Annotated in this window: 46 protein-coding genes (2 of these 46 only partly in view); 25 read left to right on the top strand and 21 right to left on the bottom strand. The window is 56.3% G+C overall.

Annotated features, from left to right (window positions below):
- From IPN69_14335 to IPN69_14310, 6 genes are all read left to right on the top strand, one after another.
- On the top strand, window positions 1–216 hold the 3' end of the coding sequence (locus IPN69_14335; GenBank protein MBK8811890.1) for a TIGR04222 domain-containing membrane protein. 759 nt of this gene lie to the left of the window's left edge; 216 of the gene's 975 nt are visible here — the last part of the coding sequence; its start codon lies beyond the left edge, outside the window; its stop codon occupies window positions 214–216.
- Window positions 217–1,065, top strand: a complete 849-nt coding sequence (locus IPN69_14330) for a DUF692 domain-containing protein (GenBank protein MBK8811889.1) — start codon at window positions 217–219, stop codon at window positions 1,063–1,065.
- Window positions 1,066–1,090: 25 nt separating this feature from the next.
- On the top strand, window positions 1,091–1,597 hold the full coding sequence (locus IPN69_14325; GenBank protein ID MBK8811888.1) for a hypothetical protein: 507 nt from the start codon (window positions 1,091–1,093) through the stop codon (window positions 1,595–1,597).
- Window positions 1,594–2,085, top strand: coding sequence for a hypothetical protein (locus IPN69_14320; GenBank protein ID MBK8811887.1), 492 nt, complete (start codon window positions 1,594–1,596; stop codon window positions 2,083–2,085). The genes IPN69_14325 and IPN69_14320 overlap by 4 nt, the downstream gene beginning before the upstream one ends.
- A 62-nt stretch (window positions 2,086–2,147) precedes the next feature.
- The gene (gene def, locus IPN69_14315) at window positions 2,148–2,669 is read left to right on the top strand and encodes a peptide deformylase (GenBank protein ID MBK8811886.1); all 522 of its coding nucleotides are present in this window, start codon (window positions 2,148–2,150) and stop codon (window positions 2,667–2,669) included.
- 632 nt (window positions 2,670–3,301) lie between these two features.
- Complete coding sequence (locus IPN69_14310; protein MBK8811885.1) at window positions 3,302–4,768, top strand: tetratricopeptide repeat protein; 1,467 nt, start codon at window positions 3,302–3,304, stop codon at window positions 4,766–4,768.
- Between the two features lie 14 nt (window positions 4,769–4,782).
- On the opposite strand, the gene IPN69_14305 is transcribed toward IPN69_14310, so the two are convergent.
- From IPN69_14305 to IPN69_14295, 3 genes are all read right to left on the bottom strand, one after another.
- Window positions 4,783–4,989: a Fe-Mn family superoxide dismutase gene (locus IPN69_14305; protein ID MBK8811884.1), complete on the bottom strand. Its 207-nt coding sequence runs from the start codon at window positions 4,987–4,989 to the stop codon at window positions 4,783–4,785.
- A 592-nt stretch (window positions 4,990–5,581) separates the two neighbouring features.
- A complete protein-coding gene (locus IPN69_14300) occupies window positions 5,582–6,616 on the bottom strand; it encodes a DUF3662 domain-containing protein (protein ID MBK8811883.1) in 1,035 nt (344 codons plus the stop codon).
- Between the two features lie 6 nt (window positions 6,617–6,622).
- Complete coding sequence (locus tag IPN69_14295; protein ID MBK8811882.1) at window positions 6,623–8,197, bottom strand: protein kinase; 1,575 nt, start codon at window positions 8,195–8,197, stop codon at window positions 6,623–6,625.
- A gap of 435 nt (window positions 8,198–8,632) precedes the next feature.
- Here IPN69_14295 and IPN69_14290 point away from each other — a divergent pair, with 435 nt between their 5' ends.
- The 7 genes from IPN69_14290 (at window position 8,633) to IPN69_14260 (ending at window position 20,639) form a co-directional block, all read left to right on the top strand.
- On the top strand, window positions 8,633–12,247 hold the full coding sequence (locus IPN69_14290) for a carboxypeptidase regulatory-like domain-containing protein (protein MBK8811881.1): 3,615 nt from the start codon (window positions 8,633–8,635) through the stop codon (window positions 12,245–12,247).
- A 98-nt stretch (window positions 12,248–12,345) separates the two neighbouring features.
- The gene (pelA, locus tag IPN69_14285) at window positions 12,346–14,355 is read left to right on the top strand and encodes a pectate lyase (GenBank protein ID MBK8811880.1); all 2,010 of its coding nucleotides are present in this window, start codon (window positions 12,346–12,348) and stop codon (window positions 14,353–14,355) included.
- A gap of 26 nt (window positions 14,356–14,381) precedes the next feature.
- Window positions 14,382–15,794, top strand: coding sequence for a glycoside hydrolase family 28 protein (locus tag IPN69_14280; GenBank protein ID MBK8811879.1), 1,413 nt, complete (start codon window positions 14,382–14,384; stop codon window positions 15,792–15,794).
- A 21-nt stretch (window positions 15,795–15,815) separates the two neighbouring features.
- A complete protein-coding gene (locus IPN69_14275; GenBank protein MBK8811878.1) occupies window positions 15,816–16,559 on the top strand; it encodes a rhamnogalacturonan acetylesterase in 744 nt (247 codons plus the stop codon).
- A gap of 70 nt (window positions 16,560–16,629) precedes the next feature.
- Window positions 16,630–18,549: a glycoside hydrolase family 88 protein gene (locus tag IPN69_14270; GenBank protein ID MBK8811877.1), complete on the top strand. Its 1,920-nt coding sequence runs from the start codon at window positions 16,630–16,632 to the stop codon at window positions 18,547–18,549.
- Between the two features lie 748 nt (window positions 18,550–19,297).
- The gene (locus tag IPN69_14265) at window positions 19,298–19,816 is read left to right on the top strand and encodes a cupin domain-containing protein (protein MBK8811876.1); all 519 of its coding nucleotides are present in this window, start codon (window positions 19,298–19,300) and stop codon (window positions 19,814–19,816) included.
- A 70-nt stretch (window positions 19,817–19,886) separates the two neighbouring features.
- Window positions 19,887–20,639 carry a FadR family transcriptional regulator gene (locus tag IPN69_14260; GenBank protein ID MBK8811875.1) on the top strand — a complete coding sequence of 251 codons (753 nt, stop codon included), beginning with the start codon at window positions 19,887–19,889 and terminating at the stop codon, window positions 20,637–20,639.
- Window positions 20,640–20,707: 68 nt separating this feature from the next.
- Here the strand turns inward: IPN69_14260 and IPN69_14255 are convergent, their stop codons facing one another.
- The 4 genes from IPN69_14255 to IPN69_14240 are packed head-to-tail and all read right to left on the bottom strand — an operon-like array spanning window position 20,708 to window position 25,460.
- Window positions 20,708–22,324: a glycoside hydrolase 43 family protein gene (locus tag IPN69_14255; protein ID MBK8811874.1), complete on the bottom strand. Its 1,617-nt coding sequence runs from the start codon at window positions 22,322–22,324 to the stop codon at window positions 20,708–20,710.
- Complete coding sequence (locus IPN69_14250; protein ID MBK8811873.1) at window positions 22,317–23,597, bottom strand: MFS transporter; 1,281 nt, start codon at window positions 23,595–23,597, stop codon at window positions 22,317–22,319. The genes IPN69_14255 and IPN69_14250 overlap by 8 nt, the downstream gene beginning before the upstream one ends.
- Window positions 23,598–23,607: 10 nt before the next feature.
- Entirely contained in the window at window positions 23,608–24,687 is a 1,080-nt protein-coding gene (locus IPN69_14245) for a M24 family metallopeptidase (GenBank protein ID MBK8811872.1), read from the bottom strand.
- A complete protein-coding gene (locus tag IPN69_14240) occupies window positions 24,684–25,460 on the bottom strand; it encodes a glucose 1-dehydrogenase (protein ID MBK8811871.1) in 777 nt (258 codons plus the stop codon). The genes IPN69_14245 and IPN69_14240 overlap by 4 nt, the downstream gene beginning before the upstream one ends.
- A gap of 222 nt (window positions 25,461–25,682) precedes the next feature.
- Here IPN69_14240 and IPN69_14235 point away from each other — a divergent pair, with 222 nt between their 5' ends.
- From IPN69_14235 to IPN69_14200, 8 genes are all read left to right on the top strand, one after another.
- On the top strand, window positions 25,683–26,606 hold the full coding sequence (locus IPN69_14235) for a 6-phosphogluconolactonase (protein ID MBK8811870.1): 924 nt from the start codon (window positions 25,683–25,685) through the stop codon (window positions 26,604–26,606).
- A gap of 3 nt (window positions 26,607–26,609) precedes the next feature.
- Window positions 26,610–28,181, top strand: coding sequence for an altronate dehydratase (locus IPN69_14230; GenBank protein ID MBK8811869.1), 1,572 nt, complete (start codon window positions 26,610–26,612; stop codon window positions 28,179–28,181).
- A gap of 18 nt (window positions 28,182–28,199) precedes the next feature.
- Entirely contained in the window at window positions 28,200–29,417 is a 1,218-nt protein-coding gene (locus IPN69_14225; GenBank protein ID MBK8811868.1) for an ROK family transcriptional regulator, read from the top strand.
- A 9-nt stretch (window positions 29,418–29,426) separates the two neighbouring features.
- Window positions 29,427–30,263: a 5-deoxy-glucuronate isomerase gene (locus IPN69_14220; protein MBK8811867.1), complete on the top strand. Its 837-nt coding sequence runs from the start codon at window positions 29,427–29,429 to the stop codon at window positions 30,261–30,263.
- Between the two features lie 54 nt (window positions 30,264–30,317).
- The gene (gene kduD, locus IPN69_14215; GenBank protein MBK8811866.1) at window positions 30,318–31,079 is read left to right on the top strand and encodes a 2-dehydro-3-deoxy-D-gluconate 5-dehydrogenase KduD; all 762 of its coding nucleotides are present in this window, start codon (window positions 30,318–30,320) and stop codon (window positions 31,077–31,079) included.
- A gap of 35 nt (window positions 31,080–31,114) precedes the next feature.
- On the top strand, window positions 31,115–32,206 hold the full coding sequence (locus tag IPN69_14210; protein ID MBK8811865.1) for a sugar kinase: 1,092 nt from the start codon (window positions 31,115–31,117) through the stop codon (window positions 32,204–32,206).
- A 7-nt stretch (window positions 32,207–32,213) separates the two neighbouring features.
- Window positions 32,214–32,864 carry a bifunctional 2-keto-4-hydroxyglutarate aldolase/2-keto-3-deoxy-6-phosphogluconate aldolase gene (locus IPN69_14205; GenBank protein ID MBK8811864.1) on the top strand — a complete coding sequence of 217 codons (651 nt, stop codon included), beginning with the start codon at window positions 32,214–32,216 and terminating at the stop codon, window positions 32,862–32,864.
- A gap of 343 nt (window positions 32,865–33,207) precedes the next feature.
- The gene (locus tag IPN69_14200; protein MBK8811863.1) at window positions 33,208–33,990 is read left to right on the top strand and encodes a hypothetical protein; all 783 of its coding nucleotides are present in this window, start codon (window positions 33,208–33,210) and stop codon (window positions 33,988–33,990) included.
- A gap of 586 nt (window positions 33,991–34,576) precedes the next feature.
- Here the strand turns inward: IPN69_14200 and IPN69_14195 are convergent.
- On the bottom strand, window positions 34,577–35,704 hold the full coding sequence (locus tag IPN69_14195) for a VWA domain-containing protein (GenBank protein ID MBK8811862.1): 1,128 nt from the start codon (window positions 35,702–35,704) through the stop codon (window positions 34,577–34,579).
- A 55-nt stretch (window positions 35,705–35,759) separates the two neighbouring features.
- Window positions 35,760–36,944 carry a divalent metal cation transporter gene (locus IPN69_14190; protein ID MBK8811861.1) on the bottom strand — a complete coding sequence of 395 codons (1,185 nt, stop codon included), beginning with the start codon at window positions 36,942–36,944 and terminating at the stop codon, window positions 35,760–35,762.
- 123 nt (window positions 36,945–37,067) lie between these two features.
- On the opposite strand from IPN69_14190, the gene IPN69_14185 reads away from it, so the two are divergent.
- Window positions 37,068–38,357, top strand: coding sequence for a DUF5009 domain-containing protein (locus IPN69_14185; protein ID MBK8811860.1), 1,290 nt, complete (start codon window positions 37,068–37,070; stop codon window positions 38,355–38,357).
- 154 nt (window positions 38,358–38,511) lie between these two features.
- On the opposite strand, the gene IPN69_14180 is transcribed toward IPN69_14185, so the two are convergent.
- The 6 genes from IPN69_14180 to IPN69_14155 form a co-directional block, all read right to left on the bottom strand.
- Complete coding sequence (locus IPN69_14180) at window positions 38,512–40,689, bottom strand: hypothetical protein (protein MBK8811859.1); 2,178 nt, start codon at window positions 40,687–40,689, stop codon at window positions 38,512–38,514.
- A gap of 490 nt (window positions 40,690–41,179) precedes the next feature.
- Entirely contained in the window at window positions 41,180–41,551 is a 372-nt protein-coding gene (locus IPN69_14175) for a hypothetical protein (protein MBK8811858.1), read from the bottom strand.
- 34 nt (window positions 41,552–41,585) lie between these two features.
- Window positions 41,586–43,970, bottom strand: coding sequence for a UvrD-helicase domain-containing protein (locus tag IPN69_14170; GenBank protein ID MBK8811857.1), 2,385 nt, complete (start codon window positions 43,968–43,970; stop codon window positions 41,586–41,588).
- 97 nt (window positions 43,971–44,067) lie between these two features.
- The gene (locus tag IPN69_14165; protein MBK8811856.1) at window positions 44,068–45,840 is read right to left on the bottom strand and encodes an amidohydrolase family protein; all 1,773 of its coding nucleotides are present in this window, start codon (window positions 45,838–45,840) and stop codon (window positions 44,068–44,070) included.
- Window positions 45,837–46,391: a hydrolase gene (locus IPN69_14160; protein ID MBK8811855.1), complete on the bottom strand. Its 555-nt coding sequence runs from the start codon at window positions 46,389–46,391 to the stop codon at window positions 45,837–45,839. The genes IPN69_14165 and IPN69_14160 overlap by 4 nt, the downstream gene beginning before the upstream one ends.
- A gap of 3 nt (window positions 46,392–46,394) precedes the next feature.
- The gene (locus IPN69_14155) at window positions 46,395–46,550 is read right to left on the bottom strand and encodes a hypothetical protein (GenBank protein ID MBK8811854.1); all 156 of its coding nucleotides are present in this window, start codon (window positions 46,548–46,550) and stop codon (window positions 46,395–46,397) included.
- A gap of 94 nt (window positions 46,551–46,644) precedes the next feature.
- On the opposite strand from IPN69_14155, the gene IPN69_14150 reads away from it, so the two are divergent.
- Window positions 46,645–48,495, top strand: coding sequence for a tetratricopeptide repeat protein (locus tag IPN69_14150; protein ID MBK8811853.1), 1,851 nt, complete (start codon window positions 46,645–46,647; stop codon window positions 48,493–48,495).
- A gap of 593 nt (window positions 48,496–49,088) precedes the next feature.
- Window positions 49,089–50,735 (top strand): M20/M25/M40 family metallo-hydrolase, encoded by a 1,647-nt coding sequence (locus tag IPN69_14145; protein MBK8811852.1) that lies wholly within the window; start codon window positions 49,089–49,091, stop codon window positions 50,733–50,735.
- 456 nt (window positions 50,736–51,191) lie between these two features.
- On the opposite strand, the gene IPN69_14140 is transcribed toward IPN69_14145, so the two are convergent.
- Both IPN69_14140 and IPN69_14135 read right to left on the bottom strand, forming a co-directional pair.
- Window positions 51,192–52,292 carry an ABC transporter permease gene (locus IPN69_14140; GenBank protein MBK8811851.1) on the bottom strand — a complete coding sequence of 367 codons (1,101 nt, stop codon included), beginning with the start codon at window positions 52,290–52,292 and terminating at the stop codon, window positions 51,192–51,194.
- Window positions 52,293–52,424: 132 nt separating this feature from the next.
- Window positions 52,425–54,062, bottom strand: coding sequence for a trypsin-like peptidase domain-containing protein (locus IPN69_14135; protein MBK8811850.1), 1,638 nt, complete (start codon window positions 54,060–54,062; stop codon window positions 52,425–52,427).
- A 177-nt stretch (window positions 54,063–54,239) separates the two neighbouring features.
- Between IPN69_14135 and IPN69_14130 the strand changes: the two genes are divergently transcribed.
- Window positions 54,240–54,644 carry a (2Fe-2S) ferredoxin domain-containing protein gene (locus IPN69_14130; protein ID MBK8811849.1) on the top strand — a complete coding sequence of 135 codons (405 nt, stop codon included), beginning with the start codon at window positions 54,240–54,242 and terminating at the stop codon, window positions 54,642–54,644.
- A 114-nt stretch (window positions 54,645–54,758) separates the two neighbouring features.
- Here IPN69_14130 and IPN69_14125 read toward each other — a convergent pair whose 3' ends face one another.
- The 4 genes in view from IPN69_14125 to IPN69_14110 are tightly spaced (at most 55 nt apart) and all read right to left on the bottom strand, a layout consistent with a single transcriptional unit that may run on beyond the window.
- A complete protein-coding gene (locus tag IPN69_14125) occupies window positions 54,759–55,634 on the bottom strand; it encodes a hypothetical protein (protein MBK8811848.1) in 876 nt (291 codons plus the stop codon).
- A gap of 55 nt (window positions 55,635–55,689) precedes the next feature.
- The gene (locus tag IPN69_14120) at window positions 55,690–56,772 is read right to left on the bottom strand and encodes a VWA domain-containing protein (GenBank protein MBK8811847.1); all 1,083 of its coding nucleotides are present in this window, start codon (window positions 56,770–56,772) and stop codon (window positions 55,690–55,692) included.
- Between the two features lie 53 nt (window positions 56,773–56,825).
- Window positions 56,826–57,461 (bottom strand): hypothetical protein, encoded by a 636-nt coding sequence (locus IPN69_14115; protein ID MBK8811846.1) that lies wholly within the window; start codon window positions 57,459–57,461, stop codon window positions 56,826–56,828.
- Between the two features lie 4 nt (window positions 57,462–57,465).
- Window positions 57,466–57,671: the 3' portion of a hypothetical protein gene (locus IPN69_14110; GenBank protein MBK8811845.1), read on the bottom strand. 277 nt of this gene lie beyond the right edge of the window; the window shows 206 of its 483 coding nt (coding positions 278–483); its start codon lies beyond the right edge, outside the window; it ends in the stop codon at window positions 57,466–57,468.

Here is a 57,671-nt window from a genome sequence, read left to right as displayed (position 1 = left end):
GGCGTCGACCCGCTCCTTTTGACCGTCGGCGTCTTCGGCACGGGAATTCTCGCGGGCACGATGTTCAGCGATTACAACGACGCGTTCCGCAAGGCGCAGGCTTCGGATTCGTGCGGTTCAAGCTGCGGCAGTTGCACTTCATCGGACAGTTCGTCGGGCGATGGCGGAAGTTCTTGCGGCGGCGGCGGTTGCGGCGGTTGCGGCGGCGGTGACTAAATGATCGACGAACTCCCGAATCTCGGTGTCGGGCTTGGATTTCGCGAACGTTTTCGCGCCGACGTGTTGCTCAATCGCGCGTCGATCGACTTTCTCGAGATCACGGCCGATCACTATCTCGACGCGAGCAAATCAAAGCTCGATGAATTGCGGCTTTTGAAAGAGCATTTCACGCTCGTTCCGCATTCGCTCGATCTTTCGCTCGGAAGCGCCGAAGGCCTCGATGACGTTTACGTCGAGAAACTCGCGGCGCTCATCGAATTGGTCGATCCGCCTTGGTTTTCCGATCACATTTGCTTTACACGCTCGGGCGGCGTCGCCATCGGCCATCTCGCGCCGGCGCCTTACACGCGGGAGGCCGTGGAAGTTCTCAAGCACAACATCGGCCGCCTTAAGTCTTTGATAAAAAGGCCCTTGGTGCTGGAGAATATCTCTTATCTGATGCGTTATCCGTCGTCCGAAATGTCCGAAGCCGAGTTTCTGACGCGGGTCGTCGACGAGACCGATTGCGGAATACTGCTCGATATCACGAACCTCTATATCAATTCCCGCAATTTTGACTTCTGTCCGCGAACGTTCCTCGGACGGGTTCCTTTGGACCGCGTCGTTCAGATTCATTTCGTTGGTTCGCGCCGGCAGGGAAAACGCCTGATCGATGCGCATTCGGACCGGACCGAAGACGAGATCTGGGCGCTGTTCGAGCACGTCGCCGAACGTTGCCGGATCCGCGGCGCGATCCTCGAGCGCGACGGCAACTTTCCGGAGTTCCGCGAGTTGCTTGAGGAACTAGGTACAGCGAGGCAGATCATTGCCGGAAACATTCGGGATAGACAATCGTATTCCGTATGATCAACGATCGGAGGACACAAGCTCGATGAAGATCTTTTGCGCGAACTGCGGATCCCAAAACGGAACGGATCAGGTGTTTTGCCGCGGATGCGGGTTCAACCTCGAAACCTCGATCCGATCGCTTCAGGAGCAGGCCGGAAACCTTTCGATTCCGCTCGGCCGACGGATCGCAACGGCGATGGGCGCCATCGGATTCGCCGGGCTGGCCGTCGTGTTTCTGGTCGGGTTCGGTTACCTTGGCTTTCTTTTGATCTCAAGGTTCATTCTTTCCGGCGAGATCGAAAAGGTGGTTTTGGGCATCGTGCTTCTGGCGTTGATCGTGTTCGGCGCGCTTGCCCTCGCGTTCATTGTTTCGGAGGAAACACGAAAGCGAGCCGAAAGAGACCTGCCGCGATCGACGCCGCCCGATGAGATCGAAGCGCGAACGGCGACCTATCTTCCGGAAGCCCGCGACTTCGATCTGGTTCCGAGCGTTGTTGAAGACTCGACCGAACTCCTCGGGGTTCGAAAGATTACTAACAAACTCAAATGACTCTGCGGCAACAACAGGATCTCTTGGCGCGGCTCTGCACCGATTCGAGGCTTCGCGAGGAATTCGTACGCGATCCGGAGAAGACGGGAGCAGCGTTCGGGCTGACGGCCATCGAGTCAAACGAGATCGCAAGCGTTTCGGCCGAGCAACTCACATATTTCTCGAACAGCCTGATCTCGAAACGCCTGCACGAGGTCGAAAAGCTTCTGCCGCGGACGCGTGCGGCGTTGGGCGACGAATTCGGACTCTTGTTTCGGGCCTTTTCGCGGGAGTTTGTCCCGAATTCGATCAAGAAACACCTTGAGGACGCGTTCGAGTTCACGGCGTGGCTGATTCGCAAAACCGGCGATGCGCCGAGTCTCACAATCGTCCGGCGCGAGCGTGCTCATCTTGCATTCTATGGCTTGCGGCGGCGCTTCGTTTTTATCCTTTCGGGCGGCCGACCGTTCGTCTTTTTGCGGATCGGACGCCGCGAGATCGTCTTCTGAGAGCAGGGAGGCGCGGCGACGCCTTTGAAATCGCCGCGCGCGATGCGCTAAACTCTCCGTTTATGGGATTGCTCAGAATCGTCCATTATCCTGAACCGGTCTTGCTCCGGGTCGCCAAACCGGTCGTCGCGGAAGAGTTCGACGACCGGCTCACGGAACTCGTTGAGAATATGTTCGAGACGATGTACGACGCCCGAGGCGTCGGGCTCGCGGCGCCGCAAATCAATGTATCAAAAAGACTTTTCGTAATGGATGTTGCCGACGAAGAGGGCAATCCGAACCCGGTCGCGCTGATCAACCCCGAGATCGTCGCCCGCGAAGGCGAGCAGATCGGGGACGAAGGCTGTCTGTCGTTTCCGGGAATCTATACAAAGGTCCGCCGCGACGTCCGCACGGTCGTCCGTTTTCAGGATCTCAAAGGCGATCTGCAAGAGCTCGATCTCTACGACCTTTCGGCGCGATGCGTTCTCCACGAGACCGACCATTGCGACGGCATCGTCTTTCTCGACCGGATGACCAGCCTCAAACGCGAACTCGCGAAACGCAAGATCAAAAAGCTCCAAAAGACCGGCAAGTGGGATTGATTCAGAAACGCACAATGCGGAGACGCGCACGGAGTAAGCGTGTCCGGCCTCGGGTAGCGGTCGATCCGGTGTGCGACGGTTTTGCGGAATCGGTGATAAATGACGACGGATCGCTCGCGCTGCGAGCGGGCCCCCTTACTTCGTGCGGGGTTCTGCATTGGACTATTCGGCTCGTCGTCGGGCTCTGCCCGCGAATGTGCGGAAATGCTTGGGATTTCCGAAGTGGGTTCTATTTGTCGGTGGGTGACTCAGCCGCCCTTTGTGCAGGTAGGCTTTTCGGAAAAGCGGAATCTTCCGCCGCATTTCGACCTTTGTTAACATGCCAACCAATCAAATCTTCGGCGTCCGGTGATGCATCATAATCTCCGGTAAATGTCCAAAGAATCCCGCTCCAGTATCATTTTCGACAACCGATTGAAAGTCTGATAATCTCGATAATTGAGAGAACTGGCATTCAAAAGTCAAACAAAGTTCGCTGAACTGGCGCGTGAATATTGCTTTTGTTGGGAAGACTTGCCTGTGCCTTGTTATTGCTCGTTTCTTTCTACTGACAAGCATCTTAAGTATTCGTTTCACCTTAACTGTTTGTTATGATTCTTCATTCCCTACATCATCGGTCGGAGGTTATACAGATGAAATATTGTTTTACGGCTAAATGCCGATTTTCACTCGTTTTATTCTGTATGCTCGTTTTTGCGAGTCCAAGTATTGCGCAATCGCAGGCGGCAAAAAACGCCATGGATGCAGGTCTCGCCTGCCCGGAGCTTGACTACGACTGTAAGATCAACAACTTTACGAAAGTGATTGAGCTGGACCCAACCAATGTTAGGGCCTATTTAAGTCGCGGAGCCGCCTATCGTCGACAGAACAGGAACGATTTATCGCGAGCCGATCTTAACAAAGCGATTGAGCTGAGACCCGACTTTGCGCCCGCCTACATCCTTCGCGGAATCGTTAACAGCGAAATGAGAAATCCCGAGATGGGAATGGCTGATTTTGCGAAAGCGATCGAACTGTCGCCCGGTCTTGCGGATGCGTACATCAATCGTGGAAAACTCTACATCGATCTCGGTAGTTTCGAATTGGCGATTGCCGATTTTAACAAGGTTCTGGAACTCGATCCGGCTGATGCCCTTGCCTTCAACAATCGCGGGTTCGCATATCGCAGAATGGGCAATACAAAACTCGCTATTGCGGATTTCAATAAAGCGATCGAGCTGTTCGGCAATTCTCCGATGGCCTATCTTAGCTACTTCAACCGCGGGTTGGCACGCTGCTTAGAAGGATGCTCCGAATTGGCCCTCGCCGACTATAACAAAGCGATCCAACTAAACCCCAACTTTGCCGAAGCCTACGTGGAACGCGGGAGCGCATACGATCGCAACGGGCGGTTCGAGCTAGCTTTAGCCGACTATGACAAGTCGATTCAGCTAAAACCGGAAAATCCTCAAGCTTATAACGGTCGAGGATGGATTTATCATCAGCAGCGCCTTTTCGATCAGGCCATCACCGAATATACAACGGCCATTCGCATAAAGCCCGACTTTGCCACCGCCTACTGCAATCGCGGATTCGCGTATGCCGAAATCGGCAAGTACGACCTCGCGATCGCGGACGACACAAAGGCGCTCGAACTCGATCCCGATATCAATGACGAACTCTACCGGAGTCGGGCGACGTCCTATTTTTTCAAGAACGACGGCGAAAATGCTTACCGCGATACGGTGACCTATCTCAAACGAAACGGGCTTAAGGGGGACGCCGCTCCATACGGGATCATGATCGGGTATCTCGCACTCCGCAAGATCGGCAAGACCGCGCCCGCTGACACTTTTCTAAAGGGCTGGCTCAAGCTGCTAAAACCGGGCGCCTGGAGCACCCAGATATTAAGATACTTTGACGGACAGATGACCGCCGATGAACTGCTCGCGCTTGCCAATAACAACGACATGCAAACCGAAGCTCACGCCTACATCGGTGAAATGCTTTTGTCCGAAAACAAGAGAGCGGATGCCTTCGAGCATTTTAACTGGGTGAGGGAGAACGGGAATAAAGCTTTTCTCGAATACATTATTTCACTCGAAGAGCTAAAACGTTAAGAGCTTATTCCATTTCATACAAGGATGGGCCTTGGCAGACCCAGCTTCGACGCGGCGAATTCCCAGTTGAGCAGTTTGTCGATAACGGCGTCGAAATATGCGGCCCGGCGATTTTGATAGTCGATATAGTAGGCGTGCTCCCAAACGTCGATCGTCAAGAGCGGTTTGAGCTTCATCGTCAGCGGGGAATCGGCGTCTTCTGTTTTGATGACCAAGAGCATTCTGTGTTTGGCAATCTAATTTGGTCCACTTCGGCAGTCTCATTTGGCCCACCTGTCAATGTGCGGATATTTCAACCGGCGCGGTGCCCGGTGATTGGTTCCGGGTTTTTCTGCCGTGGACCGTTCGCTTGAAGCGGTAGCTTTCCGTTCCCGTTTCTTTTGAAGTGCGCCCGGTCGGTGACGGCGGCGGTCACGCACCGCGCGCGTTTCCTCAACCCGGACAGGGAATGATCAATGACTTCAGTTCGCGGTACGACGTTCATCCGAATCTCGTCGGCCTCTGGAAGCGACAGGCACAGAAAGAGTTGCCGGGAGTGTTCTGGGCTGGCGCGCGACGCGCGTGCGCGATTGGAGCTTCGCAATCAAGTGATCGCGACGAGACCTTGGGCAAGCGTGCAAATGCGGGCGCGCTTACTTCGTGCGCGTTTCCGCATTGCCTTTCTGCATTGATGTTCGTTTTGTGATGCGGTGGGTTGGGAATGACGGCGTTGACTAATGAGATCGGATTGCTCGCGCTTCGAGCGGGCACGCTTACTTTGTGCGCGTCTCCACATTCTGCATTGGGTTTCTGCATTATTGCCGACGTCGATTCTCAAACCTGAATTCTCAGCATATATGTGCAGATCGAGATCGGAACGCCGGGGGCGATCGAGATCTGTTGGCCGAGCGGGAGTTCGTAATTGTTGATGATCGCCGGGTTGCGGCCTTCGTTGACCATCGAGAAATGGCCGTTGCCGTCGGTGTAGATAACGAGATGACGGCGGCTGATCTCGGGGTCGCCGCCGAGCGGGACGTCGACCGGCTTCGATTTCGAACCACGGCCGATGACGACCTCTTTCTGGAATACGGGAATCACGTTCTGGCGGACGCCGTTGCGCCAGACCTCGATCTTGTAGAGTTCGAGGCTTCGCTTTTGGACGCGGGTTGATTCTTCGTTTTCTTCCAACGCCGCGGGTGTCGCGGCCGGCTGGTTCAAGTATTTCGGCGGCACTTGAAAAGAGCCCGGAAGCGCGGTCGGCGGCGGTTCGTTTGCCGGAGCCGGCACGACCGGAACCGGAAAGTTGGGCGTTGCCGGAGGTTGAAAAACGGGTGGCGCAGGCTGAAAGCCGGCCGGCGGCGGTTGAAACGCGGTCGGCGGCGGCTGGACGACCGGTTTCGGCTTCGCTTCCTGCGGCGGTTTCGGACGCGAAAGAATGCTGGTCTTGTTGGCGTTCGAATCTTCCCAACTGTGCTGGACGCGGACCTCGCCCTTTTCGAGCGTGCCGTCGACGCGCAACTGAACCGCGAAGCTTTTCGTTTCGAGCTTTTTCTTGCCGGCGATCTCCTTCGCGCGCTCGGCAAGGATGTGATACAGGCCTTGTTCGAGTCCGCGGCGCTTCACGCCCTGCCAATCCTTGTCGTCCTCTTCGCTCAGGAAGATCGTGTACTCGGTCGGGATGATCGCCGTTCCCTGCGGCAACGGAACGATCTCGCGTTGCATCACGCCCTCGACCTCGCGCGCGATCTTGACGATAAATTCCTCGGCGACGCTGCGCGGTTTCACCTGGGCGTCGCGCGCGGCTTCTTCCAAAACGAGTTCCGACGATTCGCCGTCGATCCATTTTCTAACTTTGTCCAGAACGCTCAAGTCTTGTCACCTCGAAAAATCAACATTATCTTCGCTTGATTTTGCTTTTTTGGCAATCCATCCGCGCGTCATCCAGTCCGCTTCGCGCGGTCGTCCGAACTGTACGATCTCGACCTCGAACCAGGAATCGTTCTCGCCGACGATCCTGACCCGTGAACCGCTCGGAACCCAGCCGAGCTGCGTCGACCTGGCGTTCGCTTCGGAGCGCAGCGGAACGTCGCGGACCGTCGTCCCGGTACGTGACGTGAAAAGCCCGGCGATCGAGAAATTCCCGAGGCTGCGGACGATCATCTGCGTCCCGTAGAGTATTCCGCCGAAGATCGCGAGCAAGACGACGGTCACCGCGAGACGCTTGAAAAACTTGCGCTTCTTTTTCGGCGGCGGCGCGGGCGTGACGTCAGGCGGTCGATAATCGGGAACGGGTTGACCCGTTGTAGCCGGAGGTTTTGAAACGGGTATCGCCGGAAACCGCCGTTGTTCGGCGACCTGAACCTCGCGGGGTTGCGGCCGGTTCGGATCGAGGCTGACGACCGGCGTCGGTCGTTTTGCCGAGATCTGTCCGTTCTGAAACTTCAGTTCGCGTGAGGTATTGAACTTCGGTTGCTGCGGGGCGAACGGCGTGTAGCCGCGGGCGACGTGCGCGCGCGGCGTCTGTTCGCGGCGCGTCGAGACGTGCGTTTCGATCTCGGCCGAATGATTCTGAAGAAGATGTTTGAGCCGCGCCAGATCCTGCCAGAACTCCTCGACCGATTGATGCCGTTCGGAAGGATTTTGCCGTGTCGCCCGGCTGAGTACGTCGAGCAGCGTGCTTGCCCAGATTTCCTGCCTCACGGCGTACGGCAGTTCGCTGATTTGCCGTCCGGCGAAAAACCGCGGCGACTCGCCGGTTATCATTACAAACGCTGTCTTCGCCAGCGAGTAGATGTCGGCCGCCGGCGTCAATTCCGAAACGGCGTGGACCGCGGGTTCGTCGGAGAGCAGAGGGCTGTGTTCCGGCGGTGCGTAGATGTTCGTTCCGACCCGCGTGATAGGCGTTTCCGACGCCGAGAACCGCGCGACGCCGAAGTCGGCGATCTTCGCCGTTTTCAAATCGGCGGACAGGAGCACGTTCTGCGGCTTGATGTCGCGATGGATGACGCCGTGCCGGTGCGCGTGCGCCAGCCCGGCGCAGACCTGTTCGATGTAATCGAGCGACTGCGCCAGCGTCAGGGACTTTTCGCGGCAGCGTTTGCCGAGATCGCCGCCCGAAAGGTATTCGAGGACAAGATAATGAAAGACCACGCCGCGCAGGTCGCGCGCGGTTCCGTGGCCGAGCCGGCTGACGACGTTCGGGTGGCGGACGCGGTCGAGCGCGATCGCTTCGTTCTGAAAGTTTTCGACCAGCGTCCGCTCGAGATCGGCGTCAAGATCGTTCTGCATCAGAACGTTGAGCGCCTTGATGACGACCTGGCTGTGCGGCGATTGCGGCGAAGCGATCGAGTCGCGCGCGAGAAAGATCTCGGCATAACTCCCGCGCCCGAGCAGTTCGAGCACGTCATATCGCCGGTCGAGCCGACTGTTTTTCAGAGAAAGTTCCCGCATCTTCAAGACCTTGCGCGCCCGGCCCACGCAAGCAATACGTCCGCCGGAACCGCGATGTTCATTTGATAATATAGGATTCTTTGAAAATCCTGAACGCAAGTCTCGGGAAGAATCCCGGGGGACTGTTTTCGGCTACCCTGATGACGTGCGACTTCGCTCGATTGGTATGACCTATGTTGTCAGAGGCGCGAAGGTGGTTAACCTCATCGGCAGCTTGATCCGATGATTTGTTCGAGTCCTGAAAGCCGATTGCATCATTATTCAATTGCATCAGATTGAGAATCGCCGGATGCGTCGATCCTTAATGGGAAAAAATCTAAGCGGCTCCGTTTGCATTAATTGGTAAAACCAATTATGATAATCGCGAAATTCAGCCAAAGGAAGAATTGGCAACGCAATGATACAGATTTGAATTTACGGAGAGGTAAAAAAGAGATGAGAAATGGTCGTATCCGAACCGGCATTATCGGCATCGTCGGCGCGCTTGTGCTGGCGTTGTCGATGAACGCCTTTGCACAGGAATTCCGCGCGACAATTACCGGCAGCGTCAAGGATCCGAACGGAGCCAATGTCGTCGGAGCGACGGTCGTTGTCAAAAACATCGCGACGAATATCGCAAACACGGTAACCACGAATGAAGACGGCAGCTATACCGTTCCGTTCCTGGTTCCCGGCAAGTATTCGATCAATGTATCCGGCAATGGATTCAAGACCTCGGTTCGCGAAAGCGTCGAGCTTAACGTTGACGATCGTTTGACGATCGACTTTCAGCTTGAGATCGGAACCCAGGCCGAAGTCAACATCGTCGCGGGCGCCGATCTGGTCGAACGCGGGTCGGTGACAACCGGAACTGTGATCAGCAATCGGCAGGTCGAGGAACTTCCGTTGCCCGAAGGGGCTGTTCTGACACTCGTGACACAGGCGCCGGGCGTCGTGTACACCGGAAACCCGCAGTTTACCGGACCGACCGCCAACGGCAACCTCGCTTCGTTCCGGACGAACGGCGCCGGCGGCAACCAGATCAACCTCGACGGTTCGCCGAATCTCGCGTTCGCCGGTCAGGTGGCGTTTACGCCGCCGTCCGACGCGGTCCAGGAGTTCAAGGTCCAGACCAACAGCTTCGACGCGCAGAACGGTTTCACGGCCGGTTCGACCGTCAATGTTGCGCTCAAGAGCGGAACCAACAAGTTCCACGGCTCGGTATACTACTACGACCGCGACAAGAGCCGCACGGCGAACAACTTCTTCAACAACCGGCTCGGACTGGAACAGGCGCCGCGCAAGTACTTTCGTTACGGCGGTTCGGTCAATGGTCCGATCTTCAAAGATCGAACGTTCTTCCTTTTCACTTACGAAAAGCAGAAAGACAACATATCCGAACCGACGACATTTCGTGTCCCGACCGCTCTTCAGCGTACAGGCGATTTCTCGGAGCTGCTGCCCTCGACGGTCATCTACGATCCTGCGACTGCCTTTCTTGGCAACACGACCTGCGGAACTACCGGAACGCTCGGGACCGTTTGCCGGACGCCGTTTGCCGGCAACGTCATCGCGCCGGGACGCATCAACTCGGTCTCACAGCGGTATCTTAATCTTTTCCCGCTCCCGAATCAGCCGATCGTCAACGGCATCGGCGTTTATGCGTCGAATATGAACCTTCTCCGGCCATACGAATCGTATCTCGGGAAGGTCGATCATAATTTCAACGAAAGTCACAAGATCTTCGGGAAGTACTACTACAGCAAGAGTTCGGAAGACCGATACAATTGGCTGGGCCAGCCCGATTCGCCGACCCGCGGCTTTGAGTACCGCGTCAACAAGGGCGCGAACGTCAATTACACGGCGACTCTCTCTTCGAGTCTGATCCTCGACGTCCGCGGCAGTTACAACCTGTTCTCGCAGGAACGCCGACCGGCTAACCCGATCGCGCCGGCGGACCTCGGATTCTCGTCCGCCGCGCTCTCCGCATTCCGCGGTTCAACAGTGATTCCGCGATTCGATTTCGCGAGTTTCACGACGGCTTCAATCGCGAACGCCATCGGATCGAACCGTTCGGACTACAATGAGGGTCTTTACCGTCCCTTCAATTTAATGTCGATCCAACCGACGGTCACGCAGATATTCGGTGACCATACATTTCGATACGGTTACGACCTGCGCATCTTGAAGGAGAAGAACGAAACCAACGGCTTTCGCTCGGGCCGTTTCCAGTTTGACGGAACGTACACCGCGCAGGCTTCGAATTCGAGCACGGCGTTGCGCGCCGCATACGGGCGTGACCTCGCGGCGTTTCTTCTGGGTATCCCGACGGCATCGACAAACAGCTTCGCCGACAATCCAACGGTGTACGACGTCAAGTCGACCTATCACGGAGTCTTTTTCCAGGATGACTGGCGCGTCAATCAGAAATTGACGATCAACTGGGGACTTCGCTACGAATACGAAACGGGAGTTACCGAAGCCGAGGGCCGAATCGTTACCGGATTCGACAAGATCTCCGCCAACCCGCTCCGGGCTTCGGCGTTGGCAAACTACAACGCAAGCGTCCCGACAGGCGTTCCGGTCGATGCGTTTCAATCACTCGCCGGCGGGCTCCTTTTCGCGACGAGCGCCAGCGACGCCAACCAATCGGTCGACAAGAACAACTGGCAGCCGCGTATCGGCGTTTCGTATTCGCTCGATGACAAGACGGTGATCCGCGCCGGATTCGGGATCTTCGTCGCGCCTTTCCAGATCACGGCGGTCAACCAAGCCGGATTTTCGACGCCGACACTGTTCGTTCCTTCGACCAACAACGGTCTGACCTTCATCGCCGATCTAAACAATCCGTTTCCGAGCGGCGTCGCCGAATCACCGGGTTCGAGCCTTGGACTCGCGACCTTCATCGGCCGCGACCTGACGGTTCTCGCCAACGAACGCAAGAACGCTCAATTCTGGCGCTTCATCGCCGGCTTCCAGCGCGAAATGAAGTTCGGAATCGGCCTCGATGTGAACTTCATTCATTCGCGCGGCTACGATCTCGCGGTCAACCGTTCGATCAATAACATTCCGACCGCATATTTGAATGCCGGAACCGAATTCAGTTCGACGGTCTCGACGTTCCTCGGCGCGAGCGTTCCGAATCCGTTCCGCGGACTGGTTCCGAGCAACGCGACGTTCAACGCCGCGACGATCGCTCGTCGTAATCTTCTGACGCCGTACCCGGAATTTGGAAACGTGGTGCTCGGCGAATACAACGGAACGAGCAACTACACCGCGATTCAGATCCAGGCGGTCAAACGCTTTACGAAAGGACTTTCGCTGAATGCGTCGTATTCTTTTTCGCGCGAGCACGAAAGCACCGCGTATCTCAATCCGCAGGACGAGAACCTTACCGATCAGGTCTCGCCGACCGAGCGTCCGCATCGCATCACCTTCTCGGGCATCTACGAACTTCCGATCGGCCGCGGCCGTTGGATCGGCAAGGATTGGAACCGTTGGGTCGACGCGCTCATCGGCGGCTGGCAGTTCCAGTCGAATTACGAATGGCAGTCGGGCGAACCGCTGGTGTTCGGCAACGTCTATTATGATCCGCAGGCCGTTAACCCGTATCTGCTTAAAAGCCGCCTCGGCAAGAAGAACGAGGCGGGGCTGCGTTACGGGATCGACATTCCGGCATTCGATGTCACCGGGTTCTATCCCGCGGGCTTTATCCTGAACGGCGCGTCGGCGCCGGCATCGATCGGCCTCGGAACGACGAATATCGGTAGCAACAACACGCTCCGCTATTTCCCGCTGACGACCGGAAAGTTGCGAAACCAGCGATTCCTGAACTTCAATCTCGGAATGTCGAAGAACTTCCGCATTCGCGAGGGAATGAAGATCCAGCTTCGTGTCGAGGCGATCAACGTGCTTAATACGCCGTATTTCAGCGCACCGAACCTTTCTCCGAGCAACACGCCGAACCTGACCACGGCGGGCGCCAGCAATCTCGGGCGATTCGGATTTACCAACGGTCCGACGCGCCAGCCGCCGCGCGACATTCAGATCGGAGCGAGGTTCACTTTCTAGTCGATTCTGACCTCGGATCGACTGTTGACGATGCGCCACGATTGATGCTTCAGCCTTGGGCGACAATTGTGGCGCATTTTTGCCATATAATTTGTTTGATGAAAGCGATTCTGGTTTGTTTTCCGATATTTATCCTGACAATTGCGACGGCTGTGTTCGGCGGTGCCCCGGACCTCGTCGTCGCTGCTGACGGAAGCGGCAACGTCAGGACCGTCGGCGAGGCGATCGCCAAAGTGCCGGAAAACAACAGGAAGCGCGTCACGATCCTGATCAGGAAAGGGACCTATTTCGAACAGGTCAACATTCCTTCGTCCAAACCCTTTATAACGCTCATCGGCGAATCGGCCGCGGAGACGAAGATCGCCTACAGCATCAATAACGGCCGCGCCGGAACGACGTCGGCGGCATACGCTTTCTATGTCGGCGGACACAGCTTTCGCGCCGAGAATCTGACGTTCGAAAATGCGTTCGAATACAAGCCCGGAACGCCCGGCAGTCAGGCCGTCGCGGTTCTGGCCGAAGCCGACCGGCTGGTCTTCAAAAACTGCCGGTTCCTTGGCTGGCAGGACACTCTCTATGCAAAGAACGGACGGCAGTATTTTGAAAACTGTTACATAGAAGGCAACGTCGATTTTATTTTCGGACAGGCCGCGGCGGTCTTCGAGAATAGCGAGATCCGCTCCAAGGGCGACGGTTTTATTGCGGCTCCGATGCGTTTTTCCGCCGACGAGTCTTCGGGGTTCGTCTTCAATCGCTCGAAACTGACCTCAAACAATGGGGTCAAATCGGTTTTTCTCGCGCGTCCGTGGCGGGCGTTCGGCCGGGCGGTCTTCATCGATACCGAAATGGGGTCGCATATTCGTCCCGAAGGATGGAACAACTGGGGGAACCCGGACAACGAGAAAACCGCATATTTCGCCGAGATCCGATCTTCGGGGCCCGGAGCGACACCTGAAAAACGCGCGGCCTGGGCGCGGAAGCTTGGCGTTTCTGACGAGAAGCAATTTTCCACCGCGACATTCCTCGGCGGCCGGGATGGTTGGAACCCGAAGAACAGCGATGACGGATTCCTCGAAAACACGCCGCCTGACTGGAAATCCGTCGTCTGGACCGAGGTTCTCAAACAAAAGCCGGTCTGGTATCAGACAGATGAGGCCGCGCGGATCGCCGATCAGGTCGTGCTTTTTCAGAAATCGAACGGAGGGTGGGAAAAGAACATCGATATGACGCGCGTTCTGACCGAGCGCGAACGCGGGCAACTGACGTCAACAAAAGACGTCGTAAGGGAAACCACGATCGATAACCGCACGACCTTCACCCAAGTCGCGTTTCTTGCAAAAGTGGTCTCGGGAAGTCTTCAGAAGCAGACGCCGCCGACCAATTTCCCGAAACATCGCGATGCGTTTCTCGCCGGCCTCGATTTTCTGCTCGCGATGCAATACGAGAACGGAGGATTTCCGCAGTTCTTCCCGTTGCAGAGGAACTATTCCCGATTCATCACGTTCAATGACGACGCGATGATCGGCGTGTTGAATGTTTTGCGGGACATTGCCCGAAGGTCACCCGACTACGCGTTCGTCGATGGGAATCGTCGCGCGGCGTGCGAGGCCGCGGTTGCCAGGGCGATTCCGCTGATCCTCGGTTTGCAGGTCGAGATCAAAGGTGCGAAAACCGTCTGGGCCGCGCAGTACGATGAGAAAACGCTAAAGCCCGCAGCGGCGCGAAAGTTCGAACCGGCATCGCTGACGGCCGGGGAATCGGTCGGAATCGTGCGGTTCTTGATGGGCGAGGCGAATCCTTCGGCGGAGATCGTCGCGGCGGTCGATGGCGCGGTCAAATGGTATCGCGAGAGCAGAATAGACGGCTTCCGCTGGGAAAAGGTGAACGGCGACCGCAAACTGACAAAGGATCCGAATTCGACGCTTTGGGCGCGATTCTACGAGTTCAACACGATGAGACCGATCTTTGTCGGCCGCGACGCGGTGATCCGCTACGATGTTTCCGAGATCGAGTCGGAACGTCGCAACGGCTACGCTTGGTACATCGACGAACCCAACGAACTGCTCGACAAAGATTATCCAAGATGGAAGAAGACGCTGAAACGGTAAAGACGCCGGCGTCAAACCAGGCAATTATGAACCGTAGGGAATTTCTTGAACTTTTTGCAGCCGGCACCGGTGCCGGATTGTTGTTGTCCGGTCGGGCTTTCAGTCAAACTGCGTCGGGCGATCCGTGGAAAACCGAATATCCGCGAATTATGGCGCGCATCAAAGCTCCGAAATTCAAAAAACGAGACTATCCAGTCACAAAGTTCGGCGCTGTCGGCGACGGCAAAACGCTCTGCACCGGCGCTTTTCGGAAGGCGATCGAGACTTGCCACAAGAGCGGCGGAGGCCGTGTCGTAGTGCCGGCCGGCGATTGGCTGACCGGAGCGATCCATCTCAAGTCGAATGTTAACCTTCACGTCCAGAAAGGAGCGACGATCAGGTTTTCGACGAACCCGAACGATTACTTGCCGCTCGTCCATACGCGCTGGGAAGGGATGGAACTGATGCATATCTCGCCGCTGATCTATGCGTATGGGCAAACGAATATCGCGGTCACCGGCGCCGGAACCCTCGATGGCCAGGGCAAGGCGTTCTTCTGGAAATGGCACGGCAACCCGCGTTACGGCGGCGATCCGGACGTCATCAGCCAGAAGGCGGCGCGCGCCCGGCTTTATGAGTTAATGGATCGCAACGCGCCTCTCGCCGAACGTATTTTCGGTGTCGGGCATTATCTGCGGCCGCAGTTCATCCAGCCGTACAAATGCCGCAACGTCCTGATCGAGGGCGTGCGGATCATCGACTCTCCGATGTGGGAAGTGCATCCGGTTCTTTGCGAGAACGTCATCGTGCGCGGCGTCCATATCGCGACTCACGGCCCGAACAACGACGGGTGCGATCCCGAGTCATGCAAAGACGTGCTCATCGAAGACTGCTTTTTCGACACCGGCGATGACTGCATCGCCATCAAATCCGGCCGCAACAACGACGGTCGTCGAATCAACGCGCCGAGCGAGAACATCATCATCCGCAACTGTACGATGAAGGACGGCCACGGCGGAATTACCATCGGAAGCGAGATATCGGGCGGGGTCCGCAACGTATTCGCCGAGAACAACCGGCTCGACAGCGCCGACCTGTGGACGGCGCTCCGGGTCAAGAACAACGCTTCACGCGGCGGGAAGCTCGAAAATATGTTCTTCAGGAACATTACCGTCGGCCAGGTTTCGCGCGCCGTCGTCGAGATCGACTTCAATTACGAGGAAGGCGCGAAGGGAGATTACGTCCCGCTGGTCCGCAACTATGTCGTCGAAAACCTGATCTGCGCGAAAGGGAACCGCGCGGTCGATCTTCAAGGACTCGACAACGCGCCGATCTATGACGTTTCTCTCCGCAATTGTTCGTTCGATTCGGTCGACAAGCCGTCGATCATCAAGAACGTAAAGGGTTTGAGACTGGTTAACGTGAAGGTCGGAGGCTCGGTCGTGGAACGCCTCGATTGATCCCTGCCCGCGGAGAGAAAAATGAAGACCTTTGCCGCTTTTTCTTTGTTGATCGTCGCCGTGATCCCGATCTTTGGACAGAAGACACCCGTTACCGTCTATTTGTCCGGTGATTCGACGTGTGCGGCAAAACTTCCCGAAAAGCGTCCGGAAACAGGCTGGGGGGAAATGTTCGGACAGTTCTTCAAAGGCGGAAAGGTACGGATCGAGAATCGCGCGATGAACGGCCGAAGCACGAAGACCTTCATTTCCGAAGGTCGCTGGCAGGCTGTCGTCGATTCGCTCAGGAAAGGCGATTACGTTTTCATTCAGTTCGGGCACAACGATTCGGCGAAGGAAAAGGGCGAGCGCTACACCCCGCCCGAAGATTATCGCCGGAATCTTATTCGTTTCGTCGCCGATGTCCGCGCGAAAAGGGCCTTTCCGGTTCTCCTGACGCCGGTCGTGAGGCGCCGATTCGATGCGCAGGGCAAGTTTTACGACACTCACGGCGAGTATCCCGAAATTGTTCGCGACGTGGCGAAAGAATTGAAGGTTCCGCTGATAGATATGCATCGGAAGAGCGAGAAACTGATCGCGGAATATGGCGTGGAGAAATCAAAAGAGCTATTCCTGATCCTCGCCAAGGGCGAAAGCCCGAACTACCCGAACGGGCTTGACGACAACACACATTTCTCGCCCCGCGGCGCGGAGGAGATCGCAAAACTCGTCGTCGAGGGCGTACGCGAGGCGAAACTCCGGTTGCGAAAACTGCTTGAGAAGTGAGAAGTGAGAACTGAGAGGTGAATGTCGGTGGATCTGTTGGGAATCTTGTTGCCGATCAAGAAGGTCGAATATGAAAATTGTTGTAAATAATAAGCTTGTTGTCACCGCACTGGTTTTGCTTTGCGCGGTTTCGGCCAATGCGCAGAAGAACGAGGCACCGCTTTCAGAGCGCCTGGCACATACACTGATGAACCGGATCTGGCCCGAAGACGATGGCACGCCGATCGGAATCCCGAAGAATTGGAACTACGAACAAGGAGTGCAACTAAAAGCGGTCGAACAACTCTGGTACGCCACCGGCGATCCGAAGTACTTCGATTTCATCAAGCGCGGAATGGATTACTGGTTCGACAAGGACGGCAAACTCACGGGTTACGATCTGGTCGAACACAACATCGATCACATCACGCCCGGCCGTGCGATGATGACCCTCTACCGTGTGACCGGAGACGAAAAATACAAAAAGGCGACCGAGTACATTCGCTTGCAGCTCAACTCCCACCCACGAACGAAAGAAGGCGGCTTCTGGCACAAGAACATCTACCCTTGGCAGATGTGGCTCGACGGACTTTATATGGGCCAGCCTTTCTACGCCGAGTATTCGCAGGTTTGGAAAGAGGACAATTGGAACGATATTGCCAACCAGTTCGTCTGGATGGAAAAACACGCGCGCGATCCAAAGACCGGGTTGCTTTATCACGGCTGGGACGAGTCGAAGCAGCAACGTTGGGCAAACAAGGAAACGGGGTTGAGTCCGCACGTTTGGGGCCGCGCGATGGGCTGGTACGCAATTGCGTTGACGGACGTCCTCGACCATTTTCCGAAAGATCATCCGCGTCGTCAGGAACTGGTCTCGATCTTCGATCGCCTGGCAAAGGCGATCACCCGGTATCAGGACAAGGACGGTTTGTGGTGGGACATCATCGACCTGCCCGGCAAGGGCAAGAACTATCACGAATCGTCCTGCGCCGCGATGTTCGTTTATGCGCTCGCGAAAGGCGTCCGGCAGGGTAATCTGGCGCCCGGATATCTGGCCACTGTTAACAAAGGCTGGGCCGGAATCAAGAAGGAATTCATCAAGCTGCGGCCGGACGGATTTCTTGATTGGGAAGGCACGGTCTCCGTCTCCGGACTTGGAGGAAATCCATACCGGGACGGCAGTTTCGACTATTATATGAGCGAAAAACTCCGCACCAACGACGCCAAAGGGCTCGGACCGGCGGTGATGGCGGCGCTCGAAATCGAACACCTCGAACGCGGACGCGCGGGAGCGGGAAAGAGGGTCGTGCTTGACGATTTCTACAATCACGAAGTGCGGCCCGACGGATCGGTCTGGCACTACAAATGGGACGAAAAGAATCATCCCGGATTCTATGCGCTTGGCGAGCATTTCAAATCGTTCGGCGCGCAGCTTGAAAAGCTTTCGAGCCGTCCGTCTCCACAGAATCTGAAAGCCGCGAGCGTTTACTTGATCGTTGACCCGGACACCGAAAAGGAGACGCCGAAACCGAACTTCATCAACGCCGCCGACGCCGAAGCGATTGCCCGCTGGGTGAAGAAGGGCGGCGTGTTGGTGTTGCTCGGCAATGATTTCGGCAACGCTGAGTTCGACAATTGGAACATTCTGGCACGTAAGTTCGGACTTGAGTTCAACAAGGACAGTCAGAATCGCGTCCAAAACGATCAGTTCGCGCAAGGCCGGATCGAAGTTCCGGCGGGAAATCCCGTGTTCAGGATGGCACGCGAGCTTTATCTGAAGGAGATCTCAACGCTGAAACTCTCGGGCAGGGCAGTTCCGTTGCTCAAATCAAACGGCGATGTCGTGATGGCGACCGTTAAATTCGGCAAAGGCACGGTCTTTGCGCTTGGCGATCCGTGGCTTTACAACGAATATGTCGACGGCCGCAAGATGAAAGGAATCTACGACAATAATCTCGCCGCCCGCGAGCTCGCCGGATGGTTGCTCAAGGCAGCGCGAAATGGGAAATGAGAACTGAGAAGTGAGAACTGAGAAGTGGGAAGTGAGAACTGGGAAGTGAGAACTGAGAAGCGGGAAGTGAGAAGTGGGAAGTGAAAAGTGGGAAGTGAAAAGTGAGAAGTGAGAAGTGAGAAGTGAGAACTGGGAACTGGGAAGTGAGAAGTGAGAACTGGGAACTGGGAAGTGAGAAGTGAGAAATGAGAAGTGGGAAGTGAGAAATGAGAAGTGGGAAGTGAGAAATGAGAACTGGGAACTGGGAAGTGAGAAGTGAGAAATGAGAAGTGGGAAGTGAGAAATGAGAAATGAGAAGTGGGAAGTGAGAAGTGGGAACTGGGAAATGAGAAGTGAGAAGTGAGAAATGAGAAGTGGGAAGTGAGAACTGGGAAGTGAGAAGTGTGAAGTGAGAATTTGGAACTGAGAAGTGAGAACTTGGAACTGTGAACTTAGAACTTCGGTCTTTGACCTTTGACATCAGAAACGAGAAACAGGCGCTGGCGTATTTGACAAACCGATCTTGGTTGTCGAGCCTCCGTTCTCCGTTCTCCGTTCTCCGTTCTCCGTTCTCCGTTCTCCGTTCTCCGTTCTCCGTTCTCCGTTCTCCGTCTACCGTCTACCGGCTACCGTCTACCGTCTACCGTTCTCCGTTCTCCGTCTACCGTCTACCGTCTACCGTTCTCCGTTCTCCGTCTACCGTCTACCGTCTACCGTCTACCGTTCTTACTTCTCCTATACCACGGAATTGCGATCGCGGATAAAACCTATGAAATCTATAAAATCAGTCGTATTTATTGTTTTTGCCTTTAGTCTCCTTTCGATTGTTTCGTTCGCCCAGACGCGCGAGCCGTCGAAGCCGATCAGGCCTTTTGTCGTTAAGACGAAACAGTCGCTGGCCGAGCTTGAAAAATCCATCCGATCGGAAAACAAGGTTTCGGAACTCGTCGGCGGCGCCGGAATGGAACTCCGCGTCGCGATCCAGCACGACAAGAAACGCGATTCGAGCGAGGCCGAGCTTCACGATGCTTCGGACGACGTTTATTACGTGCTCGAAGGTTCCGCCCAGTTAACGCTCGGCGGAACGCTTGAGAATCCGCGAGAAGCATCACCCGGCGAATGGCGCGCGACAAAGATCTCGGGCGGCGAGACGTTCACGATTCGCAAGGGCGATCTGATCATCGTTCCGCGCGGCACGCCGCATCACCGCGTCAACACTCCCGGAAAAGAGTTCTCGTTGATACTGATCAAGGTCTATGCTGAACCGCTCAAGCCGGTCAAACCGTAAGCCAAATGTTCGCGATATTGTTGGAACTAAGCTATTCTATTGACCAACGAACTGCGGGATGAAGAACCAAATGCTGGATACAACGACAAGCGAACGGCAGTTGACAACGTCTGAGGAGGTTGTCCGACGGTTGCGCGAGATGATTCACGCGGGAGACCTGAAACCGGGAGATCGTTTACCCCCGGAACGTGATCTGGCGCGCCAGTTGGGGGTTTCGCGGCCGACCCTGCGCGCCGGAATTCGAACGCTCGCTGCGGTCGGCGTCTTCCATTCCCGGCAAGGGGCGGGCACATTCGTCGCCGAGGCCGACGCTTCGCCGGCGCTCGACGCGAACCCGTTGCGCCTGATGGCGTCGCTTCACGGTTTCAGTTCCGATGAGATGTTCGAAACGCGCATCGCGCTCGAGATGGCGGTCGCCGAACTCGCCGCAAAACGCGCTTCAGGGGATCATATCGCGACGATGGCGGAAGAGGTCGCCGAAATGTTCGCCTCGCTCGAAGAACCCGAGGAATATCTCGTTCACGATATGCGTTTTCACCAGACGATCGCCGCCGCGTCCGGGAATCGTATTCTTACCGCCTTGATGAATATGGTCGCGACGATCCTGTTCGAGACACGAAGCAAAACGGTGCATCTCGCGCTGGATCTCAAGGAGTCAGCCGAAATGCACCGCCAGATCTACCGCGCGATCCGTGCCCACGACCCGGAAGCGGCCGGGAACGCGATGCGCGAACACCTGCTGCACACACGCGCCGCGCAGGAATCCGAAGGCATCGACGGAATGCGATTCAGGTCTGCTCAAAGGGAAATTGACGAGAATTGATGCGGAGAATCTGAATTCGTTCCATTTGTCGTCGAAAAGCCGCGTATTGGACTCATTCCCAATCAGAATCACTCGAAGCGTATCCAATCGATATCGGCCGAGCCCGAATCGTTGAACTTCGTCGGGCGCGAGAAAAAGAATCCGATCTTCGCGCCGATCCACCGGCCTTCCCGCGCCTTGAACGGCGTTCCGAGGTTGGTGAATGATCTCCCGTCCGTACTGTACGAAAACCGGCATATCGCGGCCGGTTCGACGGAAACTCGGACAAAGAACGTTCGGCTGTCAACGGGAAACGGCGCGGTTTCGGTTTCCGTGTTCCCCTTGTCGGCGTCGCGCGCTCCGGCCTGCGCCGCAAAGAGTTTGCCGCCTCTCAAGGTCACGCCAAGATATGAATAGTCGAGCCCCATCACCAGCAGGCCGAACTTCTCGCCCTCGACCCGCGAATTTAGCGTGACTTTCGCGGTTGCTGTGAAGCGGTCGGCGGGAAACTTCTGAAGCAGCAAGTTCGGCGCGTCCCAGAGATTCTTCTGGTCCGCCGGTGTTTGAACGGAATTGATGCGCAGGACGCCCTTTGAAGGAAACGCGAACGCCCAAAGCGCCTGGGGATTTGCGTGCCATTGCCATTGAAGTCCCGGTTTTTCCGCGTCAAACTCGTCAGAATCAGGCGGGGTCTCCGTTGGATATGTCTTGCCCACATTCGGTTTGCGAAATGTCGCAACGGGTTCGCCGGTGCCGTCACCGTCGATGTCCGAGCCGATCACCGGAAAGTCGTTTTTCCAGATCATCGGTTGCAAATGAAGGACTCTTCCATACGCACCCTTGTCTTGAAAATGGAGGAACCAATCTTCTCCCGACTGTGTCGTTACCCACGCACCTTGATGCGGACCGTTGACGTTCGTCTTGCCTTGCGCGAGGACGGTCTTCTCTTCGTATGGACCGAAGACGTTCTTCGAACGCAAGACCAGCTGCCAGCCCGTCGCAACGCCGCCCGCCGGAGCGAATATGTAGTAAAAACCGTTACGCTTGTAGAACTTCGGGCCTTCGACCGTGGGATGTGCGTCGTGCCCATCGAAAACGAGAACCGGATCGCCGATGAGTTTCATCCCGCTCGGATCCATTCGGCTGACGGTCAGGACGGTCTTCAATCCGGCGCGGCTGCCGGCGAACGCGCTGACGAGATAGGCGCGACCGTCTTCGTCCCATAACGGACACGGGTCGATCCAGCCTTTCCCGGACTTGATCAGCAGCGGCGCGGACCATTCGCCCATCGGGTCCTTTGTCTTGGTCACGTAGATGCCGTGATCCGGGTCCGGGTAGAAGATGTAGAACTCGCCGTCGTGAAATCTGATCGCCGGTGCCCAAACGCCGCCGCCGTGGACCGGTCGGCTGAAAACATCGGTCGGGACCTGTTCGCGGAGAGCATAATTTATCAAACGCCAGTTGACGAGGTCCTTCGAATGGAGAATCGGAAGGCCGGGCGCGGCGTTGAAACTCGACGCGGTCATATAGAAATCGTCGCCGACGCGGATCGCGTCCGGATCGGAATAATCTGCGTGGAGAATCGGGTTTTTGAATGTGCCGTCGCCGTTGTCGGCTCGCCAGACCGGCGATGCGTTCTGAGCTGAAACGGCCGCGGCCGCGGAAAGGATCGCCATCGCGGCCAGAAATTGCAGTAGTTTATGCATTGTCCAGTCTTGCGGGATCCAGTTTCGGCGTCAACAAGTGTATTACGAGCAACGCGATCAAGTAAGCCGAGGCGGCGATGGCGAAGATCGGGATGTAGCTTCCGGTCGCATCAAGTATCCAGCCGACGAGTTTGGCGATGAACATTCCACCGATCGCGCCGGCCATTCCGCCGATGCCGACGACCGATCCGACCGCCTGTTTCGGGAACATATCCGAAGTCAGAGTGAAGATATTCGCCGACCAGCCCTGATGCGCAGCGGCCGCGATCCCGATCAGCGTCACCGCGACCCAGAGATTCGTTGTGATCGATGCAAAGACGATCGGAACGACCGCGATCGCGCAAATGAGCATCGCCGTCTTTCGGCCGGCGTTGACCGACCAGCCGCGTTTGATCAGGAATCCGGAGATCCAACCGCCGCCGATGCTTCCGAAGTCCGCGATGATGTAGATGATCGCGAGCGGAATCCCGAAGGTTTTGATGTCCAACCCGTGTTTCTTTTGCAGGAAATCCGGTAGCCAGAAGAGATAGACCCACCAGATCGGGTCTGTCAGAAACTTGCCGATCGCGAACGCCCAGGTCTGCCGATGCGGAAAAAGCCTTTTCCAGGGAATAGTCGGCAAGACCTCTTCTTTGTCGCTGTTGATGTAGTCCAGCTCGGCCTTTGAGAGTCGCGGATGATCTTCAGGTTTGCGATAAAAGATGAGCCAGAAGATCAGCCAGAGAAAGCCGATCGCGCCGGTTATGATGAAAGCCTCGTACCATCCGTACGTATAAGCGATCCAGGGCACGACAAGCGGCGTGACGAGCGCGCCGATGTTGGTTCCGGCGTTGAAGATGCCGGTCGCCAGCGCGCGTTCCTTTTTCGGAAACCACTCCGCAACCGTCTTGATCGACGCCGGGAAGTTGCCGGCCTCGCCAAGCCCGAGCGCAAAGCGCGCCGCCATAAACGAACCGACCGAACCGGCCCAGGCGTGGGCCATCGCGGCAATGCTCCACAGCGTCACCGAAATCGAAAAACCGTTTTTCGTTCCGATTCGGTCCATCAACCTGCCGACGCCGAGCATCCCGAGCGCGTACGCGGATTGAAACGCGAACACGATCCAGCCGTAATCGTTCTCTGTCCAGCCGAACTCCTCTTGCAGCGTGGGTTTAAGGATTCCGATAACCTGACGGTCGATATAGTTGACGGTCGCCGCGAAGAACAGCAGAGCACAGATCACCCAGCGGAAGTTGCCGACGCGAACCGGCGTTTCGATCGATTTCTCAGTCATTTTGTCACCCTCAATATTGAAAGATTCCAGTTACGTCGTTCGCCGTTATGAATTCGAACCCACCGGCCGTGACGATCATCGTTTCCTCGGCCTTGGTGCCCGTGATCGACGGGTTCCAAGCGAAAGCCTGATTGGCGACGACCCGTTCGGACGATTTCGGATGCGCGACCCATTCGCGTGTCTTGTACCCGGCGGCTCCGCCCTGATGGTGCTTGCCGATCTCGTCGGCGAAACCGAGTTCCGCATACTTGGATTCAAGCAAACCGTAAAGTTCGCGGCCTTCGCGACCGACCTCCGTTGCGCGGCAAATTGTTCTTTGAATTTCCTTGACGGCTTCGGTCCGTTCGCTGAACTCGGCGGAAACGGGGCCGGCGATTCCGATCCGCGTCAAACTGGCAATCAATCCGCTGCGCTTCGCGCAAACTGCGACGAGCACCGATTTCTTCCAGACATTCTCAGTCGGAGTTGGATGACGGTACGCGCCGATCCGGTCGTCGGCTCCGACCAGCACGACAACCGTTTCGATGCCGCTTACGGCAAGTTCTGCCGCGACGACCGTCGCGATCCTTTGCTCCGGCATTCCGGGCGCAATCGACTCGAAAGCCCGGCGGACGCCCTCGTTCGTGTCCGCGCCGAGTTTGTGAAAGCGTTCAATCTCGGGAATTGTCAATTCGTAACGGCACGGAGCGATGAGGTTCTCCGCCGGCCGAACGGACTTTGACAGCGGCAGATCGGAGATTATCTCGCCGGCGTTGCCGACCAGGGCGCGCGCCTGATCGGCGGCGATCTCAGGCGAGGACTTTTCGGCACGCCAATCAAATGAGAGCGGCTCACAACTGCCGCCCGGGATCTGTTCGGCCATCAACCGATCGATCTCAATGTTGTTCGCAAGCAAAAAACGCATGCCGTCGCGGCGCACAAGAAGCGTTCCGACTCCGTTCTCGACGCTCCGGTTGACGGCATTCGATCCGCCGCCGGTGAGCCAGGCAAAATTGGATTGTGTGTTGAGCAGAACACCGCCGAGGGACTGGGCCGCAAGCATCTCGCGGAGCCTTTCGGTTTTCAGCTCGATCTCAGCCGTAAGATTCACTGGTTAACGCCCGACGCCAGGAAGCCGCCATCAACGACCAACACTTCGCCGGTGACGAAACTCGCAGCTTCTGACGCCAGAAAGACCGCCGCACCCGCAAGTTCTTCGACCTTGCCGAAGCGCCCCATCGGCGTTCGCAACTGAAACTCCTTTCCGCGTTCCGTGGATTCGAGCAGTTCGCGGTTGAGATCAGTCAGGAAAACCCCCGGCGCGATGGCGTTGACGTTGACGCCGTGTTTCGCCCATTCGACGGCCAGCGATTTCGTCAAACTCGCGACCGCCGCCTTTGAGGCGGAATATGCGGCGACCTCGAAAAGCGCGACAAAAGTTGAAAGGGAAGCGATATTGATGATCCGGCCGTAACCGTTCTCGAGAAAGTGCTTGCCGAAGATCTGGCAGGCCCGGAGCGTGCCGTTGAGGTTGGTCTCGATAATGTCGTTCCAGTCCGCCTCGGGAAAGTCCGCCGTCGGCGCGCGCTTCGTTCTTCCCGCGCAGTTGACGAGAATATCGACCTTCCCGAAAGCTTTGACGCAAGCGCCAAGCAGTTCGGCCAACGATTCGCGGTCCGAAACGTCCGATGTGACGCGAATCGTCCGGCAACCCTTCGCTTCAAGTTCGGCAGCGGTCTTCTCGACCTGTTCTTCGCGGCGCGAAGTGCAGACGACGTTCGCTTCCGCTTCGGCGAAGCCGTCGGCGATCGCTCTTCCGATCCCCGATGTGCCGCCGATGATCACGGCCGTCCGCCCCTTGAGATCCAACTTTGCGTATCCCATAAATCTCCAGAATCCAGATGATCGAAACTGCCAAAGGTAATACCACTTCAAGAAGTTGCTTGTAGTCTCTTACACCAAGACGTTGATTGTCAAGTCCCGAAAAAGACCATATGGATGCTCATTTACTGGTGTTGGAGACCATTTCAAGGAAATTTGAGAATGCGACTTGCAAATAATTGGTCAAACCAATTATCATACAAGGGCAATTGAGGCGAAAGTATGATGACGACCCCAAAGAACGAACTCATCGCGCGCGCGGCAAACGAAAACCTGTGGATCGGAGAGGGCGATCGGGCGAACGTCCGAAGCGTTACGCCGTACCAGTTTCAGGTTCTCGGAACCGAAGATGAAGTCGGCGGGGCGATGCTTGACGAACTCATCGCGTATTCGAAAGAGAAGTCGGGCGACATCGTTGTCGTTCTGCTCGGCGGTCGCGGTGGACAGGCAATGTACCGACGGATTCGCGAACAAGCGGCAACGGGGGAACTGGACGCGCTGCTGTCGCGACTCCACGTTTTTACCCAGGACGCGCTTGCGCCACTCAGAATGGAGAGTTCGCTCAGCTTCGTGCGAGACTTTGAACGCCTTCTGGGTCCGGAATTCTTCGCCAAGGTCAAGAGTTTTACCCCGATCGAGACCGAAACCGACGACCTTGAATTCGAAATGAGACGGTATGTCGACCGGATAAGGGAACTGGGCGGTATCGACATCTTCTTTCTGGGACTCGGCCCCGAAGCCGAAGCGGCGTCGCATATTTGCTACATCAAGCCCGGCTCGGGAGCGACGGCGGGCGACTGGGCCGGTATTATTCCCATTTCTGAGAGTATTCTTGACCATCACATCAGCAAATTCAAGGTCGGCGGCAGTGACGTTTCCGATGCGGACGAGCGCGAATGCCGCAGCGCGTCGCATATTTTGACGCTTGGCCCGGCTGCCATCCTGAGTTCGAAAAAGATCGTCCAGTCGATCGTCGATGCGTCGACCGCGCCCGGAAAGATCCCGAGTTTCAAGCGATTTGCCGAGACGGAGATTTCTGCCGATCCGGCCGAACTTGCGCGACAGTGCGATGAAAATCCGGGGCTTTGGATCCGATTGCATCCGAACGTGGCATCGTTCGTTCTGCCGGATCTGGTGCCGCAAACTTAAAAAATGTCCGATTCCCCAAACAAATCAGCAGCGATCGGCGATTACGCGATCATCGTCAATCCGGATGACAACGTCGCCGTCGTGAAACGGCCGACCGAACCCGGCTTGGTTGTCACGCTGCCGGACGGCGCCGAAATCGTGATCGCGACGGAAATTCCGCCCGGGCATCGATTTGCGCTGAAGAACATTCCGGCGGGCGAGTTCGTCGTCCAGTACGGTCAGCCGATCGGGACGAGCCTCGGCGTTCCCGTCGGGCACTGGGTGACGCATTCGAATATTTCCGATGCGGTCCCCATTGTCCGCGATCTTCCGATGGACATCAGTTGCCCGCCTCCGGACTATATTCCAAAAGACGAGATCGCTCGCTTTGCCGGTTTTCGCCGGCCCGATGGCCGCGTCGGGACGCGAAACTTCGTGCTCATCGTTCCGACTTCAATGTGCGCCAGCCACGAAGCATCGCAAATCGCGATGATGTCCGAGTTTCTCCATTATAGCCGCGAAAAGTTTCCGAACGTCGACGGAGTGGTTGCGATTCCGCACAACAAAGGCTGCGGCTGCCAGGACGGCTCGAACCTCGACGTGATGATGCGCGTACTGTCGAATTACGCGGATCATCCGAATGTCGGCGGCGTCGTGCTGATCGATCTCGGCTGCGAAAAGACCAATCTCGGCTATGTCGAAAAATACCTGACGAATCGCGAACGGCCGATCAACAAGCCGGTTTACAAGATCGGAATTCAGGAAGTCGGCGGAACGCAGGCGGCGATCCAGGCCGGACTCGAATACGTCAAGGAAATGCTGCCGAAAGTTAACGAATCGATGCGCGAGGATTTTCCGATCAGCGAACTCGTGCTCGGCGTCAAATGCGGCGGATCGGATGGATTCTCGGGCATCTCGGCGAATCCTTCGCTCGGCTACACGGCCGATCTCCTGGTGCGGTCGGGCGGAACGGTTATCCTGACCGAAGTGCCGGAGTTTTGCGGCGCTGAACATATTCTCGCGCACCGGGCGCGCGATTTCGCGACCGGCAAGAAGATCTACGCGATGGTCGACTGGTTCAAGACTTACGCCTCGCGGTTCGGCGCGGTTCTCAATCAGAATCCGAGTTCGGGAAACATCAAGGGCGGGCTTCTAAACATCACGATCAAAAGCCTCGGCGCCATCGCCAAGGCCGGAACGACGCGCATCGAAGACTGCGTCGAATACGCCGAAACGCCGAAACGGCGCGGTGTCAACCTGATGCAGGGGCCCGGCTACGATCAGGAATCGACGCCCGCGCTGGTCGCGGCCGGCGCGACGGCGGTGATCTTCACGACGGGTCGCGGAACGACGATCGGAAACGCGATCGCGCCGGTCATCAAGCTTGCTTCGAACAACGAGGTTTTTGAACGTATGAAACTCGATCTGGATGTTTCGGCCGGGAACGTCATCGAAGGAACGGAGTCGATCGAATCGGTAGGGATGAGGCTTTTCGAGCATTTGCGGCGCGTTGCCGGCGGTGAGATCCAGGCTCGCGCGGAAGAAAACAAACATCGTGAGTTTCAGTTTTGGGCAGAACAGACCGTTTCGTTGTAAGATTTGAGTTTCAATCTTATGACCCAAAGATCAGTTTTTCACAAGAAACTCCAAAACACGGCAAACTCGACAGTTACCAAGTTTGATTCGTTGCTTCGTTTGATACGCGCCGCACAACCGATCGGACGGACCGAGATCGCGGCCAGACTTGGAATCGACAAGAGCACCGTTACCGAATATGTCAGACCGCTTCTGAAATCCGGTGTTTTGAAGGAGGAGCCGGCCGACGAAGCAGACGGCGGCCGCAAGTCACGCGAGATCTCGTTCGCCGATGACGGATCGTATTTTATCGGGGTCAATCTCGGCGTGCGAACGACGCAGATCGGCATAACCGATTTTGCCGGCGAGATCGAGGAGTTTGAGGATTTCGCGACGCCGGGGGAACCGCGTGAGACAATGGCGCGGGTCCGTGAATTGATCGAGGAGATATTTGAAGCGCGAAGCGCGGCGAACTGCCTGATGATCGGCGTCTGCGTTCCGGGAATGGCCGACGTTGAACGCCGCAAGCTCGTTTACGCCCCGAATCTTCGTTGGCGCGACGTCGACATCGCCGGCGCGCTTGGTTTCGAAAAGGGAATCGAGGTCGTGGTCGAGAACGACTCGACTGCGGCCGCGATGTTCGAAGCGCGAATCAGGGCACGCCATCCGCGGGCCGGGGAGCTTTCGGACTTCGTGCTTGTACGTTCGGGAACGGGAATCGGCGTCGGAATCGTGATAGGCGGCGAGATCTATCGCGGTACGGGTATCGGCCGCGGATTGGCCGGCGAATTCGGCCATATGACGATCGTTGCCGGCGGCAAGACCTGCGTTTGCGGCAATCGCGGTTGTTGGGAAAAGTATGCCTCTGCCGCGTCGGCGTCGACGCTTTATCTCGGCGACCGCCCGCTTCGACCGAACGAGTCGCTGCCGAGGTTCGCCGACATCGTGGTGAGGGCCGAAAACGGCGAGATTCGCGCCCAGCGATCGCTTGAGAAGATCGGCGACTATCTCGGGATCGGCATCGCCAACGTCGTGATGGGGGTCGGAATTCCGCACGTAATTGTCAGCGGGCGCTTGGTTTACGGTTGGAAGTTCATCGAAAAGCCGCTTCGCGAAGCGGTCAATCGGAGCATCGTCGGTTCGATGGACGGTTGGACGATCGAAGCGGGATCGCCCGTCGGGGCGGCGATCGGCGGAGCGCTTGAAGTAGCGGTTGACGAATATCTGCGTCGGGGGAATTTTCTCGCGGCGCCATAAGAGAATTTTATGAGCAACGAGATAACTCTGAAGAAGATTCAACGCGAAACGTGCGTCATCAAGGGCACACACACCAAAAAAGGCCGCACGCTTTCGGTCACACCCGAAAACACGGCGACCCGGCATCTTTCATACGGCCGGATCATTCTTGACCAAGCGGACGCGCCGGTGAGTTTTGGGTCCGGCGGAAGGGAGGTCGGATTCGTCTGCCTAAATGGCCGCGCGGCCGTCACGGTCGATCGCGACCGATACGATCTGGATCGGTACGATGCTCTTTACGTGCCGCGCGATTCGTCGATCACGGTTGCCCCGTTGGGCGCAAATTGCGATCTTGCCGAGATTTCGGCGGATGTCGAGACTCGATTCCCGGTGCAGTTCGTTTCTTTTGAGTCCATCCGCAATGATCCGGCGCTTCACTTTGTTGCCGGAAAGCCGCCGACCGAGCGCGATCTCAATATACTTCTCGGCAAGAACATACAGGCCGGACGCATTATGGCCGGCGTGACTTTTTCATCCGACGGTAACTGGACATCGTTTCCGCCGCACGAGCACGCAAAAATGCTCGAGGAAGCCTATCTGTACATCGATATGCCGGCACCGCAATGGGGCCTGCAGATGGTTTATACGGACCTTGATTCGCCGGAACTGGTCGAGGTCGTGCGCGAAGGCGATGTCGTCGTGATGCCGGACGGCTACCACCCGAATGTCGCCGCGCCGGGAGGGTCGATCAATTTTCTGTGGATGATGGCCGCCAATCGCGAGATCGAAGACCGCCAATTCGGTGTTGTCAACGTTCAGCCGGAATATGCCACCGGCGGGTCGGGCCTTGAAGCGTCCCGAAAATAACCAACTCAGACTTACGCCGTCGCGCGGGTTCACGAAATCGACTTTTTTGCGATGATCCTGGATAACTTCAAACTTGACGGAAAGGTTGCGTTGGTTACCGGCGCCGGTACGGGACTCGGAGCTGCGATCGCTGTCGCCCTCGCCGAGGCCGGGGCGGACGTCGCGGTTCACGCGCGCCGAACGGGAAGTGCCGACTTGACTTTGCGAACTGTAGAGAAGTTGGGCCGCCGGGCGGTTCCCGTCGAAGGCGATCTCGCACAGCGTTCGGCAGCGACGTCGATTGTCGAACAAACGCTCGACGAATTCGGCCGGATCGATATTCTGATCAACAACGCCGGTATGACCCGCCGCGCGCCGGCCGTCGATTATTCCGAGCCCGACTGGGACGAAGTTATCGAAGTCAACCTAACTTCGGTTTTCCGTCTTTGCCAGTCGGCAGGGCGCCGGATGATCGCCCAGGGCAGCGGAAAGATCGTCAACATCGCTTCGTTGCTATCGTTCCAGGGCGGGATCACGGTCCCCGCGTACACGGCGTCGAAATCGGCCGTCGCGGGGTTGACGAAAGCGCTCGCTAACGAATGGGCAAGTCTCAATATCAACGTCAACGCGGTCGCTCCCGGATATTTTGCGACCAACAATACTGCCGCGCTTCGGGCCGATGAAACGCGGAACCGGCAGATTCTCGAGCGAATTCCGGCCGGTCGTTGGGGGCAACCCGAAGATCTTTCGGGTACGGTTGTCTATTTGTCGTCACGGGCCAGCGATTATATGCACGGTCATGTGCTCGCGGTTGACGGCGGTTGGCTCGGGCGCTGAGGATGATTGCTGGCCGAAATGCTCATCAAGTGAATATGAAGATCAAATCAAAAGAGGATTGTCGTTGGGATCTGGTTAGTCTTGGCGAGGTAATGCTGCGGTTCGATCCGGGCGAAAAACGAATTCACACGACACGCTCGTTTCAAGTTTGGGAAGGCGGCGGCGAGTACAACGTCGCGCGCGGACTAAAGCGCTGTTTTGGTCTGGACACGGCAATAGTCACCGCGCTTGCCGACAATCCCGTCGGCAGGCTCGTTCAGGATCTCATCTACCAGGGCGGAGTCGATCAGTCGCATCTGAAATGGGTGAAATATGACGGCGTCGGTCGGACGGTCAGAAACGGAATGAATTTTACCGAAGCCGGATTCGGCGTTCGCGGCGCGCTCGGTTGTTCCGACCGCGGACACACCGCCGTCTCGCAGCTGACGCCGGGCGATATCGACTGGCGGAAGATCTTCGAGACGGAAGGCGCGCGCTGGTTTCATACCGGCGGGATCTTTTGCGCGCTTTCCGAAACGTCTCCGGATGTCGCGCGCGAAGCGATGAAGATCGCAAAGGAATGCGGGACGATGATCTCGTACGATCTTAACTATCGCGAGTCGCTCTGGAAAGCTGTCGGAGGTCAAGCGAAAGCACAGGAAGTGAATCGCGACCTGGCGCAGTTTGTCGACGTGATGATCGGCAACGAAGAGGATTTCACGGCGTGCCTCGGGCTTGAGGTCGAAGGCCAGGACGAGAATCACTCGAAGCTCGATATCGGCAGCTATCAAAAAATGATCGAAAAGGCCGTTGCCACATATCCGAATTTCAAGGCGGTCGCGACGACGCTCAGAAACGCGAAAACGGCGTCCTTCAACGATTGGGGCGCGGTTTGCTACACCGACGGCAAATTGCATCAGGCGATGATGCGGTCCGACCTCGAGATCTACGACCGCGTCGGCGGCGGCGACTCGTTCGCATCCGGATTGATCTACGGTTTCTTGAGCGGAAAGGATCCCGAATGGGCTGTCAACTGCGGCGCCGCGCACGGCGCGCTGGCGATGACGACGCCGGGCGATACGACAATGGCGTCGCTCGCCGAGGTCGAGAAAGTAATGAAAGGAGGCGGGGCGAGGGTTGCTCGCTGAAGGTTTTATGAAAAGTTCGGAAGTTGTCAGGAGAATTATCGAGATCGGCGTCGTTCCGGTCGTCCGCGCCAATTCGCCCGAGGAAGCGCTCGCCGCCGTCGACGCGATCAAAGCCGGCGGCGTGCCGATCCTTGAGATCACGATGACCGTACCCGGCGCGGTGAAGGTCATTGAGAGAATAGCGGATATGTTCGGCGACGAGGTGGTCCTCGGTGCCGGAACGGTGCTTGACCCGGAAACCGCGCGGGCCTGCATCCTCGCCGGCGCTACTTTCATCGTCAGCCCGGCGCTCAATCTGGCTACGATCGAACTTTGCAAGCGATACTCGGTGCCGATCTGTCCGGGAGCGTTGACGCCGACCGAGGTCGTCACGGCGTGGCAGGCGGGCGCCGATTTCGTCAAGGTCTTTCCCTGTTCCGCAATGGGCGGAGCGAGCTACATCAAAGGCCTGAAAGCCCCGCTTCCGCAGGTCGAATTGATACCCACGGGCGGCGTCAATCTCAACACCGCTGCGGATTTCATCAAGGCCGGCTCAAGCGCTCTCGGCATCGGCGCCGACCTTGTCGATCTCAAGGCGATCCGCAACGGCGAGGCGCATATCGTCACCGAACGTGCCGTCCAGTTCGCGCAGATCGTCAAAGACGCACGAACGGGATGATCAGGGTTTTTTATTTGCGGCCGCGATTTGCGCTATCGTAAGCGGCCTCCCTGCCAAACGGCGATGTTTGTGAACCGGGATCGTTTGCCACGCATTCAGATTCGGCCCGCGTAGTGAATTCCCAAGACGCAATCACAGTTTCCGGATCGGGCACAATCCATTTATTCGTTTGTACCCGCCGACGCGACTGTTTCGCCTGGACGATTTGGGGTCGGCGCCCGATGCTCAGAGCACGCCGATCGCTCTTGGCTTGCGTCTATCACGTGAATCTATTATGGTTGCTGAACTTGTAGTGTGGAATTGAAACTATTTGAACGAAGTTCAGGAGGTCCGATTATTGCTTATGGATAGAATCCGTATCTTGAAGTCACTTTGTTTTTTGATATCGATCAGTTTTTTTGCGCTCGTGCCTGTCGAGGCCGATGCGCAGCAGGATTTTAGCGGTCGCGAATTGCTGAGCGTCTCGCGCGTTGCAATGGGCGGCGAAGAATATGCCGGGTTGCAGTTTTTGACTCTTAAGTCGAAAGGTTTCGTGAATGTCGCGCCGATCGTCGGCGCGGGGCTCGGGACCGGAGGCGCGGCATCGACGGTTGAGGTCAAGTTCAGTATGACCGATTTTCAGGACAAGGACTCGCGCCGTCGTCTCGACGTCAAACCGACGGGCCCTTCAATCGGAGAAACATTCCTCGTTTACACGGGAAGTTCGGGCGGCGGAATGTATATGGGAAATGAATTTCGCGTGAGCGAGGCCGCCGCGTCTCGTCATTGGGGTTTTATGGGCTTTGGAACCCTAAACCGCGCTATCGACGGACAGTTCAAGACCGATCGACTCAAGGACAACGACAATAATTACGTGGTCGAGGTGAAGTTCAATTCTACCGATTCGCTGCGCTATTGGCTCGACAAAAAAACCTTTCTGATCAGCAAGGTGGTAACGTTCTTCAACGGCAAGGTCCTGGTCGAGGAAGAGCGAAGCGATTATCGAAGGGCCAACTGTATGATGTTGCCGTTTCGGATCGTGACGCGTTTAAGCGGACAGCGGGTCTCGGATTCGACAATTGATAGTTACGATCTTAAGACCGAAGTGCCCGAGGCAAGATTCACGATTGCCGCGGCGGCGCAATAGAGGATAGAAAGAAGGAACTTCAATGCCGCTCAAGACCTTGTCTTGGCGGCATTGCTGTTTTTGAGAAAGACACAAACCCATTCGCCGAATTTGTTAACCGAGTTTTTTGTGTTGCACTCTGCGCTATACACTCTGTACCCACCACTGCGCGCCAACCGCAACCTCAGTAGGTCCTGACGTCCGCGCGCAAAATGGTTTTGCAGAAACGACTCCCTTCCGCACATCCGGGCGGTCCAAATTCCCAAATCCCAACTCCCAAATCACCATTCCGCAATCCCAAATCCCCAATTGGGAGCTTTGAAAAACCTACTTAACCCAGATTACTCATTAAAAGCAATTTCCCGCGAAATACGCGAAATACGCGAAAAACAACATCAAAAATGGCATTTTTCTCGTTTTTGGCGTATTTCGCGGGAAATTGCTTTTAATGAGTAATCTGGGTTCATCCGTGGAGGAAACGCGATTTGCTACCTTCATATCGGTTTTTCAAAGCTCCCGAATCTGGAATCTGGAATATCTGGAATTCTGGAATATCTGGAATATCTGGAATATCTGGAATTCTGGAATCGCAAATCGCAAATCGCCTTCACTTCGCCGGAGACTTCTGCTGTTGCCCGACGATGTAGCCGTCGCGGGCGCGTATGACCAGATTCGAGCGGTTGACGCGGACCTTGATCGCCTTTCTTTGTCCCGGCGTTCCTATTTCCTGCGGAATGTAGCCGATCGTGTACTGCCTTCTCAATTCCTCGGCGATGCTCTCGAAGGTTCGCGTCAGGCCGGCACCGGTAGCGGCCGCGTCAAAAACCCTGCCGCCCGTGTAATCCGCAAGATCCTTCAGGTATTGCTTTGCGAGCGCGTATTCGCCGCGTGTGTTCGGGCGCGCGAGCACCGTCGAATTGATCCTCCCCTGATCGAAAAAGGTGTTGTAGTAGATCGGAAAGATGATCGCTTCCGACTCTTCGGCTTCGTTGACGCTGCGGTCGTAGGTCGATCTCGACGAGGTCGTGTCGACGCCGTCGGTGAACAGAACAACGGCTTTCCGTCCCTGAATGTTTCTCAATGCCTTACGCAGCGTGTAATCGACGGTGTCGTAAAGCGACGTCCCGTTTCCGAAATCAGCCCTGCGGATCGCCTTGTAAATCCGTTGCCGATCGGTGGTCGCCTCCGTCAAAACGATGTAGTTTCCGTCGAATTCGATAACTATTACCTTGTCTTGCGGTTTCAGTTGGTCGACGAACGCGATCGCGGCGGTTTGTATCTCATCGATCTTGAATTCGGTTGAAGGACTTGTGTCGATCAGGAGCGCAACCGTCACCGGCGTGTCCGAGGTCGCGAAAAACTCGATCTGCTGTTCCTTGCCGTCCTCGAAGATCTTGAAATTCTCCTTGTCGAGATCGGCAATATACAGGCCGTTGCGATCGAAGACAGAAACAGGGATGGTAACGAGATTCGTGTCGACCTTGATGGTTTCGTCGTCAGAATCCGAAAGGATCTCCGGTTCGGATTTCGTTTCTTTGCTGGTTTTCTGTTCGATATTGCGGAGCGTCGGGCGGACGGTTGCCCGCGGCGGCAGCGGTTTCGAATCGGAATACTGATCCTCGGTCACCGGCAACGGCGTCGGTTTCGGTGTCGGTTGGACTCGTCGGCCTGATTGCGCGTACGCCGAAGGCAAAAGGACAATTCCGAGCAATACAGCAAAGATGAAATTTTTCATTGGCGGTCTCCGGAAAGCGTTTTACTTTTGATGCGCGCCGCGCCAAAAGGTTGAATCATTTTTGTGCAAAAGAATTGTAAATCGTCCAAACGCTGAAACCGAGCATCACCAAAACCACCAACCACCCCGAGACCTGAAGCCAAACCGGATGTTGATAATCGCCGACGACCGACCGTTTGCGCGATGCAAGCAATACGAGCGCGAGACCGACCGGCAAAATGAATCCGTTGACCGTTCCCGCCCAGACCAACAGTTGGATGGGCTTCGGGTTGACCAGAAACACGATCGTTGAGACGACGATAAAGCCTATGATCACAAAAGTTACGCGTCTATCGATGGCCGCGTGAAACGTTTTTAAAAATGAACTCGAAGTGAATGCCGCGCCGATGACCGAGGTGATCGCCGCCGACCACATCACGATCCCGAAAACGCGATAGCCGAACTCGCCGGCCGCGTTTTGAAAGACCGACGCCGGCGGATTCTGCGGATCGATCGTCATTCCCATCGCGATCACGCCGAAGGCCGCGAGAAAGAGCAGAAACCGGATGACCGCCGTGATCATTATCCCGGTCGTTGCGCCGCGATTTACTTCCCGCAAATTGCCGACGCCTGTCACCCCCGCATCGATCAGGCGATGCGCTCCGGCAAAAGTGATGTAGCCGCCGACCGTGCCGCCGACGAGCGTGATGATCGCTTTCGGGTCGATGGTCTCGGGTATCAGGGTTCGAAACGCCGCCTCGCCGAGCGGCGGCTTCGAGGCGAAAACGACGTAAAGGATCAGACCAAGCATCACGACGCCGAGGATCTTGACAAAGAAATCCATCGCCCGTCCGGCTTCCTTGACCGAGAAGATGGCGATCGCGACACCCGCGCTGAGCAGCGCCCCCCAGGTTTCGGGTATGCCGAACAGGACTTTAAGTCCGAGCCCGCAGCCGGCGATGTTGCCGATGTTAAATACAAGTCCGCCGAACGCGATCAACGCGGCGAGCAAGTAACCGCTGCCGGGAATCGTTTCGTTCGCGACATCCTGTCCGCGTTTGCCGCTGACCGTGAGCACGCGCCAGATATTCAGTTGAGCGAAGATGTCGAGGATCACGGAAACGAGGATGACGAACCCGAAACTTGCCAGCAACTGCGTCGTGAAAACGGTCGTTTGCGTCAGAAAGCCCGGTCCAACCGCTGACGTCGCCATCAGAAACGCGGCGCCGAGGATCGTTGATGAAAGTCTGGTCCTTTTCATTTGGACAAATTTCGGTTTATCGTGATTTTGATTTATATTCGAATCTAAGTTTTTCAGGATAGTAGCACAAACCCGAAACAAAGGCTTTATCGGTTTCAAACGGAGAAAACTATGGCAGCTGAGATGGGTCAGAACAGACTCGTGGCGTTGGACGTTTTTCGAGGGATGACGATCGCCGGAATGGTGCTCGTCAACAATCCCGGAACCTGGAGCGCGATCTACGGTCCGCTGCAGCACGCGCCCTGGCACGGGATCACGCCGACGGACTATATCTTTCCGTTCTTCCTGTTCATTGTCGGTGTCGCGATCCCGATCGCGCTCGGCAAACGGCTCGCGGAAGGCGTGACCGGAAAGGTCTATTGGAAGATCTTGAGCCGCGCCGCGATAATCTTCGCACTCGGACTGTTTCTCCCTGCGTTTCCGATCATCAATCTGGGCGAAAGCGACATCTCGAACGTGTCGAAACTCGTCCTGATGCTGGCGACGATGGGCGCCGTTTTCTTCTGGCTGATCGGCCGCAATCGCGAAGCGCTCGCATCGCTGCTCTTTTTGGTGATCGCATATCTCGGATTCTATTTCACCGGTTCCAAAGTTCCGTTCATCAATGTCGAAACGCTTCGGATTCCTGGAGTGCTGCAGCGGATCGCCGTCTGTTACGCGATCGTCTCGATCCTCTTTCTGCATTTCAGTTGGAAGCGTTTGACGATCATCGGCGTCGGCGCGTTGCTGGTTTATTGGTTCCTGATGACGTGGATCCCGGTTCCGGGTTGCGAAGTGACAACCATCGACAACAAAGCGTGCAATCTCGCGGCGTGGCTCGACATCAAGATCTTCACCGAAAACCACGTCTGGCGCAGCGCGAAGGTCTTCGACCCGGAAGGAATTCTCTCGACGATCCCGGCCTGCGTCACGACGATCTCGGGCGTGCTGACCGGTATGTGGCTGAAAACCGAGAAGAGCGATACCGAAAAGGTCGGCGGACTGTTCTTCTTCGGCGTCGTTCTGTGCGCCGTCGGTTATTGCTGGAATTTCTGGTTCCCGTACAACAAGGCGCTCTGGACGAGTTCGTACGTTGCCTACACCTCGGGGCTCGCCTTATGTTTTCTCGGTTTCTGCTATTGGCTGATCGACATCAAAGGCTATACGAAGTGGACGAAACCGTTCGTGATCTTCGGGATGAACGCGCTCGCGTTGTTCGTTTTTTCAGGTCTTTTCGCCAGGGTTCTGGGAATTCTAAAAGTGACGGGGCCAGAAGGTACTGCGATCAACGTGCAGAAATGGATCTTCGACACTCTGTTCTTGCCGTTGGCGTCGCCGATCAACGCGTCCCTGGCGTTCGCGGTCAGCTACATCGTCTTCTGGTTGTTTCTGATGTGGCTGTTGTACCGCAAGAAGATCTGGATCAAGGTTTAGGCTACGAGTGACGCCTTCAGGCCGGTACGAGTGACGCCTTCAGGCCGGTATGAGTGACGCCTTCAGGCGTTACAACCTGTGGCGGGTAACGCCTGAAGGCGTCACTCGTACTACCTGAAGGCGTCACTCATACTACCTGAAGGCGTCACTCGTACTATTCGATGGTGAAGGCGCGGATCGACTGGCCGAGTTCGGCTTCGAGTCGCGTCTTTTCGGCTTCGAGCGCTTTCCGTTCCTTTTCCATCTCTTCGAGACGGGTTTCCTGATCGTTCGCCTTTTGGATGTAGCGCGCGATGAGGGTTTTCGCCTCAGCCGTTTTCGAAAGCGCTTCGATGTTTTCGCGAAGGCGTTTCTGGTCAGATTCGATCGCCTCGATCTCATCATCGAAACCTTCGAGTTTCTGTTCGATCGTCGCGATCCGGACGCGCAGATCGATCAGTTTCTCGAGCTTCGCGCGGGTTTCTTCATTGATGTAGCGTTGTGACACGAAAATCTGCAGGTCGTTGCGGCTCAGCGAGGTAAGCTGATAGTTGTCGGCCAGACCCTGGCGAACCGTGATCTTCAATTCCTTTTCCTGAAACCCGTCGAGTTCGACTCGGAAGCGATAGTATTTCTGGGTTACATAATCCGGCTTCGGCGAGTCGTCGCTCAGTTTCCAGCCGTCCTGAACCGGATATTCGATATAGAGAACCTTTTTGCGGCCGGTTTGATTGGTTATCTGGTATGTCTTGCGCGATGTCTGGAAATAATGGACCTGAAAGACGCCGTTGACCACCTTGACCAGCTTCGCCGGTTCGCGGTCGGCCTCGTTCCGGACGCGGACGTTGGTTCCGAGATCAAGCGCGAACGAGATCAGGCGTTGTTCCTTGGCCTTGAGCCGATCCATCAGCGCCTCGCCGGCGTAGGCGTTGGAGTCGAGCACCGTCAGACTTCCGGATTCGAGCGTCAGATCGGTGTTGTTCTTGAGCAGCACGCCGCTGTAGGGACGATCCTGACGGACGGACTCGTTGTAAACCGCGACGCGCTCGCCGTCCATTTTCGTCTGGATGATCGGGATCAGCGCCGAACGGTCGCGCATCACGGTCACAGGCTGTTCGATACGGTATTCGAACAGGTCGCCGATCTCCTCGCCGACGGTCGTGTTCTGGTAATTCTCGGACGAGTTCTGAAGAGCGTCGCTGACAGATGTACGATCCACGCTTCTGAAATTACTGACCTCGTTGGACCTGCCATCGACGGTCGCGTATTGGGTCGCGCCGGGCGTCAGCTGCAGAGGCGAAGACTGAGATCGACCGGTTATCGGCAAGTTCTGGATCTGTTGCTGACTGATGTTGCTCTCCTGTCTGCTTTCAGCGGCGCCAATTAGGCGCGCGCCAGGTTCGTAAACCTGCGGGCTGAGCTGCAGATCGCGCGGCATCGGAACGACGGGTCGATAGCGATAGAACGGTTTCTGGATCGGTTGGATGAACGAGATCGGCGAACCCGAAACAAGAGAGAGCTGGACGTCCTTCCAGTCTTCCTCGCTAACGTTGTCGACGATCGCCCAGCCTTGAAAGAACGGCTTTCCGGCTTCGTCGAGCACGACGCGGTAGGTCGTTTTCCAGATCGGCGCGGCGATCGTGTAGCTGACGATCATCTCGCGGGCGCCCGTGCCCTCGGACGTGATCGTGATCGTCTTCGCGTCGCGCCGGCGGGCCGAGGCCGCGGCGTTGGCGAATTCGTTCAGGTCGCGGCGCGTTCCCTCGTCGAGCAACTTGACGCTTTTGACATCCGAAAGATCGAAGCTCGCGATCTCGCCCGACTCGGACGCGATGACGAGAACATTCGTCCAGGTCGTCGCCTTTTCTCCCTGGATCTGCTTGCGTTCGACCGTCACGATCGAACCGGAAGCAGCCCCTTTGGAAGACGTGACGGCGACCTTCGCGCCCTGCAGCTGTGCAAGCACGCCGGCAAGTCCGCCGCCCTCGCCCGTCAGCGGGCCGATCGAGAACGGGATCTCGGCCATTCTCGACGATACGGGAGCCGACGAATTGTATGACACGGCGCCGATCTTGCTGCCCTTGCCGAGATCGAGAACGACCATCGATTTGAGGACGTCATCGACCTGCGATTGTTTGAAAGAGAGATTGACTTCGGCGGATCCTGAAACGATTCCCCGGCGTTCGACATACGCGACGCCGTTCGAATAGAGGATCACGCGCCGGATCGGAAGTTGCTCGGCCGAATTCTTCGCCGGTGCAACAGGCTGATTCGTTTTGGCCGGAACCCGCAACTGGGCCGGCGCGACGATCGAAGTCAACGCAATCAAGGCGATAAGTAATTTGATATTCATAGTTTTGCCATCCTTTAGTTTGGAGAACGATTTTTCGGTCGTGCCTTGCGGAGGCGCAAGCCGTAAGAAGAGCGTTTTGTATCAAGATGAGTGTAGCGCGCCCGTGAGTTGTATTGCGCCCTGGACCGTCGTGAAAATCGGCATTCAAGCTGGAAGCCTTCACCGATCCGGAATAGTTGAAAGTTGATAACTGACAGTTGGTAGTTGTGGCGCCCGAACTATCAGCGCTCACCGATCCGGAATAGTTGAAAGTTGATAACTGACAGTTGGTAGTTGTGGCGCCCGAACCATCAGCGCTCACCGATCCGAAATAGTTGCAAGCTGATAACTGACAGTTCGTAGTTGAGGCGCCCGAACTATCAGCTTTCATCTATCAACTATCATCTAATCCGGAATGGCTGAGACTTGATAACGGATAGGCCATAGTTGAATTTGGCGCCAAAACTTCCTGCGATCAACTATCCGGGATGATCTGAGAGCCCAAAGTCGGTCACTTTTTCTCGCCTTCTTTCTTTTCGGCCTTGTCCTTGATGTATTTCTCCTTCGCTTCCTTGCAACCGAGGGCGATTTTCTCCTTGTCGTTCTTGTTCTCTTCGATATTCGATTTGATCGCTTCCTTTGCAATGTCGATGGCGAATTCACGTATCTTGCGGGCGACGAATCCTTCGTCGGGCGCTTTCGAATCTTCGTTCATCAGGTCGATGAAGTCGTCGCATTCCTTGACTCCCGTTTTTGCCATTTGTTCGGTATTCGAATTGCCGGCCGAGCCCGGTTTTTCGCCGCCTGAGAAGATCTTGCCGCATCCGAGGCCGGCAACCAGCAGGAAAACGACGGCCGTCAATAAAGTGATTTTGTTTCTCATAATTTTCATTTAACGCACTAACGAACGATCAAGTTCACGCCTGTTCAAGATTCGCGTACTTTTCAATCAATTTCTTTTGTCCGAATCCCGGGAAGCTCACCGTCAGTTTGACGTTGTCGCCGCTGCCTTCCCGTCGCAGAACCAACCCCTTGCCGTATTTTGCGTGACGCACGTGAGCTCCGGGAACAAAGGAATTCGGATCTGCGGCTTCGGATTTCGGAGTCGCCTGCGATCTTAGCTTGTCGAACCCGGAAAGCGGCTTTGGTTCCGAACTCGCGGGCGTCTCGATCTTCTTGTTCTTGAAGAATTCGGCAATTGCGTCGGTCGAGTTGTAGGTCTTTCCGGTATATAGGTTTTTCGGCTTTTGCGGCTCGCGCGTCTCGCCGCGCAAAGCCGCAACAGCGTGCTTATTCGATTTGTTCGCGCCGCCCTGAGCGAACGAAAGCCAACTCGAACCGCGCGACAGGTCGCGGATCAACTCGAGCGGCATTTCATTCAGAAATTGCGACGGCTCGGCCGCCATCTCCTCGCCATAGACCCGCCGGCGCATCGAATGCGTAATGTAAAGAAGCGTTTCCGCTCGCGTGATCGCGACGTATGCAAGACGCCGTTCTTCTTCAAGTTCCTTCGGATCGTTGATCGAACGGGAATGCGGAAAGATTCCGTCTTCGAGTCCGACCAGGAAGACGACGGGGAATTCGAGGCCCTTTGCCGAATGGACCGTCATCATCGTCACCGCGGCGTTGCGGTCATACTTGTCGGTGTCGGACGTCAACGCCGCGTGATCGATAAAATCGCGCATTCCGTCATTGTCCTGCTTGTCGTAATCGACGGCCGCATTGACGAGTTCCTCGAGGTTCTCGAGCCGCGCGGCGGACTCGTCCGAGTTTTCGGCACGCAGCATCGCCGCGTAACCCGTGTCTTCGATCGCCGCGACGACGGCTTCCGAGACGGGACGCTCGGATTGACCGACATCGCTGATCTTTTTCGAAAGGTTCTCGATCGTCGCGCGGAATCTACGCATCGATTCGAGCGCCCGCGGAGTCAGATTGACGCCCTCTTTATGCTCGAGATTCGTCAGGATTCCCATCGTTTCCCAAAGCGAACTGTTGAAGCTTTTGGCGTGCATCGCGAGTTCGTCGAGTGAAGTTTTCCCGAGCCCCCGCGGCGGCGTGTTGACGACGCGGAGCAGCGCGATATCGTCAAACGGGTTGAGCGCGAGCTTCAAATATGAGATGACGTCCTTGATCTCGGCACGCTCGTAGAACGAAAATCCGCCGACGATGTTGTAGTCGATTCGGTATCGCCGAAGAGACTCTTCAAAAAGCCGCGACTGCGCGTTCGTCCGATAAAGGATGGCCACGCGTTTGCGCGGATCGCGACGGCGCAGTTCGTCGATCTGCGAGGCCACGAACCGCGCCTCGCCGTCGCCGTCAAACGCTTGAAAATAAAGGATCTTATCGCCGCCCGGGTTCGACGTCCAGAGTTTTTTCTTCTTCTGTTCGACGTTGTTCTCGATGATCGCGTGCGCGACGTCGAGGATCGTCTGGGTGGACCGGTAATTCTGTTCAAGGAGAACGGTCTTGGCATTCGGGTAATGCTGTTCGAAATCGAGAATGTTGCGAATATCCGCCTGGCGAAACTTGTAAATGCTCTGCGCGTCATCGCCGACGACGCAGATGTTCTGCTGTTTCTCGGTCAGATACCTAATGAGCGAGAACTGCAGCGGATTAGTGTCCTGATACTCGTCTACAAGAATGTACTTGAAGCGGTCGTTGTATTTCTCGCGTATCTCGTGGTTCTGTCGCAAAAGCCTCACGGTCTTGATCATCAGATCGTCAAAGTCGAGCGCGTTCGCGTTTCTTAGACGTTCTTCGTAAAGCTTGTAAACACGCGAGATAGCCTGCCGACGCTCATCGGTGAACTCGACTTTCGAGGCATAGTCGTCAAAGTCCTCGCCGCGGTTCTTGGCGTTCGAAATGGCACTCAGGATGATTCGCGGGGCAATCTGCTTATCGTCAAAACCGATATCCTTGAGCGATGCTTTTATGACCTTGAGCGAATCGTCCGTGTCATAAATCGTGAACGATTTCTTGTAGCCCTCGTCGAGAGCTTCGATGTCGCGGCGCAGAATTCGAACGCAAAGCGAGTGAAAGGTCGTCACGAGCGGCGCGGATTGGAGCTTTTGCCCGGAAAGAAGCGATTCGACCCGTTCCCGCATCTCGCCCGCGGCCTTGTTCGTGAAGGTTACGGCCAGAATATTGTGAGGCGCGATATCCTTTTCGGAGATCAGATAGGCGATGCGAACCGTGATCACGCGCGTTTTGCCGGATCCCGCTCCGGCGAGTACAAGAACCGCTCCGTCCGCGGTCGTTACCGCCTCGCGCTGTTGAGGATTGAGTGATAAAAGAAGTTCCATAAGTTGAATAGAATATTAGAAAGGAAAAAGGCAAAAGGCAAAAGGGGAAAAGGCGAAAGGGTCAGTACCGCCTGCGTCAGCGGGCGGGCAACCGTCATTAAGTGACACTTCGGCTTTGACCGGGCGACGCCGCGCAGTTGTGATTAGCGTGAAGGAAGTCGCCGAATCTTTCGTTGCCGAACGATTCGCTGAATCCGCCGTTTTCCCAGGCGGCTTTGCCGTTGATCAGAACCAGTTCGACGACATCATCGTTGCGGTTCACCAGTCTTGAATATCCGCCGAGGAACTCCGCCGAATGATATTGATGAACATCGTCCGACAGCTTTGCCGGATCGATGACCGTGATGTCCGCGCGTTTCCCGGGTTCGATGGTTCCCGCGTCGAGATTGAAGAAATCGGCGTTCTCTTTTGTCAGCCGCCAAACGGCCTTTTCAAACGACATCAACGGTTCACCGCGTTCGTGTGATTCCTGAACGTAGCGCAGCACACGGAGCGGGAAGTTGTAGAACGCCATATTGTCGATGTGCGCACCGGAGTCGGCGAACCCGAAGATGCCGTTCTGATCGTTGTAGAGTTTTTTGTAACGCCGCGGATCGTGATTGCCGATCGTCGTTTTCCATTGGACCTGTTTGTCAAGGTCGACGACGATGTCGAGAAACGCGTCGACCGGATGCTGGCCGCGCTCGTCGGCAAGCTCCGTGAACGACTTTCCGATCCAACTTTTGTCGGGGGCGTCGACGACAAATGCGTCGCCGAAATCCTTTTGCCAGACCTTTGGCGCGAGCTTGTTCTTGTAATGCTTCTTGAATTTCCGGCGATATTCTGGATCGTTCAGGGTCGCGTTTCTTTTGGCAAGGTCGTTCGCCAGGTGACGCGCCAGGGCTCCGGTCGGGAATTCCTCGAAAACGACGAGATCCATTCCTTTCGCAAAAACGGTGAACGGCACCGGGAACGCCTGTAGCCGAAAATCGGCGCGGCATATTTTGTTGAAGAACGACGCGAGGCCGCTGAGGAGCGGATAGATGTACGGATCGCCCTTGAGATCCATCATCGCGACGATCGATGTCCGCAGACTCTTTCGCCAGAAAAACGCCGAACTCTGGAACATATACCAAAGACTCGCAACGCGGTTGACGAGATCGGGAACGCCCTGAAGATGCGCGCCGCGGCGACGGACGATGTCGGTCAGCGCCCGGCGTTCGGCGCTCTTGGCATACGTCGCCGGAAGAAGTTTCGACCAATGGCGTCCGTCCATTTTGTCCCACGGGTTATGCTGCATCGAGATGCCGACGAATCCGGCATCGAGCGCCTCCCCGAGCATCCGGGACATCTCGGAGATCTCTTCGTTCGTCGGCCGTTCCGACGTGGAGAGGCTGCGGTCTATGCCCATCACGCGCGCACGGATGTCCGAATGCCCGATGAACGACGCGATGTTCGGGCCAAGTTTGAGACTTTCGATGTGGCTCACCCATTCGCCCGGAGTCGACCAGTTCTTGCCGTCCTTCAGCAATTCGAAAAGGATCTCCCGCGGAAACGCCTCGACCCGGGTGAACATATCCGCGCAATCCTCGAAATCGGCGTAAACGAACGACAGGGAGCAACCGCCGAGCAGGACCGAGGTGACGCCGTGGCGAACCGATTCTGAGAGCGAGGGAGCGGCGAGAACTTCGCCGTCGTAATGCGTGTGGTTGTCGATAAAGCCGGGCATCACCCATTTGCCGTCCGCATCGAAGACCCGGGTTTCAGGCGCATCAATGGCGTTTTCGGAGATCTCGGCGACGCGTCCGTCGCGGACGAGGACGTTCGCGATCCGCGAAGGCTCGTCGAAACCGCTGAAAACCCGGCCGTTCTTGATCAGGATGGAGTTCATTTCACAAGTGCCTGGATTGCTTTGAAATGCTCGTGTTTCGAATCGCGCATCAACTCGAAAAGGACCATTTCAACTGATGACGGCACGGCGCCGCTGCCGATGATCTTATCGATTCCCACACGCCGGTCGCGATCGAAACGCGAACCCACGGCGTCCGTCAAAAGATGAACCTGAAAACCCGAATCAAGCAGATCGTGCGCCGTTTGGTTGACGCAGATGTGCGTTTCAAGACCGCACAAGACGACCTGACGGGCGCCGGTTTTGTTCAAAGCGACGAGAAAGTCCGCCGCGCCGCATGAACTGAAAGTTGACTTTTCGACTATTTCGGCCGATTCCGGCAATACGTCGAGTATTTCCGTTATCGTGCGTCCGAGCCCCTTCGGATATTGCTCGGTAACGATGATCGGCAAGCCGAGAATGCCGAATCCGCGGACGACCGTGGCGACGCGGTCCGCGAGACCGGCCGAATCGGCGACGACGTTTCGGAACGCCTCCTGGAAATCGACCACGACAAGCGTTGTTTCTTCGGGATCAAGAATGTTCGAATGCATAAGCTATTTGGCCTTCTTTTCGCTTTCGCGGCGTTCTTTCTCGCGCTTTTCCTTGGCGTACGTCTTGAAGAAGAAGAAAACCGTCGCCGCGCAGACGATCAGGATCAGGACCATCATCCCCGCAATGAAATATATCTCGGCAAGTCCGGAATTTGGCATAGTTGCATCTTAACGCAGCCCGATTCCGGCTGGCAAAGCAACCCGGTCCGTTCGCGTTGTATCATAACCGCCGGGGCGTTTAGTATTGTCGGAGATGTTCGGGACAAAGGCATTCACGATCGCCGGATTGCTGCTTCTGCTTTGCGGGACGCTAAGCGTGTCGGCAACTGAGAAATGGCTGCGGATCGAAACGGAGAACTTCGGCGTCATTGGTGATGTTTCGGAGATTGAGCTGCAGCGCGTCACCTCCGAGTTTGAGGCGTTGCGACGCAAACTCAGGGAACTCGATCCGAAGCGGGAGTTTCGGCAACCCGTGCCGACGACCATCCTCGCAATTCACGATTTGGGGAGTTTGCGCCGATTCTCCGAAGGTGACAGCTTTTTTGTCGACGGCGTTATGCAGAAGTGCATTGTTTTCCGGTTCGGCGATGCGGCCGCAAGACGAAACGCGTTTCGCAATTTTGCAATGCTGCTGATCGACAACGAGTTCGGTCCCGATAGAATGCCGGCTTGGCTTCGCGTTGGAGTCGCCGAGTATTTCTCATCCATCCGCTTCGTTGGCGATGCGGCGGACCCGTCTGAGATCGCGACCGATCCGATAGGGAGTCGCCGCCCGATCGCGCTTGAGACCCTGTTTGGGACGGACCACTACTCGTACAATCGCCAGACGCGCGAGACGGCAACGAATTTCGCCGCGCGATCGGCTTCGATCGTCGCACATCTTCTCACCTCGAAGATCGACTATTTCCCGGAGCTCATCAGAACGATCGAAATTGGAAAGCCGACCCTGATCGCGCTCTCGGACGGCTATCGAATGCAGCGGTCGGACATCGAACGAATCGTGAAGCCGGCGCCGGTTCCTCGATTTCCGCCGACAAAAGCGCCGAATGCAGAGGGAAAGACCCGGACCGTCGGCGACCTTGAAAGGCGGGGTCTGGTGGCTGAGATCCTGATCGGGGTCGGACGTTGGGATTCGGCCGCAAGCGAGGTCTCCGTTGGCGAGAATTCGTCGCAAATCCTGACGATCAAAGGGCTGATTGCCGAACGGGCGGGAAAGTACGCGGCGGCGATCGACTCTTTCGAAGCGGCGATCGCCGCCGATCCGTCCGATTACCGTCCGAACTTCGTGCTTGCGCTCGTCCTGCTCAAACGGGAATCAACGGAATTCGGCCTGTCGTCGGGTTTTACCGAGACGACCGCGGTCCGGGTCCGCAATTTGCTCGAACGAACGATCGAGCTCGCCCCGGATTTCGGCGACAGTTATCAGTTGCTGGCCTTTCTCAATTCAGTTCGCGGCGAAGACCTGCTGGAGACCTACAACCGAATGGAGGACCTCCTCAAGATCGCTCCCGGGAATTTTTGGTATCGGCTGCGGGCGGCCGAACTGCAGATCGGTCTGCGGGATTTCGCGAGCGCGCGCCGGACACTTTTGCGATTGATCCGATCGGCGGGCACAGACCGGATGCGGATCTACGCCGAGAACACGCTGACGCGGATGACCTCGCTCGAACTTCAGTTGGCGTCGCTGAAAGACAAGGTCGAACGCGACGTAGACGGCATCACCGACAAGCCGATGAGCGACGAGGAGATCGCCCGGCGGCGCGAGCGTGCGCTGAACGAATCGCTCAATCTCGCACTGCGAATTCCCGCGCCCGAGGAGACGCGGATACTCGGGAGCATCGAACGCGTCGAATGTTCCCCGGCATCGGTCATCGTTTTGGTGCTCAGCGAAGGTCGAACGTACAAACTCCGGAGCGCGGCGATCGACGGCATCTTCCTCACTTCCTATGTCGACAAACTGGTCAACGCGGAGTTTGGCTGCGGGGTGCCGAACCGAACGGCGGCGGCCGTCGTCACATTTCGACCCGCTGCCGGCGCGACGAATTCGGGCGAATTGGTGTCGATCGAGTTTGTTCCGTCGAGTTTTAGATTTTCAACGAAATAAGAATCAACATTTTGTGGGAAGCGGCCTGGCGCGAGACTGCTCGAAGAAAAACCGGAAACGCTTCGTGTGAGCTTCGTGTCCTTGGTGATTTAGCCGGGATTGTGCATTAGCTGTCCAATCGGGGGGCGCACGGCGTGCCGACAAAACACGGATAATTTAAGTCCCTTGGCATCGGTCACTTGAAAATTTGTTTCTTGAGAGAGAATCTTCAGGCAGCGCGTTTGTTTGCCCTAATTGAACCTAACGTCTGTCGAACGAATCGGCCGTGCCTGAAAGGCACGCAGGCAATAGCGTCGGGAGCATTCCGACGACTGCGCGAAAGACGAGGCCTTTCGTCCCTGAAAGGGACGCCGGAAGAAACGATTGATTCCTTTGTCCCTTTAAGGGACGGCCGATCATTAAAACCGAGTCGTCGGGATGCTCCCGACGCTATTATCTGAATCCCTTTCAGGGACAGATGGAAATGCTTAAGTCGTCGGATGCGTAAATAGGGTTTAAGTATTGCCGCGCACCTTTGAAAACTTCTGAAACCTCGAAGGCGTTTTCGCCGTCTTTGAAACTGTTCTGCAATTCCGAAACAATACGATCAAATTATGAGAAAAACGATTGTCGTCTTTTTGTTGTTGGTTGCCTTCGTCGTCCAAGGGTCTGCGCCGGTGTTTGCGCAGGAACGCGACGAGGTTTATGCGAAGATCCGCAAAGAGGGAATGGAAAACTCCCAGATAATGCGGACGCTTCAGGTTCTGACCGACGTCTATGGTCCGCGTCTGACGGGTTCCCCGAATCACAAGGCGGCCGCGAACTGGGCCGTCGCCGAGATGACCAAATGGGGATTCGAAAACGCCGCGCTCGAGCCTTGGGATTTCGGCCATCCGGGATGGGTGAACGAGCGGGCATCTGGTTTCGTAACGTCGCCGGTCCAGGATTCGCTTGTGTTCGAGGTTCTCGCGTGGACGCCGGGAACGAAGAAGGCGGTCCGGGGACCGGCGTTCCTGCTCAAGATTCCGACGAAACCGAACCCGAACAATCCGAATTTCCAGATCCCGCCGACGCAGGATGAGCTAAATGCCTATTTTGCGACCGTCAAATCGCAGATCAAGGGCAAGATGGTGTTCGTCGGCAAGCCGGCCGTGATCCCGGTCAATATCACGCCGGGCCCGAAACGGCTTGACGACGCGACGCTCAAGCAGCGCTTCGACCCGAACGCGCCGCTACAGCCGCCGCCGGTGTTTCCGCAACCGCCGACGCCGCAACCCGGGCAGCTTACCGGACAACAGGTGGCCGAACAGCTCGACCAATTCCTCGTCGACAACAAGGCCGCCGTCCGCATCAACGATGCCGGCCGCGAGCACGGCCAGATCCGCGCCTTCAACAACCGCAGCTTCGATGTTTCAAAGACGGTTCCGACGGTCGTAATGCGCAACGAGGACTACGGCCGCATCTGGCGAATCGCGGAAGGCGGGTCGCCGGTGGCCCTCGAGTTCGATATCCGAAACCGGGTTATTCCGGACGGAACGACTTCCTACAACACCGTCGGCGAGATCACCGGTTCGGACAGAAAAGACGAAGTCATTATGCTTGGCGGGCATCTTGATTCGTGGCACGCGGCGACGGGCGCGACCGACAACGCGATCGGTTGCGCAATTATGATGGAAGCGGCGCGAATTTTGAAGGCTTCCGGCGTCAAGCCGCGCCGAACGGTCCGCGTGGCGCTCTGGTCGGGCGAGGAACAGGGGCTTCTGGGTTCGCAGGCTTATGTGAAGAGGCACTTTGGATCGTTCGAGACGCCGCTCCCCGGATATGAGAAGTTTGGCGGCTATTTCAATATCGATTCGGGCACGGGCAAGGCACGCGGAATGTCGGTTTTCGGTCCGCCGGAAACGGCCGCGGTTCTGCGTGAGGCGCTTGCGTCTTTCTCCGATTACGGCTTTATGGGAGTGATGAATTCGCGCAGCCGTGGACTCGGAGGTTCGGATCACACGTCATTCAATCAAGCGGGACTTCCGGGAATCGGCGTGATGCAGGACCCGATCGAGTACGGGACGCATACGTGGCACACGAATCTCGACACGTACGAGCGGATCATCGAGGACGACGTCAAGAAGTCGGCGATCGTCATCGCCGCTGCGGTTTACGCGCTTGCGATGCGGGATGAGCTTCTGCCAAGGTTCAACTCGGCGGATATGCCGAAACCGCCGCCGACGCCAACGCCGAGCCCGAGTCCGAGCCCCAAGAAGTAGAAGTTTCGCTTCATGCCTCATTCTCGTGGAGCTGAGTTAAACAGAAATCGCGCCCGTCCGAAACACGACGGGCGCGATTGTCTTGGGTCTTCTTTCCTCAAGGTGACTCTTGCGGTTTATTCTGGATTACGGATCAGGGAACTTTGAAAAACCTGCTTGATTGAAGCGACAGGCCGTTCTTGACAGAACACGGATGGGGCGGGATGAAAACGATGATTTGAGACCAACTCGGCGCCATTACGGTCGAAAAGACAGATGATCTTATCCCGCCGATCCGTGTTCATCTGTGGTTACCGCCCCCGATTTCCTTCAAGCCGGTATTTCAAAGTTACCGATCAGCGAGTCTTGCCCGTGAATCTTCGCGAATCCGCGCCGATAGCCATTCCAAGGTCCTGCAAGCGAACCCGTTTTTTTGAATTTGGTCCGCCAGACGGGTATGAGCGCCGAGATATGGGTCTATTCGTAGCTCAGCGCCTCGACGGCGTCGAGTCGCGCCGCTTTGAGTGCCGGGTAGATGGCGCCGAGGACGCCGCCGAGCAGGCCGACGGCCATCGTGATCGAGATCACGACCGGGCTGATCTCGACTTCGAGCGTCGTGAAACGTGTCAGAACGAACCTCAACAGGACTGTCAGCAAAACTCCCGTGACGATGCCGCAAAAGCTCAGCAGCAGCGCCTCCTTGGCGATCGTTCCGGCGATCTTCGGGTTGCTCATCCCGAGCGACTTCATAATTCCGATCTGGCGCGTGCGTTCGGTGACGGTCGTGTACATCGTCAACAGGATAACGAGCGCGGAAATCACGGCGGCGACGCCGATGATCACGTTCAAGAACACGTTCAACGCCGGAATTCCTTGCATATAAAGCTCTTCGAGCTGCGATGTAAGCAGTATCTGATTCTCGGGAAACGCCTTTCCGAGTCGTTCGGCAACCTGCTCGGGCGCGACGCCGGGTTTGACCTTGACGAGAAACGCGGCGGCCTTTCCCTCGCTGCCGAGTTGAGTCTGCATTTGCGCCAAAGAAACCTTGACCCGCGCGCCCGCGGCCGGTTCATAGGTTCCGACGATCGTGAACGGCTTTTCCCATATCTCGATCTTGTCGCCGATCTTGTATTTTTTCTGTTTCTGAAATCCGGTGTCGATGACGGCTTCGTCGGCGCCGTCGGAGAACTTTCGTCCCTCGATAACGCGCAAACCCGCAACCGGAGCATATTCGTCGAAATTGACGCCGTCGATGAGACGGCTTCCGGTGGCGGAATCGGCCTTGACCGAGTTCTGCCCGATCGGAACGGCCGTTTGGACGCCGTCGACCTTTTCGATCTCGGATTTCAGCCCAACCGGAAGCCGGAGCGTTTCCGAGCCGCTCAGCCCGATCGAACCCGAACCTCGAAAAAAGATCTCCGCGCCGACATTCGCCTCGCGCGTCGCGCGCTCCCGCATCGTGCCGTTTGATAACCCGACCGTGAACACTATAAGCAAAACGCCGATCGCGATGCCGAGAACGCTGACAACCGTCCGCGCCGGCCGATGGAGCATATTTGAGAAAACGAGATTTTCCATTAGTTTTGAGTTCCGCCCTCTGGCAACCATCTTCTGGCTTTCGCCGCCGAAGGCCAAACTCTCACGATAGATAAATGATGGACAAAAAGCAAAGAACGAAGATCGCGCGGCCTTTGAAGGCGCAACCCCAAACTAATTCCCGGCGGGTTTCGTGTTGGTGTTTGACTGCGGCGTGGTCGCGGCTTGATTTTGAGATTCCGCGAGGAGTTCCTCGGGCGATTTCCACCCGGATTTCTTGAGAAGATCGATCGCGAAGCTGATCGGGACGGCCATATTCGCGGCAGTATTCTCCGTAAATATGCCGAAATTCACGCCGATCACCTTGCCTGTCTGTCCGAACACAGGCGCGCCGGAACCTCCCTCGGCCGTCTTTGCGTCGTGGACGATGCGCCGGGAATCGAGGTCGGTTATCGCGCCTTGGGTCAACAAGGGTGCGATCCGCAGGTTCTGCGCCAAAAAGTTGATGATGCACTGGCGAAGTCCGTTGCATCTGGCATTTATCCCGCGCGCTTCCGTGTCGTCAAACATCGCCAGCAAACGGTCCGGACCGCTCGGATAGCCCATCGAGACGACGGTTTTGCCGATCGTCATCGCATCCGGGCTGGCGTCCAACGGAAGCACGGGGATCTCAGTTGAAATCTTCGCCGGATCGATCGATGCGACCGCCAGATCCTGGCGTCCGCCAATTTGCCGTTCCACAAGCGGGAATGGTTGCTTATAATTCGGGAAATACACGAGCAACTTCTTTATCCGAGGTTTGCCGTTGCCGTCGCGCATCATCTGCTTGATCAGATCATCGTCCTCCCACGGCCGCAACACGTGCCGGTTCGTCAGGAGAAATCCTCCGCCGACGTGAAATCCGGTGCCGATAAAGTCGTATTCGATCGGCGTTCCGTTGCCTTCCGTCGTCAATCCGACCGGCCGATCGATCGGAACCTGATCTTCGGACGGTGCAGGTTCGTATGGGTTTGGCGAAACCGGTTGTACCTGCGGATAACGCAGAGTTTTGTTGTTTGCCTTGCTGACGAGTTCATACACGCCGACGATCAGGCAGACGCCGTTGCCGTATTCGACGCGCAGATTCGGTGCGAGCGAGACCGATTTGATGATCTCCTTGTTCGACTTGTCGATCTCGCCGATCTGATCTGAGGTCTGTCCGAGCCGTTCTTCGAGTTTGCGGATGAACTCGCTCTGCTGTTCGCTCTGTTCGCGATTCTTTTTGAGTTCACGGTTGACGGCGAATCCGAGATAGAAGATGCCCGAGACGAATCCGATGATCAGGACAAGCGCAACGAGCTTCGATGTAAAACTGATCTCGCGCGAAAGTTCGCGGACGAATTCCTTGAGAAAGACCTTGGCGTCATCGCGCTTCGGAGATCCGGCCGATTCGAGCGCGGCTTCCTCGATGAACTGCGCGACGTGCGAGTCGCGGCGCGTCGTGATAAGCGACGAACGCGTCGCGGGCGCGAAGAACGCGAATGCGATATCGGTGCCGTCGATCGAAATTCGGTCGCCGTCGCTGATCGCAACGTAGCGTCGCACCGTTTGACCTGAAGGATCGACGAAACGCAGTTCCGAATTGGCATTGATGATGCGATAGACGTTTTCCGTGAGTTCGAGCTCGAGCCACGTACCCTCGACGTTGACGTCCTTCGAGTGGATCTGGATGTCGTTGTGTTCGGACGAACCGATACTGATACGGTCGTCGGAGAAGAACTCCGTCCGCTTTTCGCTACCGACCGAAATGTGGATCACCAGGTTCGTTGCCATTGCCCGAAAATACTAATATACAACAATCAGTTTCCGAATTGATAGGAAAAACTATAAGCAAAATGGCTTTGGTACAAAGAATTCTTATGTCGCAGAACGGGGCCCGCGAACTGATTGAAAATGGAATTGAAACGCACCCGCTTGCGCGCATATCCAACGAACGATTAGCATTGGACTATGAGTGAGGTCAAGTTCATCGACGATCCCGAGAAGCTCGAGAAACTCGCTCCGGTGATCAACGCGCCGATCCGTCGGCACGTTTTCGTGTGCACCGGCAAATCCTGTTCGGCGGTCGGAAGCGCCGACGTCAAGCGGGCATTCGAGGAGCAACTTGAGTCGAAGGCGTTGCGTTACGGGAAGGAGTCGAAAGGGCGGAATCCGAACGGCGAGATCATCCTGACCGAATGCGGATCGGTCGGTTTTTGTTCGCTCGGCGCCGCCGTTTGTGTCTATCCGGAAGGCGTCTGGTACGGCCAGGTTCGAGAAGAAGACGTCGGCGAGATCATCGAGGAGCATCTCGTGAACGGAAGAATCGTCAAACGGCTCGCACTTATCGACGGGATCCGAAATTCCGACATTTGATCGCGAAGTTCCGAAGAAACAAATGGCAACGCCCGTGTGCGTTGCCATTTGTGTGATTTCTGATTTCGAACCAAGTCCGCAATCACAAATCCCGAATATCCCGAATCCCAAATTTTACGGAGTGACTTTGACGCCGAAATCGAAGAACTTCGACCCAACCGCCGTGCTCGCGTTCGAGTTTCCGGAATTCAGAAGGTAGAACGCATACTCGCCGTTCTTGAGATCGGTCTTCGGCGTTACCTTGAAGACACCGTTGCCGAGATCCTGGGCATCGAATTCGACGACATACTCGTCCGAAAGCCCGCCTTTCGCTCCGAAGGCGTTGGATTTGCCGATCGTGACCTCGCGATTGTCCTTCCGGATATTGAAACGGACCAACGCGAATTCGCTCGGATTTGCCGGAATTCCGCTCGCCGTATTCAAGCCACCGGTCTTGCTGTCGAGATAGAAATAGAAGACCGGTCGGACCGAGTTGAGCTGCATTTTTGCGGTTGTTCCCGGCAGATTCGTTTTGATCTTCACCTTGCCGATCCCGTACGTCATCGATGAAGTGAACATTCCGCCCGTTCGGTTCTGCTGAGATACCGTCGCAGACATTTGCGTCATCTTTCGGGAACCGTCCTTTTCTTCGTACATATAGAGTCCGAAGTCGTGGGGAGCGGTCGGATCGTTCGGATCGGTCGCCGCTGAACTCGTGTTCGCGTTGACGTTTGCCGTCGTCGAAGCGCCTGTTTTCGCCGCCAGCATCGCGCCGACGATATCATCCGAAACGCCGGCCTGTTTGAGCAGGATCAGTGCGTCGGTTGAAAGATCGAAATCCGATTTCGACCCCCGGATCTTGTCAACGATGATCGAATTGGAAAGACCGGCTTTTACAAGCGATACAACGTCGGCGTTCCTCATCACTTCCTGAGCCAGGACGTTGATGCCGCCGATGACGAGCATTGAGATCGCCAGCAGAACAATACGAAAAAACTTGGTTGGTTTCATTTCTATCTCCTAAATTTCAGATTTGATCGAGGATCGAGGGGAAAAAGACGAACAATCATCGATCCGCACTAAGTTCATAGCCGTTCCGGGCCCGGACAACGAGATTGGGACGGTAGACACGAACCTTAATGGCGTATCTTACACCAACTTCGCGGTTGCCGCTAGGGTAATATCCCAAACTGTAGACTCGGCGCAGTTCGTCGGCGACCGTCTTGAACGCCGAAGCCAGATTCGTCGTCGACGAGACCTTGAAGGTTCGTCCTCCGGTCCGATCGGCAATGTCTTCTACGAATTCATTCGCCGCCCGATAGTCCTCTTCGCGTTCTCCTTTGACCCGCGGTTTGATGACGGCATACGGCCGATCGTCCTCGTCGTACCGGATCTCAGCTTGATTTTGCCGCGTTTTCTGAACGTCTTCGTACGTGTCGTACTGGATCGGATAGAAGATGACCTCCGTTTCGGATATCGAACGCATAACCGATCTTGCGTCGAACGACTGGCTTGTCGTGTCGACGCCGTCCGACAAAAGCACGACCGCTTTGCGCCCCTTGATCGTTGAAAAATAATCCCTGAGCACACCGTCGATCGCTGAATAAAGACTCGTTCCCGAGCCTATCCGGGTTGCCTCGACGGCGAGTTTCAAAGCGTATCGATTGTTCGTCGGTTTGCAAAGGACGCGGACCTTCTCATCGAAGGCGACGATCATCACTTTGTCGTCGGGTTTCAGCTGGTTGATGAAGGAGAGCGCCGCGGACTGGATATCGGCGATCTTGAAAACGCTTGAGTAGCTCATATCGAGCAGGAGCGCGACCGTAAATGGCTGTTCTTCGGCGGCGAAGTACGCGATTTCCTGCTCGACGTTGTTTTCGAAGATCTTGAACTCGCCCTTCCGCAGATTCGTCAATGCGCGGCCCGAGCGGTCCGTGACCTGCGTCGGGACGATGATGAGGTCGGTTTCGACCCGAATCGTTTCGTCGTCATCGGTCTTTTTCTCCGTTTTTCGCGGTTTGTCCGATTCGCTCGTTTTGCGCTCGAGGGTCGGTACGCTTTCCGAATAGGTCTTGACGTTGCCGGACTGCGCGACGCAAACGGTCGTCAGGGCGGAAAAAAGCAACGCTGCGGTTATGTATCGATCCATCTTAGGTTTGACGGGACGATTATAAACGTTTGCGTCCGACGCGTGAAGAGAATTCAACCGATTAACGCCGTGTCGAGTTTTTTCGCGATCTCGCGCGCGAGATTTTCTGCGAGGCTGCCCCACGAAGTCGTCTCGCCGGCAGCGATCACAGCGCCGCTGCGGCGATCGTAAATGCGAAACGTGTAGCGATGCGTCAGCAGAGAAAGCGGCACAAAACCGATCTCGACATAGAAATCCGCCGATTCCTTGTAGCGGACGATCGAGAGATTCAGGCGTTTCCATTCCTTGCGTTTGAAAAGCTCCTTTTCGAGGGCCTGCCTTGACGGATGGATCGACGATTTCTCGATCGCGATTGTCCTGGCTTCGCCGTTCCGAGCGGTTGGAACCGTGTTCGGCCGGTCAGAATCTGAATAGCCGACGGATTCGGGCTTTGGCACGTTGACCGGCGTCTTGGGGGCCTTTTCCATCATCAAGGCGATGATCTCCGAATCGACGCCTGCGTTTTTGAGTTCGATCAGCGCGTTGACCGAAACATCGAACCTGTTTTCGGAACCGTTGATCTTCTTTGCGATGATCGATGTTCCGAGCCCGCTCTTTACCATTTCGACGACTTGCAGGTTGGTCAGGGTTTCCGTTTGCGCGAATACGCCGGTGGTTGCGAGAAGCAATAGCAGAATAAGGTTTTTCATAACATTACTTCTGATCGCCGGTGCCCTCGACCTTGACGCCGCTTCTGGTTTCAAGGGTCGGCAGAATCAGTTTGCGGTTCCGTTTGCTTAGCTTGAGAACCGCAAAATCCTTGTCGGTGCGGATCGTCAGCCAATGCCGGCGGTGTTTGGAGAAAGCCATCGGCAAGGCGACGAGCAGCAGCGGCGGAAATATGATCGACGCCGCTCCGA

Source organism: Acidobacteriota bacterium, assembly GCA_016715115.1.
Taxonomy (GTDB): Bacteria; Acidobacteriota; Blastocatellia; order Pyrinomonadales; family Pyrinomonadaceae; genus JAFDVJ01.
This window is presented reverse-complemented; position numbering and strand designations above follow the sequence as displayed.

Coding starts and splice junctions, on each gene's coding strand:
- IPN69_14330 (MBK8811889.1), top strand. CDS start 217: ATGATCGACGAACTCCCGAATCTCGGTGTCGGGCTTGGATTTCGCGAA.
- IPN69_14325 (MBK8811888.1), top strand. CDS start 1,091: ATGAAGATCTTTTGCGCGAACTGCGGATCCCAAAACGGAACGGATCAG.
- IPN69_14320 (MBK8811887.1), top strand. CDS start 1,594: ATGACTCTGCGGCAACAACAGGATCTCTTGGCGCGGCTCTGCACCGAT.
- def (MBK8811886.1), top strand. CDS start 2,148: ATGGGATTGCTCAGAATCGTCCATTATCCTGAACCGGTCTTGCTCCGG.
- IPN69_14310 (MBK8811885.1), top strand. CDS start 3,302: ATGAAATATTGTTTTACGGCTAAATGCCGATTTTCACTCGTTTTATTC.
- IPN69_14305 (MBK8811884.1), bottom strand. CDS start 4,989: ATGCTCTTGGTCATCAAAACAGAAGACGCCGATTCCCCGCTGACGATG.
- IPN69_14295 (MBK8811882.1), bottom strand. CDS start 8,197: ATGCGGGAACTTTCTCTGAAAAACAGTCGGCTCGACCGGCGATATGAC.
- IPN69_14290 (MBK8811881.1), top strand. CDS start 8,633: ATGAGAAATGGTCGTATCCGAACCGGCATTATCGGCATCGTCGGCGCG.
- pelA (MBK8811880.1), top strand. CDS start 12,346: ATGAAAGCGATTCTGGTTTGTTTTCCGATATTTATCCTGACAATTGCG.
- IPN69_14280 (MBK8811879.1), top strand. CDS start 14,382: ATGAACCGTAGGGAATTTCTTGAACTTTTTGCAGCCGGCACCGGTGCC.
- IPN69_14275 (MBK8811878.1), top strand. CDS start 15,816: ATGAAGACCTTTGCCGCTTTTTCTTTGTTGATCGTCGCCGTGATCCCG.
- IPN69_14270 (MBK8811877.1), top strand. CDS start 16,630: ATGAAAATTGTTGTAAATAATAAGCTTGTTGTCACCGCACTGGTTTTG.
- IPN69_14265 (MBK8811876.1), top strand. CDS start 19,298: ATGAAATCTATAAAATCAGTCGTATTTATTGTTTTTGCCTTTAGTCTC.
- IPN69_14260 (MBK8811875.1), top strand. CDS start 19,887: ATGCTGGATACAACGACAAGCGAACGGCAGTTGACAACGTCTGAGGAG.
- IPN69_14255 (MBK8811874.1), bottom strand. CDS start 22,324: ATGCATAAACTACTGCAATTTCTGGCCGCGATGGCGATCCTTTCCGCG.
- IPN69_14250 (MBK8811873.1), bottom strand. CDS start 23,597: ATGACTGAGAAATCGATCGAAACGCCGGTTCGCGTCGGCAACTTCCGC.
- IPN69_14240 (MBK8811871.1), bottom strand. CDS start 25,460: ATGGGATACGCAAAGTTGGATCTCAAGGGGCGGACGGCCGTGATCATC.
- IPN69_14235 (MBK8811870.1), top strand. CDS start 25,683: ATGACGACCCCAAAGAACGAACTCATCGCGCGCGCGGCAAACGAAAAC.
- IPN69_14230 (MBK8811869.1), top strand. CDS start 26,610: ATGTCCGATTCCCCAAACAAATCAGCAGCGATCGGCGATTACGCGATC.
- IPN69_14225 (MBK8811868.1), top strand. CDS start 28,200: ATGACCCAAAGATCAGTTTTTCACAAGAAACTCCAAAACACGGCAAAC.
- IPN69_14220 (MBK8811867.1), top strand. CDS start 29,427: ATGAGCAACGAGATAACTCTGAAGAAGATTCAACGCGAAACGTGCGTC.
- IPN69_14210 (MBK8811865.1), top strand. CDS start 31,115: ATGAAGATCAAATCAAAAGAGGATTGTCGTTGGGATCTGGTTAGTCTT.
- IPN69_14205 (MBK8811864.1), top strand. CDS start 32,214: ATGAAAAGTTCGGAAGTTGTCAGGAGAATTATCGAGATCGGCGTCGTT.
- IPN69_14200 (MBK8811863.1), top strand. CDS start 33,208: ATGGATAGAATCCGTATCTTGAAGTCACTTTGTTTTTTGATATCGATC.
- IPN69_14195 (MBK8811862.1), bottom strand. CDS start 35,704: ATGAAAAATTTCATCTTTGCTGTATTGCTCGGAATTGTCCTTTTGCCT.
- IPN69_14190 (MBK8811861.1), bottom strand. CDS start 36,944: ATGAAAAGGACCAGACTTTCATCAACGATCCTCGGCGCCGCGTTTCTG.
- IPN69_14185 (MBK8811860.1), top strand. CDS start 37,068: ATGGGTCAGAACAGACTCGTGGCGTTGGACGTTTTTCGAGGGATGACG.
- IPN69_14180 (MBK8811859.1), bottom strand. CDS start 40,689: ATGAATATCAAATTACTTATCGCCTTGATTGCGTTGACTTCGATCGTC.
- IPN69_14175 (MBK8811858.1), bottom strand. CDS start 41,551: ATGAGAAACAAAATCACTTTATTGACGGCCGTCGTTTTCCTGCTGGTT.
- IPN69_14170 (MBK8811857.1), bottom strand. CDS start 43,970: ATGGAACTTCTTTTATCACTCAATCCTCAACAGCGCGAGGCGGTAACG.
- IPN69_14165 (MBK8811856.1), bottom strand. CDS start 45,840: ATGAACTCCATCCTGATCAAGAACGGCCGGGTTTTCAGCGGTTTCGAC.
- IPN69_14160 (MBK8811855.1), bottom strand. CDS start 46,391: ATGCATTCGAACATTCTTGATCCCGAAGAAACAACGCTTGTCGTGGTC.
- IPN69_14155 (MBK8811854.1), bottom strand. CDS start 46,550: ATGCCAAATTCCGGACTTGCCGAGATATATTTCATTGCGGGGATGATG.
- IPN69_14150 (MBK8811853.1), top strand. CDS start 46,645: ATGTTCGGGACAAAGGCATTCACGATCGCCGGATTGCTGCTTCTGCTT.
- IPN69_14145 (MBK8811852.1), top strand. CDS start 49,089: ATGAGAAAAACGATTGTCGTCTTTTTGTTGTTGGTTGCCTTCGTCGTC.
- IPN69_14140 (MBK8811851.1), bottom strand. CDS start 52,292: ATGGAAAATCTCGTTTTCTCAAATATGCTCCATCGGCCGGCGCGGACG.
- IPN69_14135 (MBK8811850.1), bottom strand. CDS start 54,062: ATGGCAACGAACCTGGTGATCCACATTTCGGTCGGTAGCGAAAAGCGG.
- IPN69_14130 (MBK8811849.1), top strand. CDS start 54,240: ATGAGTGAGGTCAAGTTCATCGACGATCCCGAGAAGCTCGAGAAACTC.
- IPN69_14125 (MBK8811848.1), bottom strand. CDS start 55,634: ATGAAACCAACCAAGTTTTTTCGTATTGTTCTGCTGGCGATCTCAATG.
- IPN69_14120 (MBK8811847.1), bottom strand. CDS start 56,772: ATGGATCGATACATAACCGCAGCGTTGCTTTTTTCCGCCCTGACGACC.
- IPN69_14115 (MBK8811846.1), bottom strand. CDS start 57,461: ATGAAAAACCTTATTCTGCTATTGCTTCTCGCAACCACCGGCGTATTC.